This window comes from Isoptericola haloaureus, from assembly GCF_036689775.1.
GTDB lineage: Bacteria > Actinomycetota > Actinomycetes > Actinomycetales > Cellulomonadaceae > Isoptericola > Isoptericola haloaureus.
Window position 1 is genome coordinate 511,725 of the sequence record NZ_JBAGLP010000116.1, and the last position, 55,943, is coordinate 567,667.

Here is a 55,943-nt window from a genome sequence, read left to right on the forward strand (position 1 = left end):
AGGTCCTCCTCGCCGGGTCCGGGGGGCGCTCAGTAGCCGACGGGAGCCGTGGACACCGCGACGAGGAAGAAGCTCAGCATCGCGAGCGTCGCCACCCCGACCCACCCGAGCACGACCCCGGCGATCGCCAGCCCGCGACCGTCCTGCGGGGCGGAGACCGGGGCCTTCTTGATCTGGCTCAGCGCCACGTACCCGAAGATCAGGGCCAGGACGCTCCCGACCCAGTAGAGCCAGAGGATGCCCAGCACCAGCGAGGCGACCGCCAGGCCGTTGGTCCGGCGCACCGGGTACGGCCAGGCACCGTACGGCGACCCCGGCTGGTGCGGTCCGGACTGCCAGGCTCCGGCGGACGACGGGTAGGCCGCTCCTTGCGGCACCGAGGACGGCACCGAGGACGGCGGCGGCGCGGCGGCGTAGCCAGCCGGCGGGGCCGGAGGCCCGAACGAGTCGCCCGGCGGGGTCGGCGGCGTGGCCGACGAGGCCGGCTGCGTCGGCGGCGCCGGCTGCGTCGGGTGCTGCTGCGGGTGCTCGCCGCCCGGGGCGGCGTAGGGGTCGTTCGGGTCCGTCACGCCCTCGAGCCTACCGGTCGGCGGGCGGGTCGTTCCGGTCGTCCACCGCCGGGACCAGGGACGACTCCTCCGGCGTGGACACCGTGAACACGGCTCCCGCGACGCGGGGGTGACCGGTCGCGGCACGCTCGAGCTCGTCCAGCCGTCGCCCGACGGCGGTCTCGCGCTCCTCCCCCGCCAGGTCGACGCTGGCCACCAGGTACAGCCGCCGGGGACCCACGTACTCGATCCGCAGGTAGGTCACCCGGTCCACCGTCGGCAGCGCCAGCAGCCGGGCCAGGACCGCGTCCCGGACGGCGGGACGCACCTCCTCGCCCACCAGGAACCGCCGGTTGCGGTCCACGAGCACGAGCGAGACCACGGCCAGCAGCACGCCGATGGCGATCGACCCGATCGCGTCCGGCACCGCCGAGCCCGTGAGCTGGTGGGCCAGCACGCCCGCGAACGCGATGACGAGGCCGACCAGCGCCGCCGCGTCCTCGGCGACGACCGCGCGCAGCGTCGGGTCGGAGGTCCGCAGCACGTGCTCGAACGGGTCCTGCCGCGCGCGGCGCGCCTCCCCACGGAGCTGACGGACGGCCTGGAGGAACGACACCCCCTCGAGGACGAAGGCCAGGGCGAGCACGGCGTAGGCGATGCCGAGGTCCTCGGCCGGCTCCGGGTCGAGCAGCTCCTGGACACCGTGCGTGATCGAGACGCCCGCACCGACGGCGAACAGACCGATGGCGGCGAACATCGACCAGACGTAGGCCTCGCGCCCGTACCCGACCGGGTGCCCGCGGTCGGCGGGCCGGCGCGACCTCTTCGACGCCACGAGCAGGAATACCTCGTTGCCCGTGTCGGCCCACGAGTGCACGGCCTCGGCCAGCATCGACGCCGACCCGGTGAGCAGGGCGGCCGCCGACTTGGCGACCGCGACGAGCCCGTTGGCGACGAAGGCGACGACCACCGTCGTGGCGCTCTCGCCGCCGTGCTCGGGCGGTCTCGCGACGCGCGGGTCGCCCGGCGGGGCGGCGTTCTCGACGGGCGACGGGTCGACGGAGGAGGTCATCGGGTTCCTTCGGACGGGGCGACGGCGGGTCCAACCTAGGTGTGCCGCGCGCCGGCCGCGCGCGCAGCCGCGGCCGCTCGTCGTGCCCGCTCGCCGCGCGCCCGCTCGTCGCGCCGCCGTCCGGCGTCGGTGCCAGGATGAGCGACGAGAGGCCGTCGGACCGCGACCGCGAAGGGATCCGCATGCCGCCCGGGGACACGACCAGCGAACCGCGACCGCACCCCGAACGCTTCCCGCGCTGGGTCTACTCCCGGGGTCGCGAACCCGACCCGCGCTTCTCGCTGGCCAACGAGCGGACCGTCCTGGCCTGGATCCGCACCTCCCTGGGCCTGATCGCCGGCGGGACGGCCCTGGAGGCGCTCGACCTGCCGATGGAACCCCACCTGCGGCTCGCCTCGGCGGTGGTCCTGCTGCTGGCCGGGGCGAGCGTCCCCGTCGTGGCGGCCGTCGAGTGGGCCCGCACCGAGCGGGCGATGCGGGAGGACGCCGCGCTGCCGGGCGCGATCACCGGGTTCGTGCTCGTGGCGACGATGACGACCGTCGGGGTGCTGCTGCTGCTGGCGCTGCTGCTGCGATGACCGGCCCGTCCCCCGGTCACGGACCGACCGACGCGGGCGCCCCCGGGCTGTGGGCCGAGCGCACCGCGCTGGCCTGGCGACGCACGCTGCTGTCGTTCACGGCGGCCTGCCTGGTGGCCGTCCAGGTGCTGCCCGCGGCCCGGAGCGCCCGCGCCCTGCTGCTGGCGGCCGCCCTCGCGCTGCTCCTCACCGCGCCCGGCTGGTGGTTCGCCCGCAGCCACGCCCGGCACACGGACGTCCACCTGCGCCGAGAGGTCCCCCGGCTGCGGCACGGCCGCCGGATCGCGGCGATGTGCGCCGGCACGAGCCTGCTCGCCCTCGGCGGCCTGGTGCTCGTGCTGGTCACCTGACCGACGACACCGGGCGCGACGGGCCCGGGTGGCATCAGGGAGTTCGCCGCACCGGCGTCGTAAGGTGTGCACGTGCTCCGCAAACGCCCCGCCGCCGTCAGTCCTGTCGAGACGCGGGGAGCGCAGCTCTCCGACGAGTTCGACCGCGCCGCCGACCGTTACGACCTGCTGACCCGGCTCAACCCGGGCTACCACCAGGCCTTGAGCACAGCGGCACGCGCGCTGGTCTCGCGGCTACCGCGTCGCTCCGCCGACGAGGCTCTCGTGCTGTGGGACCTCGGGTGCGGCTCCGGGCTGTCCACGCGGGCCCTGATCGAGGCCGCCGGCGACGAGACGCAGATCGTCGGGCTGGACGCCTCCGCCGGGATGCTGGACCGCGCCCGGGAGAAGCCCTGGCCGGACGGCGTCCGGTTCGTGCAGGCCTTCGCCCAGTCCCTGCCCGAGGTGGCGCGCGACCATGTGGGGCGGGACGCCGACGGGGCGTTCGCCGCCTACCTGCTGCGCAACGTGCCCGAGGACCAGCGCGACGACGTCGTCACCGCCATCCGCGACCAAGTCCAGCCCGGCGGCTGGGTGGCGCTGCAGGACTACCACGTCAAGCACGACCGGGTCGCCTCGGCCGTCTGGACCGTCGTCTGCTGGGGCGTCGTCATGCCCCTGTCCTTCCTCGTGCGCGGCAACCCGGCGATCTACCGCTACCTGTGGCGCAGCGTCGTCGACAACGACAGCACCGCCCAGCTCCAGGCACGCCTCGAGCGGGCCGGGCTCACCGACGTCCGCTGGCACACCGGCACGGGCTGGCAGCGGGGCATCCTGCACACCGTCCTGGCCCGCCGACCCGAGAAGGACACCGCATGAGCCGACCCGTCCCGCCCGGCCGCGACGGCGCCGCCGTCCTCCACCCGGCAGCGCCCGGCGCCGAGCGTGTCGACGACGACCAGCACGTGGTCGTCGTCGGCGGCGGCATCGCCGGCCTGGCCGCGGCGGCGATCCTGGCCGAGCGGGGCGTACGGGTGACGGTGCTCGAGGCCTGCGACCAGCTCGGCGGGCGGGTCCGCGCGTGGCCGGTCGACGGCGCCGACGAGGACGGCCGCACCATGAGCCGCGGCTTCCACGCCTTCTTCCGCCAGTACTACACGCTGCGGGCGCTGCTGCGCCGCGCCGACCCGACGCTGGCCCACCTGATGCCCGTCCCCGACTACCCCCTGCGCCGCGGCGACGGCCTCACCGACAGCTTCGCGGCGCTGCCGCTGACCCCGCCGGTCAACCTCGCGGCGTTCGTCGTGCGCAGCCCCACCTTCCCGATCACCGCGCTGACCAAGGTGCACCTGCCCAGCGCCGTCGAGCTCGTCTCGGTCTCCTACCCCGCCAGCCACGAGCGCTACGACGGCGAGTCCGCCCAGGACTTCCTCGACCGCCTGCGCTTCCCCGAGGGCGCGCGGCACCTCGCCCTGGAGGTGTTCGCCCGGTCCTTCTTCGCCCACCCCACCGACTTCGGGGCCGGCGAGCTGGTCGGCATGTTCCACACCTACTTCGCCGGGTCCTCGGAGGGACTGCTCTTCGACGTCCCCGACGACGACTACGACACCGCGCTGTGGGCCCCGCTGGGCCGCTACCTGGGCGGGCTGGGCGTCGACGTGCGCACCGGTACGCGGGCCGCGTCGCTCACCCGGGACGAGGACGGGACCTGGCACGTGGGCACCTCGTCCGAGGAGCTTGTCGCGGACGCCGTCGTGGTCGCCACCGACCCCCGGGCGGCTCGCAGCCTGCTCGCACCGCTCGCCGACGAGCCGGACCACGGCCTCGACGCCGCCGAGCGGCAGCAGTGGCACCGCCGCGTCGCCGCCGGCCGCAACGCCCCGCCCTTCGCCGTGCTGCGGCTCTGGCTCGACGGCACGGTCGCGCCGGAGCGGGAGGCCTTCCTGGGCACGTCCGGCTACGACCTGCTCGACAACGTCACGGTCCTGGAGCGGTTCGAGCAGGGAGCGGCCGACTGGGCGCTCGAGCACGGCGGCTCCGTGGTGGAGCTGCACGGCTACGCCGTGGACCCCGAGGGGGACCCCGACCTGGCCGGCGACGGGCCGCGCGGGCTCGACACCTCGCGTCTGCGCACACGGCTGCTGGACGCCCTGCACGAGGTCTACCCCGAGACCCGCGGGCTGCAGGCGGTCCACTCCGAGCTCCTCGTCGAGGACGACTGCGGGCTGGTCGGCACCGGCCCGTGGCGCGACCGGCTCACCGTCGACACCCCGTACCCGGGCCTGGCCCTGGCGGGCGACGGGCTCCGGGTCGACTGGCCGATCGCCCTCATGGAGCGCGCCGCAGTGACCGGCGTGCTCGCCGCCAACCACCTGCTGCAGGGCTGGGACGTGCGGGGCGAGGACGTCTGGACCGTCCCGCTGCAGGGTGTGCTCCGGCGTCGGCCGGACTTGTCGGCGGCGGGAGCAGCCGTGGCCCGGACCGCGCGGACCGTGCGGGACCGCCTGCCCGTCGGGCGGCGATGACGGGCCGACGGCGGGCGGTGCGCCCGCGCGAGCCGAGCACGCCTCGCGTCGAGCGGCAGGGGGCCGACGGCGGCCACGGGGTCAGCACGGTGTGGCGCATCCGGTCGCTGGAGGCGGCGCGGCAGGTGCTGCGCGCGCGGCACGCCACGACGCAGGCCGGCTTCACCGCCGAGGCCATCCCCCAGCGACTCAAGCACCACCCGATCCTCATCTCGGACGGTCCGCAGCACGACGAGCAGCGCCGCAAGGTCGCCCGCTTCTTCGCGCCCGTGGTCGTGGCCGAGCGCTACACCGCGCAGATGGAGGAGTGCGCCGACCGGCTGCTCGGCGGGACCCCGCCCGGCGGCCGGCTGGTGCTCGACGAGCTCGCGCTGCACTACACCGTCGAGGTCACCGCGGAGGCGGTCGGGCTGACCGAGTCGTCCGTGCCGCGGATGTCGCGCCGGCTGGTGAGCTTCTTCCGCCAGCCGCCCTTCGACATCACCCGCCGCGACCTGGGCCGCACGCGACGCCAGTGGATGCGGGCGGCCGTCAACGGGCTCCTGCCGGTCGCGCGCTTCTACCTCGCGGACGTGCGCCCGGCGATCCGGGCGCGTCGCACGGAGCGCCGCGAGGACATCATCAGCCACCTGGTCGACGAGGGCTACACCGACGTCGACATCCTGGTCGAGTGCGTCACGTACGGCACGGCGGGCATGGTGACCACGCGCGAGTTCGTCACGATGGCCGCCTGGCACCTGCTGCGCGACGACGCCCTGCGCGAGCGCTACGTCGTCGCCGGCCAGGAGGAGCGCTTCGCGATCCTGCACGAGATCATCCGGCTGGAGCCGGTCGTCGGGCACCTGTACCGACGCGCGCAGGAGCCGATCAGCATCACCGACGGCGACGGCTCGTGGACGATCGAGGCCGGCGACCTGGTCGACGTGAGCGTGCGGTCCGCCAACGCCGACCCGCGGGCGCTGGACGAGGACGGCCTGGACCTGTGCCCCGGCCGGTCCCTGCCGCGGGGCGTCAACGCCGCCGGCCTCACCTTCGGCGACGGCGCCCACAAGTGCCCCGGCCAGCCCCTGGCGATCCTGGAGTCCGACGTGCTGCTCACCCGGCTCCTGGCACGCTCGCCGCGCCTGGTGTCCGAGCCCGAGGTGGGCTGGGACGACCTCATCGAGGGCTACACGCTGCGGGGGCTGGAGCTGGAGCTGCCCGCCGCCTCCTCCGGCAGCCGGTGACGGTAGGTCCACGACGTCAGGGCCGTCACGAGGACCGCGAGCAGCACGCCGGTGAAGATGTGCAGCGCCCGCAGGTCCCCGCCGAGCCGACCGAGGGTGAACTGCACGGTCACCAGCACCGCCGTCGCCACGGCGAGCGCCACGTTGACCCGACCGGCGGAACGCCGGAGCACGAGGTAGACGACGACCGCCAGCCAGGCGACCGCCAGGGTGACCCAGGCGCCCACCCGGTGCTGGACGAGGTAGTCCGGATCTCCGCCGAGGTAGGCCGACGCCCAGCCGGCCTGCGCGATGACGCAGCTGATGAGCACGGTCGCGGCGCTGCGCAGCCAGATCAGGTGCGGTTGGGGCATGGCGGTCTCCCGTCGACATAGGGTGTGGCCCGGAGGTGGACATGGCGGACGTCGCGGTGGTCGGGCTCGGCCCGGCAGGGCGTGCCCTCGCCTCGCGGTGCGCGGCCCGCGGCCTGTCGGTGGTCGCGGTCGACCCGCGCCCCGACGCGGTGTGGACGCCGACCTACGGTCTCTGGGCCGACGAGCTGGGCGACCTGCCCGCCTCCGTCGTGCGGGCACGGGCCGAGAACCCCGAGCTGCGGGCGACCGGCGTGCACCCCCTGCAGCGTGCCTACCTGGTCCTGGACAACACCGCGCTGCAGGCCGCCCTGTCCCTGGAAGGCGTCGAGGTCCGTGCCGGACGCCTCGACGACGCGCAGGTCGGCGCCCTCCGCAGGGAGGCACGGGTGGTGGTCGACGCCCGCGGTGCGCGACCCGACGGTCTGCGCCCCGACGACCCGGCACCGCTGCAGACCGCCTACGGGATCGTCGTGCCGACCGAGGCCGCCGCGCCGGCCCTCCAGGGCGCCGAGTCGTTGCTGATGGACTGGCGCACCGACTGGTCGGAGCAGGAACGACCCACCGCCACCCCGACCTTCCTCTACGCGATCCCCGTGGGCGGCGAGCGGATGCTGCTCGAGGAGACGTGCCTGGCCGCCGCGCCGGGACTGCCCGTCGCCGAGCTGCGGACGCGGCTCCGGCGCCGTCTGCTGGCCCGCGGCGTCGACGCGGCCACGGTGGACCACCCTCTCGACCGCGAGGTCGTGCGCATCCCCATGCGCGGCCGCGACGCTCCCCCGCCCCCGGGGGTCCTGGCCGTCGGCACCGCGGGACGTGGCGGGCACCGGATCACCGGCTACTCCGTGGCGCACTCCCTGCGCCGGACCGACGAGCTCGCGCGCGCCCTCGCGCGGGGCGACGTGCCGGCCGAGGTGGATCCGCCGGACACCGCCGAGCGGCTCCGCGAGGTCGGACTGCGCGCGCTGCTGCGACTGAGCACGCCGGGCACGCTGGAGCTCTTCGAGGGCTTCGGCCGCCTGCCGGCCCCCCGTCGGCGGGCGCTCCTCTCCCGCGACGCGGGCGCGGGCCCGCTGGCGGGCGCCATGTGGGGGATGTTCGCGCGGATGCCGTGGGCGGCCAAGGGCGAGCTGGTCCGTGCGTCGCTGAGCCCCTCGCGCCCGGGCGGCTGACCGACGCGTGGGCACCGTCCGACGGCGCGGGGCCCGCGGGTGCCTGACGTCGTCCGCTGCGGTCACACCGTGCTCCTCGCTGTCGCGGCCAGCCTCGCACAGGGCGCTCCCGCGAGCGCGCCGGACACCCGGCGCGCGGAGCGACGACGGGCCGCCGACGCTGCACGGCGGCAGGTCGACGGCCCGTCGTCCCGAAGGTCGGGGTGACAGGATTTGAACCTGCGACCCTCTGCTCCCAAAGCAGATGCGCTACCAAGCTGCGCCACACCCCGTGGTACCCGTCCGCCCCGGAGGACGGCGGGTCCGGTGGGCAAGTGTAGTGCGCGACGTCGGTGCACCGGACGGCTGCGTGCCGTGCACGGGCACCGGTGGGGCTTTGCTAGGCTGGCGCCGCCGTCCGCGGGGCTGCTCGTCATCGAGCCGCTGCCGGACCGGTGCGGGCGTAGCTCAATGGTAGAGCCTCAGTCTTCCAAACTGATTACGCGGGTTCGATTCCCGTCGCCCGCTCGCCCGAGCGCGACGAACGGCCCCGGTCATGCTGATGACCGGGGCCGTTCGTCGTGGCACGGCGGCTCCGACGGGCGGCGGCGACGGAGCACGACTCATCGATCCTCTCGATATGTGAGCGTGATCTTGTCGATCGGAGCGGGTGTGGCTAGGCTCGGCGTGCGGGACGTCCGAGACCCGCCGGAGAACAACGCGCCGCCGAGCGCCCGCGCACCTGGGAGGGACGCACGATGACGACCATCGCACTCTCCCTCGTCTCCGGCCCCGACACCTTCGCTGCCGCGCCCCTCGTGCGCCGGCCGATGTGCGCCTGCCCCGCGGTCTGCTGCTGTCGGTAGAGCGTCCGCCTCACGCCTGACCCGCCGGGTCGTGGCGACCGCGCGACGCTCACGGACCACTGCCCCCTGCACCACGCCCGGACGCCCCGGCCGACGGCGATCGCCTGCCGTCGGTGCGCCGGGACCAGACCACCGCATCACCACGACACGAAGGAACTCTTACTCATGGCCACCATCTACGACGACGCGACGCAGCTCATCGGCCGGACGCCGCTGGTGCGGATCAACCGTCTCACCGAGGGCTCGGAGGCGACCGTCGCCGCCAAGCTCGAGTTCTACAACCCGGCCAGCTCGGTCAAGGACCGCATCGGCGTCTCGATCATCGACGCCGCCGAGGCCTCCGGCGAGCTGAAGCCCGGCGGGACCATCGTCGAGGGCACCTCTGGCAACACCGGCATCGCCCTCGCCTTCGTCGGTGCCGCTCGCGGCTACCACGTCGTGCTCGCGATGCCCGAGACGATGTCCAAGGAGCGCCGCGCGCTGCTGCGCGCCTACGGCGCCGAGCTGGTCCTGACCCCGGGCTCGGAGGGCATGAAGGGGGCCGTCGCGGCCGCCGAGAAGATCGCCGCCGAGCGCCCCGGGGCGATCCTGGCCCGCCAGTTCTCCAACGAGGCCAACCCGAAGATCCACCGCGAGACGACGGCCGAGGAGATCTGGGCCGACACCGACGGCGAGGTCGACATCGTCGTGGCCGGCATCGGTACCGGCGGCACCATCACCGGCGTCGGCCAGGTCCTCAAGGAGCGCAAGCCCGAGGTCCAGATCGTCGCCGTCGAGCCGGAGGAGTCGCCCATCCTCAACGGCGGCGCCCCCGGGCCCCACAAGATCCAGGGCATCGGCGCGAACTTCGTCCCGGAGATCCTCGACACCGAGGTCTACGACGAGGTCATCGACGTCAACGCGGAGACCGCCGTCGAGTGGGCGCGGCGCGCCGCTCGCGAGGAGGGCCTGCTCGTGGGCATCTCCTCCGGTGCCGCCCTGAACGCCGCGGCCCAGGTCGCGAAGCGCCCGGAGAACGCCGGCAAGACGATCGTCGTGATCATCCCAAGCTTCGGCGAGCGCTACCTGTCCACGGTGCTGTTCTCGGACCTGCTGGACTGATCGCATGGCGGACTCCCCGGCGCGCGCGTTCCTCCGCCTCCTCCGCGAGGACGCGGAGGTCGCGCGCGCCCAGGACCCGGCGGCGGACTCGCTGCTGTCGGTCGTCCTGACCTACCCCGGCGTCCATGCCGTGTGGCACTACCGCCTCGCCCACGCGATGTGGCAGTCACCCCTGCTGCGCATGCCCGCACGGATGCTGTCCCTGGCCTCGCGGCTGTTCACCGGCGTCGAGATCCACCCGGCGGCCCGGATCGGGCGCCGGCTGTTCATCGACCACGGCATGGGCCTGGTCATCGGCGCCACGGCCGAGGTCGGCGACGACTGCCTGCTCTTCCACGGCGTCACCCTGGGCGGGCGCACCATGAACCCCGGCAAGCGGCACCCCACCCTGGGCGACCGCGTCATGGTCGGCTCCGGGGCCAAGGTGCTCGGACCGCTGTGGATCGGCGACGACGCAAAGATCGGCGCGAACGCCGTGGTGACCAAGGACGTGCCGAACGGCGCGGTCGCCATCGGCGTGCCGGCGAAGAACAAGGTGCCCGCCGCGCAGCCGCCGGACCCGACCTCGAACGGCAGATCCCGCAGCACGCCGCGCACGATCGAGGACCCGTCGCAGCTCATCGAGTACGTCATCTGATTGCGATTCGGCAACAGGCCTTGAACCTCTGTGGCGCAGGCCACTAGGAAGGGACGTGGTGCGGTGCAATGGGGCACCGCGCCACTTCTCCTGACCGGTCCGAACCTCCGAGGACCGCACCGCCTCCTCCACGACCGTGTCGCACCGGGCAGAGTTCTCCCGACCTTGTTCTAGTTGTCATAGAACTAGTACTATCCAGTCATGCTCTGGACCATCGACGCCGGGAGCGACGAGCCGCTGTACGCGCAGCTCGTCGCGCAGGCGCACCTCGCCGTCGCCCGCGGCGACCTCTCCCCCGGCGACCGCCTGCCCGCGGCACGCGAGCTCGCGACCTCGCTGGACCTCAACGTGCACACCGTGCTGCGCGCCTACCAGCAGCTGCGGGACGAGGGGCTCGTCGACCTGCGGCGCTCACGCGGTGCCGTGATCACCGGGGCCGCCGCGACGGACCTGACGACCGTCGAAGAGGCGCTGCGCGCCTTCGTCGCCGCGGCCCGCGAGGCGCGCCTCTCCCCCGAAGCCACCACCACCCTTCTCCAGGAAGAGCTCAAGCGATGACGACGCACCACGACCCGACGCCGGCCTGGCGTCGACGCGCCCGCCGTTCGACCCTGTGGTCCTCGCTCGCAGGGCTGATCCTCACCCTCGCCGCGGCCGCGACGGTGTGGAGCTGGCGTGGTGACCTGCCCGACCAGGTCGCCACCCACTGGGGACCCGGCGGCGTCCCGGACGACACGATGTCGGTCACCGGCATGATCGCGGTGGCGACGGTCACGGCCGTCGTCCTGCTGGCCCTGTTCGCCGTCGTCGGCCTGGCCTGGGGCTCCAGCGCCTCCACCCGGCGGACGGCGGCCGGTGCCGCCGTCTGGTCCGGGGGCCTCGGCGCCGCGCTCCTGCTCGTCACCGCCGGGTTCCAGCGGGGCCTGGACACGCCGCAGGCCGCGGAGCTGCCCGGCTGGGCGCTGGCCGTGATCCTCCTCGCCCCGCTGCTCCCCGCCGTGGTCGCCGCGGCGCTCGTGCCGGGCGACCCGGCCCAGCCGGCCGAACGCCCCGTCGCGGCCGACGCGCCCCGGGCGACGCTGACGGACAGCGAGCGTGCCGTCTGGATGCGGACGGCCCAGGGCGGTGCGGCCCTCGTGCTGGGGATCGGGGCCGTCGTCGCCACGACGGTGCTCGCCGTCGTCGCACAGCTGTGGGCGATGCTGCTGGTCCCCGTGTTGCTGGCTGTGCTGTTCGCCGCGATGTTCGCCTTCCGGGTGCGGGTCGACGCGACCGGCTTCACCGTGCGCTCGGTGCTGGGGTGGCCCGGGACCCACGTCCCGGCCGACGAGGTCGTGGAGGCCTCGGTGACCCGGGTCAGTCCGCTCGGGGACTTCGGCGGCTGGGGCTGGCGGGTCGGCTTCGACAAGGGCCGCGTCGGTGTCGTGCTGCGGTCGGGCGAGGCCGTGCTGGTGGAGCGCACCGGAGGGCGCGGAGTGGTCGTCACGGTGGACGACGCGGCGCGCGCCGCGGCGCTGCTCAACACGATGGCCGACCGGGCGCGCGCGGACCGCACGCCCGGCTGACGGTCACCGCGGCGGGCGGTGCCGGGTGACCAGGGAGTGAGGCGCCCGGGCCGCCCACGCATCCTCGACGGTCTCGGCCAGCACGCCGTCCTCCACCGCCTCGAGCCGGACCAGCACCGCCGCGTACCCGTCGAAGTGCGCGATGGTGAAGTGCGACTCCGGGTGCGCGGCGAGCACGGCGTCCTTCTCCTCGAGGTCGTCCACGGCGGCCGCCAGGATCGACCCGGCGGGCACCGGGTCGTCACCGAAGCGGCGCAGGTCGGCCTGCCGGAACGGGCGCTCCCAGACGAACTGGCGACCCTCGACCTTCCAGGTGCGCCACCCGTGCGAGGTGGCCTCGGCGGTCCTCGGGAGTGCGAGGGCGAGCTGCGCGACGTCGTCGTACGTGGCCATACTCCCAGGATCGGAGGCGACGCCGCACGCCGCACCTCGGCTAGAGTGACGGGTACCCGAGACCCGACGTCCCGGGTAACCCGACTCGACGAGGAGCTCCATGACCACCCTGCGCATCGGCATCCAGACCGGCTACTGGTCCCGCAAGCCGCCGACCGGCATCGTCGAGGCGCTGCAGCAGGGCGAGGCCGCCGGGCTGGACTCGGTCTGGACCGCCGAGGCCTACGGGTCGGACGCCTTCACGCCCCTGGCCTGGTGGGGCTCGCACACCTCGCGCCTGCGGCTCGGGACCGGCATCGCGCAGATGGCCGCCCGCACGCCGACGGCGACCGCCATGCAGGCGATCACGCTCGACCACCTCTCCGGCGGCCGGTTCGTGCTCGGGCTCGGCGCCTCGGGACCGCAGGTCGTCGAGGGCTGGTACGGCCAGCCCTATCGCCGCCCCCTGGCCCGCACCCGCGAGTACGTCGACATCGTGCGCCAGGTGATCGCCCGCGAGCGCCCCGTGGCCTACGACGGCGAGTTCTTCACCCTGCCGATCGGCGGGGACACCCCGGGGGCGACCGGCCTGGGCAAGTCCCTGAAGCCGACGGTCCACCCCCTGCGCGCCGAGATCCCCATCGTGCTGGCCGCGCAGGGCCCGAAGAACGTGGCGCTGGCGGCGGAGATCGCCGACGGCTGGATGGCCGGCTTCTACGCGCCCAGCGCGGACGCCGGGCACCGCGAGCAGCTCGCCGAGGGGTTCGCACGGCGTGCCGAGGAGCGCTCGGCCGTCGAGGACTTCGAGGTCGCCGCGATGGTCCCAGTGGTGGTGCGCGACGACGTCGAGTCCGCCGCCGACCTGGTGCGTCCCCACGTCGCGCTGTACGTCGGCGGCATGGGTGCCAAGGGCGCGAACTTCCACAAGGACTCGCTCGACCGGCTGGGGTTCGCCGCCGTCACCGACGAGGTGCAGCGCCTCTACCTGGACGGCCGCCCCCAGGACGCGGCCCGCGCGGTCCCGACCGAGCTGGTCGAGGAGATCGCGCTGGTCGGCCCGGCCGCGAAGGTGCGCGCCGACCTCGGACGCTGGGAGGACACGGCCCTGACGACGCTGCTCGCCCAGGGCGACCCGGCGTCGGTCGCGGCGCTGCTCGGCTGAGCGGACGACGGCGGCACGGGGACCGACTCAGGGCAGCCAGACGGCGCGCCGCAGGTCGACGCGGCGCCCGTCGCGCGTCAGCGGGCACCCCTCGGCCCGCAGCTCGGTCAGCGCCGCCTCGAGGTGGTGCGCCGGCGGCGACCCGGCGGCGTTGACGATCCGCCACCAGGCGACCCCCGAGCCGGCCCGCGCCATCACCTGCCCGACCTGGCGCGGGCCGCCCCGCCCGAGCACGTCGGCGACCGCCTCGGCCACCAGTCCGTACGTCGTCGCGCGGCCGGCGGGGACGCGCTCGACGACCGTCAGCACCTCGGCGAGGTACTCCTCGGCGGGCGGGATGGGCGTGGGGTCCATGACCACATCGTGGCATCACCGGTGACGGGGCCGGAGCACCACGAATTTCGGTGGCACGCCCGCGGCCCGGGCAGCAGGATCGAGGCATGACCCTCGACTCCCCGCTGCCTGCCGGCTACCGGTTCCGCCGGCTGACCGCCGACGACGACCGCGCCGTGATCGACCTCGACTCCTGGGCGTTCCCCGTCCCCGTGGAACCCGACGAGATCGCGAAGATGCCCTCGCCGCTGTCCTGGGACCGTGCCGTCGGCGTCGAGGCCGACGGCGGCTCCCCGGGGGGATCGCCTCTGGTGGCGATGCACGCCTCCTACCCGTTCACGCACTTCCCGGTCCCGGGCGGCACGCTGCCGACCGCGGGGCTGACCTGGGTCGGGGTCCACCCCCAGCACCGGCGCCGCGGCCTGGCGAGCGCCATGCTCGACCTGCACCTGGCCCGGTGCCGCGAGCGGGGCGAGCCGTTGTCGGCGCTGTACGCCGCCGAGTACGCGATCTACGGACGGTTCGGGTACGGGCGCGCCGCCGACGACGTCCGCGTCACCCTCCCGCGCGGGGCGGCGCTGCGGGACGTGCCCGGCGCGTCCGAGCACACCGTCCGCATCGAGCACGCCGACCGGGAGCACCACGGGGACCTCGTCGCCGCCGTCCACCGTGCCGCCGGGCGCGACGCGGCCGGGCTCGGGGTGAACCGCCCGGGCTGGGCGAGCCCCGAGACCCCCGAGCTGCAGGCTCACCGCTGGCACGACGCGGCCGCGTTCCGTCAGGGGTTCGAGACGCGCCGGATCGTGGTCGTCGAGCGTGCCGGCGAGCCGCGTGGCTACGCCCTGCTGCGCCGCAAGCTGGACTGGGACGTCACGGGACCGCGGGGCACGGTGAACGTCGGCGAGGCCGTCGCGCTCGACGCCGCGGCGGCCCGCGCGCTGTGGGGCGTGCTGGTGGACCTGGACCTGATGAGCGAGACCAGGCCGTTCGTCCTCGCCCCGGACGACCCGCTGCTCGGCCTGCTCGTCGACCGCCGCAGCGCCGACCTGCGGGTCGCCGACAACGTCTGGGTCCGCCTCGTCGACGTGCCCACGGCGCTGGCCGGCCGGCAGTACGCCGCCGACGTCGACGTCACGCTGGCCGTGACGGACACCCGCCTGGGCGAGAACGACGGCGTCTGGCGGTTGCGGGCGTCCGCGTTCGGCGAGGCGACCTGCGATCGCTCGGACGTCGCGGCCGCCGACGCCGACCTGGCGCTGGACGTGCGCGCGCTCGGCGCCGCGTACCTCGGCGGGACGTCGCTGTCCGAGCTCGGGGGCGCCGGGATGGTCACGGAGCGTGCCCCGGGCGCGCTCGCTCGGGCGTCGACCGCCTTCGGCTGGCCCGTCGCGCCGGTCTGCAGCTGGGTGTTCTGACCCCGGCCCGCCCCGTGTCGCGTTGTGGGCGTGAAATCTGCAGCCCTGAACCGGTTCAGGGCTGCAGATTTCACGCCCACAACGGCGCGGGGCAGGCACGGGTCAGGTCTGGCAGACCCCGCACCAGAACAGGTTGCGGCCCGCCAGCTCCTCGATCAGCACCGGCGTGCCGCACACCCGGCAGGGCAGCCCCTCGCGGTGGTAGACGTAGAACGCCTCGTGGGCGGGCACGGCGTCCGGGTCGTCGTCGGTGTTCTGCCGGGTACGACGGCGGCCCGCGGCCGTGACCACCGCTCCGGCCCGCGCCTGCTCGTCACCCGTCGCGCCGCCGCCGTGCGCCGCCCCGCCGTCGTCGCGGTGCTCCGGGCGCGTGGTGACGATGCGGCCGGAGGCGGCGCCGTCGCGCAGGAGCGCCACGAGGTCGTCCCAGATCTGCTCCAGGACCGCCGCGGCCACGTCGCGTCCCGGCCGCAGCGGATCCAGCCCGGCCCGGAAGAGCGCCTCGGCGCGGTAGATGTTGCCGACGCCGGCGACGACGGCCTGGTCAATGAGCTGCTGACCGACGGTGACCCGCGAGCGCCGCACCCGGGCGACGAACGCCGCACGGGCCGCCTCGAGCGAGTCGTGGCCCCCGTCGGGCCGGATCGGGTCGGGACCGAGGCGGTCCTCGACGGCAGCCTTCTCGTCCGGGGTGAGCACCTCGCAGGCGGTCGGGCCGGTCAGGTCGGCGACGGCGTGCGGAGCGAGCAGGCGGACCCGCACGGCACCGCGCGGCTCCGGGGCGGTCCACTCCCCCGGACCCGCGGGACGCGGGTCCCGACCGCCGGCGGCCTGGTCCGACGGCTCCGAGGACAGGGTGGTCTCGCGCTCCCCGACCCGCCGGCGCGGTGCCCCGATGGCGTGCGCGACGTCGGCGCTGCCGTCGCCCGCGAACGTCCAGGCGCCGTAGAGCCCCAGGTGGACCCGCAACCAGCGCTCGTACGCCCCGGCGTCGGGGCCGGGCACGTCGAACCGGCAGAACAGCTGCTTGCCCCACGCCTCGGCCCCGACGAGGGTGGCGCCGTCGAGCACGTCGGCGCCGGCGGCGAAGCGCCCCTGCGGGCTGCTCACCGCGAGCCGCCGGCCGGCGAAGAGCTGGTCGAGGGTCCGGGCCAGGCGGTGGACCGTGTGCCCCTCGGGCACGTCAGGAGGCGGTGGGCCGGTCGGCCTCGTAGGCGGCGAGCTGGTCGATCCGGCGCTGGTGGCGCGCGTCGCCGGAGAACGGCTCGGCCACGAACGCCTCCACCAGAGCGGTGGCCTCCTCCAGGGAGTGCATACGACCGCCGACGGCGATGACGTTGGCGTCGTTGTGCTGACGACCCAGCCGGGCCGTCTCGGCCGACCAGGCCAGCACCGCGCGGACGCCGGTGACCTTGTTGGCGGCGATCTGCTCGCCGTTGCCCGACCCGCCGATGACGATGCCGAGCGACCCGGGCTCGGACACGACGGCCTCGCCCGCGGAGAAGCAGAACGACGGGTAGTCGTCCAGGGCGTCGTAGGTGTGCGCACCGTGGTCGACGACGTCGTGACCGGCGGCGCGCAGGTGCTCGACGAGGTGGGACTTGAGCTCGAATCCGGCGTGATCGGCGGCGATGTGCAGACGCATGGGGCCCATTGTCACCCACGACGCCGGAGGGCGCGGACGTGTCTCGCACCACGGGCGCCCCCGCGTAGGGTGGCGCTCATGACGACCGACGCGACCGGGCTGCGGTCCGGCATCGACACAGCAGCACTCGACGAGTCCGTCCGCCCCCAGGACGACCTGTTCCGCCACGTCAACGGGCGGTGGCTCGCCACGCACGAGATCCCGGCCGACCGCGCCATGGACGGCGCGTTCCGCGAGCTGCACGACCAGGCCGAGGACCAGGTGCGCGACATCATCACCGACGCCGGCGAGGCCGTGCGCGCGGGCGGCGCCACCGGCGCGCAGCAGCAGATCGGCGCCCTGTACGCCAGCTTCATGGACACCGAGCGCGTCGAGGAGCTCGGGACCACGCCGATCGTCCAGGAGGTCGCCGCGGTCCGCGACGCCGCGGACCGGACCGGGCTGACCCGGGTGCTGGGCGCCCTGCAGCGCACCGGCGGCGGCGGCGCCGTCGCCTTCGGCGTCGACAACGACGCCAAGGACCCCGAGCGGTACGTGACGATCATGGTCCAGGCCGGGCTCGGCCTGCCCGACGAGGCGTACTACCGCGAGGAGCAGTACGAGCCGGTGCGTGCCGCCTACGCCCCGCACGTGGCACGGATGCTCGCGATCGCCGGCGTCGGCACCGAGGACTGGGGCGTCGGCCCCGAGGAGGCCGCCGGGCGGGTGGTCGCCCTGGAGACGCAGCTCGCGACGCACCACTGGGACGTCGTGCGCGACCGGGACGCGACCCTGACCTACAACCCCATGACCTTCGCCGAGCTCGTCGAGGCCGCCCCCGGGTTCGACTGGGCGGTCTGGGCCGACGCTCTCGGGGCCCCCGCCGGGGCCATGGACGCCCTGGTGGTGCGCGAGCCGTCGTTCGTCACCGGCCTCGGCGAGCTGTGGTCGACGCTCCCGCTGCTCGACTGGCAGCTGTGGGCGGCCTACCACCTCGTCACCGCCCGGGCGCCGTACCTGTCCGACGAGATCGTCCAGGCGAACTTCGACTTCTACGGCAAGGTCCTCTCCGGTGCCGAGCAGGTGCGCGAGCGCTGGAAGCGCGGCGTGAGCCTCGTCCAGGGCGCCCTCGGCGAGGCGGTCGGCCAGGAGTACGTGGCCCGCCACTTCCCGCCGGAGCACAAGGAGCGCATGGACGTCCTGGTCGAGCACCTCATCGCCGCGTACCGCGAGTCGATCGAGGACCTGGACTGGATGACCGCCGAGACCAAGCAGCGGGCGCTGGCCAAGCTCGAGAAGTTCACGCCGAAGGTCGGCTACCCCGCCACGTGGCGCGACTACACCGGCCTGGAGCTGTCAGCGGACGACGTCGTGGGCAACGTGCGGCGCGCGCACGCGTTCGAGCAGGACTACGAGCTGGGCAAGATCGGCAAGCCCCTGGACCGCGACGAGTGGTTCATGACGCCGCAGACGGTCAACGCCTACTTCAACCCGGGGATGAACGAGATCGTCTTCCCCGCCGCGATCCTGCACCCGCCGTTCTTCGACCCCGAGGCCGACGACGCCGTCAACTACGGCGGCATCGGCGCGGTCATCGGGCACGAGATCGGTCACGGTTTCGACGACCAGGGCTCGAAGTACGACGGCGACGGCCGGCTCGAGGACTGGTGGACCGAGACCGACCGCACCGAGTTCGAGAAGCGCACCAAGGACCTCGTCGCGCAGTACGACGCGTTCCGCCCGGCCCAGCTCGGCGGGGACGGTCCGACCGTCAACGGGTCGCTGACCATCGGCGAGAACATCGGCGACCTGGGCGGGCTGTCCATCGCCATCAAGGCCTACCGCATCGCCCTCGGCGGCTCGCTCGACGACGCCCCGGTCATCGACGGCTACACCGGTCTGCAGCGGGTGTTCCTGTCCTGGGCGCAGGTGTGGCAGGCCAAGGGACGCGACGCCGAGGTGGAGCGCCGGCTGGCCACGGACCCGCACTCGCCGAACGAGTTCCGCTGCAACGGCGTCGTGCGCAACGTCGACGAGTTCTACCGTGCCTTCGACGTCGCGGCGGACGACGCGCTGTACCTGCCGCCGCAGGAGCGCGTCAGCATCTGGTGATCCGCCGAGCGCTGTGGGCATGAGATCTGCAGTCGTTCTTCGCGAACGGCTGCAGATTTCATGCCCACAGCGCTGAGTGGCGGCTCAGTACGTCCCGACGCCGGCCCGGGCCAGGGAGAACCCGTTGCCCGTGGGGTCGTGCTGGCAGTACATGCCGTCGGTCTCGCTGGTGCAGGTGAAGTCGCCCTCGGTGCGGGACTCGCCGTAGGGCAGCTCGTCCAGCCCGTCACCCGCCGGACCCGGCTTCTCCCCCTGCGGCACGCAGGGCAGCGCGACCTCGCCCTCCCCGGACAGGGTGACGACGTACCCGGTCGTGCCGTCGCAGCCCTCGACCGGTGCTGGCTGCTGGTTGAGCTCGGCCAGGCCGCAGGTCACCTGGTCGGCGTAGACCTGGCAGGTGATGTTGCGCGACGGCGAGGCGAACTCGGTCACGAGCTCGCCCGGCCCGTCCTCGGCCTCCTGGTCGCCGGCGTCGTCGCCGTCGTCGCCGTCGCCCTGACCCTCCTGCGCGTCCTGGCCGGCGACGGCCTCGGGGTCGCCCGTCGGGGTGCTGGACGGGTCCGGACCGCCCAGTGCGCGGAACGCCAGGACCGCCACGACGACCACGAGGACGACGTCGAGCACGATGAAGGCGATCCAGCCCGCGCTGAGCCGCCGGCCGCGACCGCCGACGGACGGCTGCTGCGTGGTGCCGGTGGGCGGGGTGCCGCCGGCGGCGGCCGGCCCTGCTGCCGGGGGCTGCTGGTACGCGTACTGCTGCGGCGTGTAGCCGTACTGCTGCGCTGCGGGCGCGGGCGCACCGGCCACCGGCGCGGTCGCGTTCCACGCCGCGGACCGCGCCGGGGCGGGCGCCGCGGCGGGCACGGGGGCCGGGGCCGGCGAGCTCGTCGCCGGGGACGACGGCGCCGGCGGGACCGGGGCGTGCGGCTGGGTCGGCTGCTCGTCGGGGGACGGCGCAGGCCCGCCCGTCGAGGCACCCCGCGGGGCGAACGACGGCGGCGACGCCGGGCGGGCGTCGTCTCCGCGCGGGCCCGCGGCGGGCGAGGCGGCGCCACCGGGCTCCTGCGGTCCAGGGCCGGGCGGCGGGGGCGGCGGCACCGTGCCGGACATCGAGTCTCCCTCCCGCGCCGGGCGGTACCGACGCGTCACATGCACCGAGCAGGATGTCACGATCGTGTGTCGATGGTCGAACCTCGCCGCCCCAGGCCCGGCGAACGGGACGAATCCGTTCGGCCGCGCGCGGTTCAGGTGGCATGATCGGCGGCGTGTCGCGACGACCTCGCGGCACGCCGCCACGACAACCGTCCGAGGGAGTACCCGTGCCCGGAGAGAACCTGACCCGCGCCGAGGCGATCGCACGCGCCGACGTCGTCACCGCCGTCGAGTCCTACGCGATCGACCTCGACCTGACCACCGGGCCCGAGGTGTTCGCGTCGACCACCGTCATCCGGTTCTCGGCGACCGAGGGCGCGAGCACGTTCCTCGACCTCGTCGCCCCGCGCGTGCACGAGATCGTGCTCAACGGCCGATCGCTCGACGTCGGCGCGGTGTTCTCGGACTCGCGGATCGCCCTGGACGACCTCGCCGCGGACAACGAGGTGCGCGTCGTCGCCGACTGCGCCTACATGAACACCGGCGAGGGGCTGCACCGGTTCGTCGACCCGGTCGACGACGAGGTCTACCTCTACACCCAGTTCGAGGTGCCCGACGCCCGCCGGGTCTTCGCCACCTTCGAGCAGCCCGACCTCAAGGCGCCGTTCCAGCTGTCGGTGACCGCGCCCGCGCGCTGGCACGTCGTGGCCAACCAGCCGACGCCGGAGCCCACGCCCGCCACGCACGCGACCGACGGCGACGTCGAGGCCGCCCGGTGGGAGTTCGGGCCGACCCCGCGGATCTCCACCTACCTCGTGGCGCTCGTCGCCGGACCGTACGCCGTCGAGCGCGGCGAGGTCACCTCGTCGGACGGCCGCGTGATCCCGCTGGGCGTGTACTGCCGCGCCTCGCTCTCCGAGCACCTCGACGCCGAGGCGATCATGGAGACCACGCGCCAGGGCTTCGGGTTCTACGAGTCGACGTTCGACGTCCCGTACCCGTTCGACAAGTACGACCAGCTCTTCGTGCCCGAGTACAACATGGGCGCGATGGAGAACCCGGGCTGCGTCACCTTCACCGAGTCCTACGTCTTCCGCTCCCAGGTCACCGACGCCATCCGCGAGCGCCGCGTCGTGACGATCCTGCACGAGCTGGCGCACATGTGGTTCGGCGACCTGGTGACGATGAAGTGGTGGAACGACCTGTGGCTGAACGAGTCGTTCGCCGAGTACGTCTCCACCCTCGCCACGGCCGAGGCCACCGAGTGGGAGGCCGCCTGGACGACCTTCAACGCCATGGAGAAGACCTGGGCCTACCGCCAGGACCAGCTCCCCTCCACGCACCCGATCGTCGCGCCCATCAACGACCTGGAGGACGTCCAGGTCAACTTCGACGGCATCACCTACGCCAAGGGCGCCTCGGTGCTCAAGCAGCTCGTGGCCTGGGTGGGTCGTGACGAGTTCGTCGCGGGCGTCTCGGCCTACTTCCGCAAGCACGCCTGGGGCAACACCGAGCTGCGCGACCTGCTGGTCGAGCTCGAGGCCACCAGCGGGCGCGACCTGTCCGCCTGGTCGCAGGCCTGGCTGGAGACCGCCGGCGTCAACACGCTGCGCCCGGCGATCGAGCTGGACTCCCACGGCCGCACCACGGCGTTCGTCATCGAGCAGACGGCGCACGAGGACTACCCGACGATCCGTCCGCACCGGCTCGGCATCGGGTTCTACGACTTCGACACCTCCGGCGACGTGGTGCGCACGCGGTCCGTCCAGGTGGACGTCGACGGCGAGCGGACCGAGGTCCCCGAGCTCATCGAGCTCGACCGGCCCGCGCTCGTGCTGATCAACGACGACGACCTCGCCTACGCCAAGGTCCGCCTGGACGAGGCGTCGCTGACGTTCGCCGTCGAGAACCTCTCGCGGATCGCGGACCCCCTCGCCCGCTCCCTGGTGTGGAGCTCGGTGTGGGACGCCGTGCGCGACGGCGAGACCCCGGCGTCGTCCTACGTCGACCTGGTGCTGGGCAACATCGCCGCGGAGACCGAGTCGACGACGGTGCGCACCACGCTGGCCCAGCTCGGGCTGGCCACGCGGACCTACGTGGCTCCGGCACGGCGCGCCGAGACGCTGCAGCGCGTCGGCGACACGCTGTGGACGCTCGCCCAGGACGCCGCTCCCGGCTCCGACCTGCAGCTGCAGCTCGTGAAGTACTTCTCGGCACTGGCCTCGACCGCCGACCACGTCGCCCCGCTGCGGGGCCTGCTCGACGGGTCGGTGACGCTCGAGGGCCTCACCGTCGACACCGACCTGCGCTGGGAGCTGCTGCAGGGCCTGGTGCTGCTCGGCGAGGCCGACGCCGCCGAGATCGACGCCGCGCAGGCGGCCGACGACACGGCGACCGGGCGCCAGGCGGCGGCCCGTGCCCGGGCGACCACGCCGTCGGTCGCGGGCAAGGAGCGCGCGTTCGCCTCGGTCGTGGACGACTCCGACGCGCCGAACGCGATCATCCGCGCCACCGCCTCCGGGTTCGTGCACGTGACGGACCCGGCGGTGCTGGAGCCGTTCGCCCAGCGGTACGTCGACGCGCTGCTGCCGATCTGGGAGAACCGCAGCTACCACATCGCCGAGGAGCTCGTGGAGGGCCTGTACCCGGCGCCGCTGGCCTCGGTCGAGCTGCGGGACACGGTGCGCGGCTGGCTCGAGGCGCACCCCGACGCCCCGGCGGCGCTGCGCCGCATGGTGGTCGAGGGGCTGGCGGGCACCGAGCGTGCGCTGGCGGCGCAGGCCGTCGACGCCGCGGCCTGATCTCCACCGCCCGCCCCGGCCAGGTAGGCCGATCCCCGGCCAGGTAGGCAACTTCCCGGCGAGGTAGCACAGGTCGCGTGCTACCTCGCCGGTTCCTCGCCTACCTCGCGGAAAGATCGCCTACCTCGCCGGAGATCTGCCTACCTCGCGGCCGGCTGGGCGCGGCGTGGCGTCAGCGGGCGGAGGCGACGGCTGCGAAGAGCGACCGCAGCCGCGCGTTGTCGAACAGGTCCTCGACCAGGACGATGTTGCCCGCGGAGTCGCCCAGCGGCACCTTCCAGTTCGGGTACTCGGTGTCGGTGCCGGGCTGGTTCTGCGAACGCCGCTCCCCCACCGCGTCGACGAGCTGGACGCCGACGAGGGCGGCCCGAGAGCGCCGCAGGTAGCGGTGCAGCCCCTCGACCACCTCGCGCTCCGAGGGCGAGTCGCCGACCAGCCCCCTCTCGGACAGGGCCAGCACGGCGCCGTCCCGCTCCGCGCGGGCCTGCGCCCGCAGCACCTGGGCGTCCTCGGTGAGCAGCCCGAGCCGTTCGCGCAGGTCCACGTGCTCGCCCGCGAGGTAGCCCGCCGTCGGCGGCATGTCGTGGGTGCCCACCGTGGCGAAGGTCAGGTGCCGGTAGTCCTCGGGAGGCAGGGGCCGCCCGTCGGACTTCTCGAACCAGAAGACCGACGTGCCGAGCACGCCGCGCGAGGCGAGGTAGTCGCGGACCCAGGGCTCGAAGACACCGAGGTCCTCGCCGATGACGACGGCACCGGCGCGCTGGGCCTCCAGGCACAGGATCCCGATGAGCGCGTCGTGGTCGTAGCGCACGTAGGTGCCCTCGGTGGGGCGCATGCCGTCCGGGACCCAGAACAGCCGGAAGAGGCCGAGGATGTGGTCGACGCGCAGCGCGCCGGCGTGCCGCAGCGCGGTGCGCAGCATGTCCCGGTACGGCCCGTAGCCGGCGCGCGCGAGCGTGCGCGGGTTCCACGGCGGCTGGGACCAGTTCTGCCCCTGCTGGTTGTACATGTCGGGCGGGGCGCCGACGCCGACCCCGTGCGCCAGCACGTCGCCCAGGGCCCACACGTCGGCGCCGGCGGGGTGCACCCCCACGGCGAGGTCGTGCATGATGCCGACCCGCATGCCGGCCTCGAGGGCGGTGCGCTGGGCGGCGTGCTTCTGCTCGTCGAAGACCCACTGCAACCAGCAGTAGAAGTCGACGCGTTCGGCCAGCCGCTCGCGCGTCGCGGCCACGGCCGGCGACCAGGGGTCGCGCAGCTCGTCGGGCCAGGGCGCGCCGGCCAGCTCCTCGGTGAGGGCGCACCAGGTCGCGAAGTCCTGCAGGCCCTGCCCCTGGGACTCGACGAAGGCTTCGTACGCGGCCTGCCGGGCGGCGCGCCGCGGCGCGGTGTGGACGACCTCCAGCGCGGCCTTCTTCGCCTCCCAGACCGCGTCGCGGTCCAGCGCCCCGGCGTCCGTGTCCAGGTCGCGCACCGGGTCGGCGGCCCACTCGACGAGCGACCGGTCCGCGGCGGAGAGGTAGGCCGTCTCGAGGATGTCCTCGACCCGCACGTAGATCGGGTTGCCGAACCGCCGTGACGTGGGCAGGTACGGCGACGGCGTCATCGGCACGGTGGGCTCGGCCGCGGAGAGCGGGTTCACCGCCACGAAGTCGGCGCCGGCCTGGTGCGCCGTCAGCCAGGCGAGGTCGGCCAGGTCCGCCAGGTCCCCCATGCCCCAGGACGTCCGCGACCGGACGGAGTACAGCTGGGCGAGGACCCCCCAGACCTGGTCGCGCTCGATGTCGTCGCCCAGCTCGAGTCGCGCCGGGGTGACCACGAGGGTCGTCGACCACTCCTGCCCCTCGGTCAGCGCGTGCACGGTGTGCCAGCCCAGCGGCAGGTCGTCCGGCACGGCGAAGGTCGCGCGTCCGACGGTGCGGCCGTCGACCTCCCGGGGCGTCACGAACACGTCGCGCTGCTCCAGGTCGCGACGACGGCGGAGCTCGTGCGGACGTGCCTCGGGCTCGGCGCCGTCCAGCTCCACCCACACGTGCACCGACGCGCCGTCGCTGACGTGGACCGGGAGGTCGTGGACGTCGCCCTGGCGGGCGACCACGGTCGGGGGCAGGACGGTGCGCCACTCGTCGTCCCGCGCACGGCGCAGGCTCTGGGAGACCTCCTGCCGCGTCGTCGCCGCCACGCCGAGGGCGGTCAGGACGGCGACGAGGGTGGCGTCGGAGACGTGCGCGATCCCCCCTCCGAACCGGTGGTACTCGGTGAGCACACCGTGCGCCGCCGCCAGCTCACGCAGCTCGGTGGGCGCACCGTCGTCGGGCACGGCCGATGTCTGGTCGTCAAGGCTCACACGACGATCCTGCCACTATCAGCACGTCGAGGCAGGCACCGCACGCCGACGGCGAGCGGTTCGGAGCGGACCGCCCGGGCGTTCGCCGGGTCCGGGACGATAACGTGGCCCGCGTGCGTGATGAATCCGTGACCTTCAGCCTGCCCCTGCCGTTCGACACCGACCCCGCCCCCGAGCCGAGCACCTCCGAGGGGGTGCTGGAGAACGCGGGGGACGTGGCCGCCGACGCCGGGAACACCTTCTGGGAGTGGTTCACCGGCTGGCCGCTGCAGATCCTCGTGATCCTGCTCGTCGGGATCGTCGTCCTCGTGGCGCTGCGCCGCGTGATCTCTCACGTCGCCGAGCGCATCGCCCTCGGGGGCAGCAAGGCCGTCCCCGCCGAGCGCAAGGGGTGGAAGGCCTGGTTCGGCAGGACGCCGCTCGTCGAGGACGCGATGGCCGTGGCCAACCCGCTGGCCTCCGAGCGACGCGCCCAGCGCGCCCGGACCGTCGGTTCGGTGCTGACCTCCACGGCGAACATCGTCGTCGGCGTCATGGTGGTGCTCAGCGTGCTGTCCGCCGTGGGCCAGCCCGTCGGGCCGCTGCTGGCGTCGGCCGGTGTGGCCGGTATCGCGCTGGGCTTCGGCGCGCAGTCGCTGGTGCGCGACTTCATCTCCGGCATCTTCATCCTCATCGAGGACCAGTACGGCGTCGGCGACTGGGTCGACCTCGGCTCCGGCGCGGAGGGCGAGGTCGAGGAGGTCCAGCTGCGCACGACGAAGGTGCGGGCCCTGGACGGCACGCTGTGGTGGGTGCGCAACGGCGAGATCCTGCGGGCCGGCAACCGGACCCAGCGCTGGTCGCGCGCGCTGGCCGAGGTGCACGTCCCGGTCGACGCCGACGTCGACGTGGTCCGGGCGGCACTGGGCCGAGCCTGCGACACCGTGGCCCGCAGCGAGGAGTTCGGTCAGGAGTTCCTCGAGCCGCCGGCCGTGCGCAACGGCGTGGACGCGGTGTCGGACTTCTCGATGTCGTTCACGATCATGGCCCAGACGCGTCCGGGCATCCAGTGGAACGTCTCCCGCGCGCTGCTGCGGGCGGCGCAGGACGAGCTGCGCCAGGTCGGTGCGGTGCGTTCGGAGCGTGTCGAGGTCCCCGAGCAGGCCTGAGAAGCGCAGGCACGGTGCGGCCGGCCCGGGGCGTCGCTGCGGCGTCGACCCCGGGCTCGCCGGCCCGGGACGAGAGCGTCAGGCCGAGGTGAGCCGGCCGTCGAGCTCGGCGGCCAGGTTGTCGGCCTCGGGGCCGACGATGACCTGGATGATGCGTCCGGACCGTACGACGCCGAAGGCGCCGGACTCCTTGAGGGCGGGCTCGTCGACCTGCTCGGGATCCGACACCTGGACGCGCAGCCGCGTGATGCACGGCTCCAGCTCGACCACGTTCGCGGTCCCGCCCAGTGCTGCGAGGATGTTCTCCGCCTTGCTCATTCGGTCTCTCCCCAAGGTGTCGTCGGATTGCGCCGTTGCAGTTCCGTGACCAGCCTAACCCCTCGCAGGAGCGGGCGGTGACTTCCGCCACGGACGCCCGGGCGTCCGTCTGGGAAGATGTGCCGGTGACGACCCCCACCTTCTACGACGACGTCGGCGGCCACGAGACGTTCGTGCGCCTCGTGGACGTGTTCTACGAGGGCGTGGCCACCGACGAGGTCCTGCGCCCGATGTACCCCGAGGAGGACCTCGGACCGGCGAAGGAACGCCTGACGCTCTTCCTCGAGCAGTACTGGGGCGGTCCGACGACGTACAGCCAGCAGCGCGGGCACCCGCGGCTGCGGATGCGGCACGCGCCGTTCAAGGTCAACCCCGACGCCCGGGACCGCTGGCTGGCGCACATGCGTACCGCCGTCGACTCCCTGGACCTGCCGCCCGCCCACGAGTCCCAGCTCTGGGACTACCTCGAGCGCGCGGCCTTCAGCATGATCAACACCTTCGAGGAATGATGCGGAGGGCGACGACCGAGGAACGAGGTCTCGCCCGCAGCAGCATCCCGACCCGACGACCCGAGGAATGAGACGAGCGTGAGCGACGCCCCCGACGGCCCCCTGGACCGGCTGCTGGCCGCCCTCGACCTGCACGAGATCGAGGGCTGGGGACCCCGCGGCGAGGACGACGTCTGGCGCGGCGACTCCGTGCCCGGCCCGGCCCGGCGGGTCTACGGCGGGCAGGTGCTGGCCCAGGCGCTGCTGGCGTGCGGCCGTACCGTCGAGGACGACCGGCTCCCGCACTCCCTGCACGCCTACTTCCTGCGCGAGGGATCCCTGGAGTCCCCGATCGACTTCGCCGTCGAACGGCTGCGCGACGGCCGTTCCTTCAGCGCGCGCCGCACGCACGCGATCCAGGCGGGTCGTCCGATCCTGTCGCTGACGGCGTCGTTCCAGGTCGACCAGCCCGGCTACGAGACGCACGTCCCGATGCCCGACGGCGTCCCGGCGCCGGAGGAGGTGACCTCGGCCTTCGAGGCCCTGCGCGGGATCGACCACCCGGCGGCCCGCTACTGGGCCGACGGGTCGGCGTTCGAGCTGGCGCACGTGGGCGGCTCGCTCTACGTGGGCCCGGCGGACGAGCCCCGCCCGCAGCAGATGGTGTGGATGCGCGCGCGGCACGCGATCGAGTCCGACGACCTGCTGCTGCACCGCGCGCTCCTGGCGTACAGCTGCGACCAGGTCATGCTGGAGCCGATCCTGCGCGGGGCCGGCAAGTCCTGGCTGGACGTCGGCGGCGCGGTGCCGATGGCCTCGCTGGACCACGCCATGTGGTTCCACCGGGACGCTCGCGCCGACGAGTGGCTGCTGTACGTCCAGGAGTCGCCGGGCGCCCAGGGTGGTCGCGGCCTGGGGCTGGCCCGGGTGTACGACCGCGACGGCGCCCTGGTGGCGACCATCGCCCAGGAGGGCATGGTCCGGCTGCCCGCCTGACCTGCGGCGGGGCCCGTTCAGACTGTGCTCGCGCCGTTCCGGCGGCAGACTGACGGGATGCCGACCGACTCTCCCGCCCCGGACCCTGTGACCGCCTCGGTGCCCACCGACACGCCGGCCACCGTCGCGGTGACCGGCGTGACCGGTTACGTGGGTGGCCGGCTCGTCCCCGAGCTGCTCGCGGCCGGCTACACCGTGCGTGCGCTGACGCGGAACCCCGACCGTCTCGCGGGGCGCCGGTGGGCCGACGACGTCGAGGCGGTCCGCGCCGACGTCTCCGACCTGGACGCCACCCGCGAGGCGCTGCGGGGCGCCGACGTCGCCTACTACCTCGTGCACTCGCTCGGCACGGGCCGCACCTTCGAGGTGCGCGACCGGCGCAACGCGCTGACGTTCGCGCGCGCGGCGCGGGAGGCGGGCGTGGGGCGCATCGTCTACCTCGGCGGCCTGTATCCCGACGTCCCCGAGGGTGAGCTGTCGCCGCACCTGTCCTCGCGCAAGGAGGTCGAGGAGATCCTGCTCGCCTCGGGCGTGCCGACGACGGTGCTGCGCGCGGCGGTCATCCTCGGCTCGGGCTCGGCGTCGTTCGAGATGATGCGCTACCTGACCGAACGGCTGCCCGCGATGACCACACCGCGGTGGGTGGACAACCGCATCCAGCCGATCGCGATCCGCGACGTGCTGCGCTACCTGGTCGGCGCGGCCGCGATGCCGCCGGACGTCTCGCGCGGGTTCGACATCGGCGGCCCGGAGATCGTCACCTACCGCGACATGATGCAGCGCTACGCCCGGGTCGCCGGCCTGCCCCGGCGACTCATCGTCGGGGTGCCGGTGCTGACGCCGCGGCTGTCCAGCCACTGGGTGGGGGTGGTGACGCCCGTCCCGTCCGGGATCGCCCGCCCGCTGGTCGAGTCGCTGCAGCACGAGGTCGTGTGTCTGGAGGACGACATCCGCGAGCTCGTGCCCGACCCGCCCGAGGGACGGGTGGACGTGACCCGGGCGATCGAGCTGGCGCTGACCCGCATCCACGACGGCGAGGTGACGACCCGCTGGACCTCGGCCTCGGTGCCGGGGGCGCCGTCGGACCCGTTGCCCACGGACCCCGACTGGGCCGGCGGGTCGCTCTACGTCGACGAGCGGCGCACGGTCGTGCACGCCCCGCGGGACGTGCTGTGGCAGGTGATCGAGGAGATCGGCGGCCAGGACGGCTGGTACTCGTGGTCGCTGGCGTGGCGGCTGCGGGGCCTGATGGACCGCATCGTCGGCGGGCCGGGACTACGCCGCGGCCGGCGGGACGAGCACCGGCTGCGGGTCGACGACGCGCTCGACTTCTGGCGGGTCGAGGCCCTAGAGCCGGGCCGGCGACTGCTGCTGCGGGCGGAGATGCGGCTGCCGGGGCTGGCCTGGCTGGAGCTGCGGGTGGACGAGTCGGCCGAGGAGGTCACCGACGCAGACGACCCGGGTCCGGAGCCCGCCGACGCCAGCGGGCCGCAGCGCACCTACTTCGCCCAGCGGGCGCTGTTCTACCCCCACGGCCTGCTCGGCCAGGCGTACTGGTGGTCCGTCGCCCCGTTCCACGGGATCGTGTTCGGCGGCATGCAGCGCAACGTCGCGCGCGCCGCCGAGGCGCGCGCGGGCGACCAGCAGGAGAGCCGGCACCAAGCCGCCGAGAGCCGGGCCGCCGAGAGCCGGGCCGCCGACGCCGGCTCCTGAGCCCTGCCCCACCCCGAGCCCCGCTGTGGGCGTGAAATCTGCAGCTCGGGGTCGCCCCCGAGCTGCAGATTTCACGCCCACAGCATCAGGTGGGGCGCGCGGAGATCAGCGACGCCGGCGGAACGCGATCGGGTCCTCCGCGAACCGTGCGAACACGGCACGCTCCTCGGGCGAGATCCGGCGCGGCCGGCCCGAGGCGGCGTCGATCACCACGATCGTCGTCACCGCCCGGGTGTACGGCTCCCGCCCGGACGCCGGGCCGGTCCGCGGGAAGCCGCCCTGGGCGCCGTCGTACACCTCGTAGCAGACCTCCAGGGACGCGCCCCCGATCGACCCGATCCACATCTCCACGCGCACGGGGTCGCGGGAGAACCCGAGCGGACGCAGGTACTCGATCTGCTGACCGGCCACGAGCGTGTGCGAGGTGGCGTGCGGACCCGTGTCCAGGATCGCCGTCGGCCAGGGGTCCTCCGACTCGGGGTGCTGCCAGAACGCGGTGATGCGGGCGTCCTCCAGCAGGCGGAACATCGCGACGTTGTTGACGTGCTGGTAGGCGTCCAGGTCGGACCACCGCAGCGAGACGGGCACGTGCAGACGAGTCATGGTCGGCATCGTCGCACGACGACGCACGCCGTCGCGGACGTCAGGCCGCGGCGACGGCCGCCGCCTCCCGGCAGGTCGCCAGCGCCTCCATCTCCGCCGCGACCGGCCGGCGCACCTCGACCTCGGCGACCTCGCTCACCGAGGCCCGCAGCCGCCGGCGGACGCGTCCGGCCCGCCGTCGGGCACCGATCGCCGCCGCCCCCCGTGACACCAGCGCCAGCAGCAGACCGGCGAGGATCCCGCCCAGGGCCAGCACCGTCGGCCAGGGGACGTCGAAGGTCCCCCCACCCTGGGCCGTGAGGTCCACCGTCACCACGGGCATCAGCAGGGGCGGCAGCTGGAAGTACGACAGCACCGCCGAGACGCCGAGCCAGAGCAGCCCCACGACGGCGGCGGCGAGCAGCAGCCACTGCAGCACGCCGACGACCCGCCACCACACCGGCCGCCGCTCGGCCTCCAGCCGCGTGCCCGCGACGGCCTGGTCCAGGGCGTCCGGGAGACGCTCGATCGCCGTCGTCCCGCGGTCCCGTGCGGCCAGCACCCACGCGTCGGGGGCGCCGGCCGTGACCTGGTCCACGTAGGAGCGCACCGCGGTGGCCGTCGCGGCCCGCACGCTCGGACGGGTCTGCGGCAAGGACGTCCGCGCCAGGTCGGGCCGGTCGGCCGGCACCCGCAGGTCGTCCCGCCGCAGTCCGAGACGACGCAGCGGGTCCTTACGGCCCCGGGCGACCCAGCGTGTCACAGGCCACCCGGTGGCGATCCGCGCGTCCCGCCGTGCCGCGGAGCGCACCGCCTCGACGACCGTCGTCGCTCCGGCCGCGTCCTCCAGAGCGTCCACCAGCGCGCCCTGCGCGCGGTCCGCGGCCCGGGCCGGCGGCGCCTGCCCGCCGGCCGCGGCGACCCGGCGACCGACCGCCTGCAGGTCGCCGGTCAGCCGCGCGGTGGCCGCCTCGCGGCGCCGTGCCGCCTCGGCCAGCAGACCGCGCAGCTCGTCGATCCCCTGACCGGTGCGGGCCGACACGCCCAGGACCCGGGCGCCGGCCAGGCCGTCGTCGGCCACGAGCCGGCGCAGGTCGGCGAGCACGGCGTCGGTCTCGGCCGCGGACAACCGGTCGACCTGGTTCAGCGCGACGACCACGACCTCCGCGCGGCCGGCCAGGGGGCGCAGGTACCGCTCGTGCAGCGCCGCGTCCGCGTACTTCTGCGGATCGACGACCCACACCAGCAGGTCGGCCCGTTCCACGAGCCGCTCGGCGCGCACCCGGTGCTCGACCACGACCGAGTCGTGGTCGGGCAGGTCGAGCAGCACCAGGCCGGTCGAGATCCCCGCCGGCCGGCTGCGGCGCAGCACGCCCGACGGCGGGGCCTGCCCCGCGACGGGTTCCATCTCGTGACGGTGCGGCACGTCCAGCCAGTCGAGCAGCTCGTCCGCGCCCTCGCCCCACACCGCCGCGAGGGCGTGCGCCGTCGTCGGGCGCTGCACGCCGGGCACCGCCAGGTCGGCGTCGGCGACGGCGTTGAGCACGCTGGACTTGCCCGACCCCGTCGCTCCGGCGAGCGCCGCGACGGTGTGCTCGGCGCTCAGTCCCCCGCGTTCGCGGGTGCGTTCCACCACGCCCCGTGCGGAGTCCACCAGCTCGCGGTCCAGCCGCCCCTGCCCGGCCTCGACGGCGCGCTCCAGCGCCGCGGTCCGGGTCGCCAGGTCGGGGGCCTTCATGGGCGGTCCTTCCGTCGCCACCGCTGCCAGAAGCGGGGCCGGGGCGGCTCGTCGGGTGCAGGGGTCTCGGTGTCGCGTCCGGCGAGGGAGCCCGCCACGCGGGGCACGCCGTCGGGGCCGGTGGGAGGCCGGAAGGTGCCGGCGCCGCGCAGCAGACCGCCGCTCCACGGCCGCGTGAGCCCGTCGGCGGGGCGTTCCCGCCCGGTCCGTTCGGTGCGTGCGGCGTCGGCGACCTCGCGCGCGACCTCACGCAGCCGTTCGCCGTCGGCACGGTCGGCACCCAGCGCGTCGAGCTGGGCGGTGTAGCGGGCCGACTGCCCCCGCAGCACCGTCTCCACGCGCGCGGTCAGCCGCTCCTTGGCCTGGGCCGCCAGGCGGCGCACCGCGTCGTCGCCGAACACGGCCTCGAGGATCTTCTGCGCGGCCACGGCGGTGCCGCCGGCGATGCCGATCTCGAGGCCGGTCAGGCCGGCGGTGGAGGCGAAGACGACCACCATGAGGCTCACGCCGAGCGCGTTGACGCCGAAGGACAGGGCGCGGGCGGTCCCGCGGCGGCCCTCGCCCTGCTCGCGCACGAGGGCCAGGACGTCGCCCTGCCAGCCACGGATGGCCTCGGCGACCTCTGCGCGCAGGTTCGGGGCGGTGCGGGACAGCTCGAGCCCGTCCAGGAGGGCGGAGCCGGCGACGTCGTCGCGCCAGTCGGCGTAGGTGCGCTCGGCCGCCTGCTCGGCCCCGTCCAGGACGACGGACTCCAGCCCGTGGGCGATGGCCTGCTCGACCTGCGGCGCCTCCTTCGGCCGGCCGCGGAAGAACCGGCCGACGGCGTCCCGCACCTTGCCGACGCCGGCCTCCAGCGAGCGGAAGAACTCCCCGGTGCCGATGAAGTCCTGCCACCGGGCCAGCACCTCCCCCCGCAGCAGGGCACCGTCGGAGGTCGCCGCCTCCACCTGTCGCAGCGCCTCGGCGTGGTGGCGCTCGACGGCGCCGCGCAGCCGCGCGTCGGCGGCCTGCTGGGCGTCTGCGGCGTCGGCCAGCGCCTGCGTGCGACGCACGAGGTCGTCGACCACGCCGTCGCGGGTGGCCGTGATGACGCGGGCCCGGGAGTCGGGGTCCCCGCCGACGCCGGACAGCCAGGTGGCGAGCTCGCCGACGGCGGACTCGGGCAGCAGGCCGTCGATCATGCGCTCGTCCCCCGCTCCGCCCGTCTCCGGTACGACGAACAGGGCGGCGTCGGCCAGCCCGTGCTCGGTCATGAGACGACGCAGGTCGCCGGCGACCTCCTCGGTCCCCGGGTCGACACGGTCCAGGACGAGCGCGACCTGGGCGCGGCGCGACGCGGCGGTGGTGAGCAGCTCCCAGGGCACGGCGTCGGCGTAGCGGGCAGCCGTGGTGACGAAGAGCCACAGGTCCGCGGCCCCGAGCAGCTGGCCGGCGAGCTCCCGGTTGGCCTCCTCGACGGAGTCGACGTCGGGCGCGTCCAGCAGCGCGAGGCCCTGCGGCAGGTTGGCGCTGGGCACCAGGCGCAGCGTGCGGGTGGGGCGGCCGTCGTCGTCACGCGACGAGGACGGACCGGACGCGTCGCCGTGGGTGGCGACCCGGGCCAGCCCGGGGAGCACGCGGTCGGCGCCGAACCAGCGAGCGTCGAGGGGATGGTGGACGAGCACGGGCGAGCGGGTGGTGGGGCGCAGCACGCCCGGGCTGGTGACCTGCTCGCCGAGCAGGGAGTTGACGAGGGTCGACTTGCCCGCGCCGGTGGACCCGCCGACGACGACGAGCAGGGGTGCGCGCTCGGCGCGCAGCCGGGGCAGCAGGTAGTCGTCGAGCTGGGCGGTCGCGCGGGCGAGGTCCTCGCGGAAGTGGGTGGCTCCGGGGACGTCGAGCGGCAGGCGCAGCGCGCCGAGCCGGGCGCGCAGCGACTCCAGGGCGTCGACGAGCACGGCCGTGGCCGCGTCCGTGGTGAGGGCGGCGGCGCTCGGCGAGACGGCGGGGTCGGCGTCGTCCGGGGTGCCGGTGGAGGTCATGTGCCCAGTCTGCCCACCGGGGGCGGTCTCAGCAGGGATCCGACCCCGCCGACGTGTCGCCGGCGGGGTCGGAGACCTCAGTCGCGGGTGAGGCGGCGGTAGGTCACGCGGTGCGGACGCGCGGCCTCGGCGCCGAGGCGCTCGACCTTGTTCTCCTCGTAGGAGGCGAAGTTGCCCTCGAACCAGTACCAGTTCGCCGGGTCCTCCTCGGTGCCCTCGTAGGCCAGGATGTGCGTGGCCACGCGGTCGAGGAACCAACGGTCGTGGGAGACCACGACGGCACAGCCCGGGAACTCCAGCAGCGCGTTCTCCAGCGAGCCCAGGGTCTCGACGTCGAGGTCGTTGGTGGGCTCGTCGAGCAGGAGCAGGTTGCCGCCCTGCTTGAGCGTCAGCGCCAGGTTGAGGCGGTTGCGCTCACCGCCGGAGAGCACACCGGCCTTCTTCTGCTGGTCGGCGCCCTTGAAGCCGAACGAGGCGACGTAGGCGCGCGAGGGGATCTCGACGTTGCCGACCTGGATGAAGTCCAGACCGTCCGAGACGACCTCCCACAGCGACTTGTCCGGGTCGATCCCGCCACGGGACTGGTCCACGTAGGAGATCTTCACCGAGTCGCCGACCTTGAGGTCGCCGCCGTCGAGCGGCTCCATGCCGACGATCGTCTTGAACAGCGTGGTCTTGCCGACGCCGTTCGGGCCGATGACGCCCACGATGCCGTTGCGGGGCAGCGTGAAGCTGAGCCCGTCGATGAGCTGGCGGTCGCCGAAGCCCTTCTGCAGCTTGTCGGCCTCCAGCACCAGGCTGCCCAGACGGGGGCCGGCCGGGATCTGGATCTCCTCGAAGTCGAGCTTCTTGGTGCGCTCGGCCTCGGCAGCCATCTCCTCGTAGCGGGCCAGACGCGCCTTGGACTTGGTCTGGCGACCCTTGGCGTTCTGGCGCACCCACTCGAGCTCGTCCTTGAGGCGCTTGGACAGCTTGGCGTCCTTCTTGCCCTGCACCTCGAGACGGGCCTGCTTCTTCTCCAGGTACGTCGAGTAGTTGCCCTCGTAGGGGTAGAGGCGACCGCGGTCCACCTCGCAGATCCACTCGGCGACGTGGTCGAGGAAGTACCGGTCGTGGGTCACGGCCAGGACGGCGCCGGGGTAGGTCGCCAGGTGCTGCTCGAGCCACAGCACGGACTCGGCGTCCAGGTGGTTGGTGGGCTCGTCGAGCAGCAGCAGGTCCGGCTTCTCGAGCAGCAGCTTGCACAGCGCCACGCGGCGGCGCTCACCGCCGGAGAGCACGGAGACCTCCGCGTCCGGCGGCGGGCAGCGCAGCGCGTCCATCGCCTGCTCGAGCTGGCTGTCCAGGTCCCAGGCGTCGGCGGCGTCGATGGCCTCCTGCAGCTCGCCCATCTCGGCCATGAGGGAGTCGAAGTCGGCGTCGGGCTCGGCCATGAGACCGGAGATCTCGTTGAACCGGTCGACCTTGGCCTTGATCTCGCCGACACCCTCCTCGACGTTGCCGAGGACGGTCTTGGACTCGTTCAGCGGCGGCTCCTGCTGCAGGATGCCGACCGTGTAGCCCGGGGAGAGCCGCGCCTCGCCGTTGGAGGGCTGGTCGAGTCCGGCCATGATCTTGAGGATCGTCGACTTGCCGGCACCGTTCGGGCCGACGACGCCGATCTTGGCGCCGGGCAAGAAGTTCAGCGACACGTCGTCGAGGATGACCTTGTCGCCGTGCGCCTTGCGCGCCTTGTACATGGAGTAGATGAACTCAGCCACTGGCTCGCTTCCACCGTTCGATCGCGCTTCGTCAGGGGTTCCGGCAGGCACGCCGCCTCGCGGCGTGCGGCCGGTGACCCAGCCTACGCGACGGCGGGCTCGGCGGCGGGCTCGGTCTGGTCGTCGGACCCCACGAGCGGGTCCCCGACGTCGTCCTCGCCGTCCGGCGTGCCGGCGTCCGCGACAGCCCCTGCGTCGCCGCGGGGTGCCGGCGGCAGGCCCCACGGGTCGGGCGTCGACGCCGAGCCCTGCGTCGGCCGCTCGGCGGGGGCGTCGTCGTGGACCACCTTGGTGAACCGCGTCAGCCCGCGCGTCGCGTCGGGGCCGACGGCGTCGGCGTCGACGATCAGCGCGAACCGGTCGCGCCCCTCCTTGTCGACCCACTCCTCGGTCGAGGCGCGGCCGGTGACGACCACGGGCTGGCCCTGGGTGAGGGACTCGCAGATCGTCCGGGCCGCACCGCGGAACGCCTTGACGGTGAACCACGTGGTCCGGCCGTCGCGCCACTCCCCCGTCGCCGCGTCCCGGAATCGGCGGGTGCTGCCCACCCGGAAGCTCGTCCACGGCACCTGGTTGGCCGACAGGTGCAGCACCGGCGTGGTGCCGACGTAGCCGGTCACGGTCGTCCTCGCGTCGCTCATCGCGTCCTCCTGGGATCCTCGGGCCGGCGCGGTGCCGGCCGTGGGACCCAGCCTCACGCGGTCGCGTCGGTACGGGCTCCGTCCTCGGCACGGGCTGTGGACGACGTGGCGAGCTCGTCACCTGTGGGTAGCCGCACGCTGCCGGTCAGCGGCGCCGCCGACGGCAGCTCCCGGGCGGACAGCGCGTAGTCGCGCACCTGGCGGTGCTCGACGAGCACCCGCTGGGTGGGCTCGCCCAGACGTGTCACCAGCACCTCGCGGATCGCCCGGCGGCCCTGGGTGCGCACCTCCTCGCGTCGCCGCGCCGCACGGCGGCGCCGCAGCACCACCCGCACCACGGCCAGCACCACGGCGGCGACCAGCAGCACACCGCCGGCGACGGCCAGGACCGGACCCCACGGGTCCGCGATCCCGATCACGTCGCCGAGGGCGAGCCCGCCGACCACCCCGAGCACCACGCCGAGGGCCAGGCAGACCCAGGCCGTGCGCCGCAGCGCCCGCGAGTGCCGGGGTCCGCTCACGTCCAGGTCGACGCCGCGCAGCGCCGTCGTCACCGCGGCGCGCAGCTGGTCGGCGCTGGCGGCGGACTCCGCGAGCGAGCGCTGCCACCCCGGGCGCAGCGAGGCCCCGGCGCGGGTCAGCCAGCGCGCCCGGGCCAGGGCGATCGTGTCCCGGTCGGGCACCGGCAGCTCGGGCATGCCGTAGCCGTTGCGCACCCCGGCGCCGACCTGGTTGGCGACGGCGTCCAGCCCGGTCGCGCCCACCACCGGCTCCAGCTCACGGTCGACGGCGGTGTCGAGCTGCCACGGCACGTCCGCGGGCGTCTGCGTCAGGAGGGCCTTGCCGGCGGCGTCGAGCTCGGCGGCCGCCCGTCCGGCCGCGACCGAGCGCCGCGCGCAGGCCTCCTCGAGCACCTCGCGCACGCGGGCCACGCCCTCGCCGGTCCGGGTCGAGACCGGCTGGACGAGCACGTCGTGGAGCCCGTCGTCGGCGAGCAGCCGTTCCAGGTCCTCCACGAGGTTCTCGCGCTGGGTGTCCGGCACGGTGTCGACCTGGTTGAGGACGACCACCATCGAGGACTCCGACCCGACCTGGTCGCGCAGGTAGCCGGAGTGCAGGGCGTCGTCGGCGTACTTCTGGGGGTCCACGACCCACACGAGCAGGTCGACCAGGGGCAGCACCCGGTCCACGACCTCACGGTGGGCCGGCTCGACCGAGTCGTGGTCCGGCAGGTCGAGCAGCACGAGCCCCGCCATCGCCCCGGCGCCGTCGCCCTCGAGGACCTCGGAGTGGGTGATGCGCCGTTCCCGGTCGACGCCGATCCAGTCGAGCAGCGGTTCCGCGGCGTCGGACCAGGAGCAGGCCGTGACCCGCGCCGTCGTCGGACGCTTGACCCCGACGTCCGCGAAGGAGAGCCGGGAGATCTTGTTGAACAGGCTCGACTTGCCCGAGCCGGTGCCTCCCGCGAGCGCCACGACCGTGTGGTCGACCCCGAGGGCGAGGCGCTGGCGCACCCCGTCGACGGCGGTCTGCACGCGCTGGGCGGTCACGGAGTCCAGGCGCGGCCCGGCCAGGGCGAGCGCCTCGGCGAGGTCCTCGGTGCGCGCCCGCAGGGTCGCGTCGTGCGAGGCGTTCATGTCAGTCTCCTCAGCTCGGCGAGCCGCAACCGCAGCGCCGTGGCCGCGTCGTCGGTCAGGTCGGGTGAGTCGAGGGCGTCCAGGACGGCGTCGACCTCGCGGTCGACGACGGCGGCGGCCCGGTCGGCGAGGTCGTCGCGCAGGGCGGCGACCTGCTCGTCGAGAGCGTCGCCGAGCACCCGGTCCAGCAGCCGGCGCGCGTCGTCGCTGCCGGCCGCGGCGGCGAGCACCAGCGTGGCCAGCCCCCGGTCGCCGAAGGCTCGCACGGCCGCGGTGACCGGCCCCGGGGCACCCTCGGCGAGGAGGGCGGCGAGCCGCTCGTCCGCGGCGTCGGCCCAGGCGGTCACGGTGGCCGGCACGGCCGTCTCGCGGTCGGCGGCACGGTCGTCGGGGTCGGGCAGCACCGACGACCCGCCGGGAGGGGCGGACGGTCCGTCGAGGACCGCCCGCAGCCGGTCCGCGACCCGGGCCCCGGACGCGGTCAGCGTGTGCGCGGCGCCCTCGCGGACGTCCGCGCGCAGGACCTCGAGCGCGGCGGAGCGGGCGCGGCCGGCCCGGCGCGAGCTGCGCACCTGGTCGCCGCGGAACCGGAGGCGCTCGATCTTGGCCGTGCCGGACAGCTCCCGCCAGCGCGCCTCGACGGCGGCACCGGCCACGACCCCGGCGCCCACCGCGTCGCGGGCGAGCTGCTCGGCGGCCGGCACCTCGGCCTCCACCGCCCGTCGCAGGACGGTGGCGGCACCCGCCTGGGCCTCGACGGCGTCGGCCAGGGAGGTCACCCAGCCGGGCAGCGCGTTCAGGGAGCCCTTGAGGGTGCGCACCACGACGGCGCGGGACCGCTCGGGGCCGGCGAGCATGGTCAGCCAGCGCTTGACCTGCGCGACGGGCTTGTCGTCCAGCAGACCCTCGTGCGGGCCGACGTCGGGCACCACGAACAACGGCGTGTCGACCATGCCGTGCGAGCGCAGGCGACCCATCAGATCACCGCGGATGGTCACGAGATCCTCGTGCGGGACCCGGTTGAGCACCATCGCGACCGACGCACCGCGCTCGGTGGCCCGCGCCAGGGCCTGCCAGGGCAGGGCGTCGCCGTACCGCGAGGCGGTGGTGACGAAGAGCCACAGGTCGGCCGCCTCGAGGAGCTGCTGGGCGGTGGAGCGGTTCTCCTGGACGAACGAGTCGAGGTCGGGGGCGTCCAGCAGCGCCGTGCCCCGGGGTACGCCCGCGTGGTGCACGACGCGGGACAGCTCGGTGACCGGACCCTCGGCGATGACGTCGGCGTCGGCCGGGTTGAAGGCGAGCACGGGCTCACGGGTCGTGGGGCGCAGCACGCCGGCGGCGGAGACCTCCTCGCCCAGCAGGGAGTTGTACAGCGTCGACTTCCCCGCACCGGTGGAGCCCGCGACGACGACGATCGCCGGCGAGCTCAGCTCGGCCAGGCGGGGCAGCAGGTGCTCGTCGAGCTGGGCGAGCAGCCGGTCGCGGGAGCCCTCCGCCTCGGCGGCTCCGTCGATGGGCATCGGCAGCCGCACCGCCGCGACGTCACGCCGGAGGTCCCTGGCGACGTCGTAGACGGTGAGACCGATCTCCGTGTCCGCATCGACGTCGGACCGCCCACCGAGGAGCCGGTCCGTACGCATGGAGGTAGTCACGCGAACATCCTGGCGTGCCGGGCGGTCGGTGCCAAACGCGCGCGCCGACCGCCGAGGGTTTCGACCCTGCGCACGGGCGGGTTCAGTCCCCCGTGCCGGAGCCGTCGGCCTTGTGGCCGGTCTCCCGCTCCCAGGCGTCGAGCTGCTGGGTCAGGGCGCGCGCCAGCTCGAAGACCTGCTGGGGCGGGATGCGCACGCGGGACACGACCCGGGCCGGCATGACCCGCCCGCCGGTCTCGGCCCCGGTGGCCTTGTCGACGGCGGCCTTGGCCGGGGACTTCGCCGCGACGAAGTCGAGGACGAACGACGCCGACGTGTGCCACACCGAGGCGAAGTCAGCCGGCACCCCCGTCTCGTGCTCGGTGGGCAGGTCGACCTGGAGCCGGAGCTCGCTGCTGGCCATGACGGTCCTCTCGCGACGGGAGCGGGTCCCCTCGACCGTACCGGGCGGGTTCAGCTGGTGCCCCCAGCAGGACTCGAACCTGCAACCTACGGATTAGAAGGCCGTTGCTCTATCCATTGAGCTATGGAGGCGCGGGCCCATCGTAGCTACTCGGGTGTTGCCGCTTGAGCACGCAGGCGCGGTGCCGCGAGCCCCGCACACCAGGCACGCTCGCACCGACAGCGGCACAGCGGCCAGCGCTGCCGGGTGAACTCAGAACGACACGGTACTCAGTGCTCGGCGGAAGCCTCTCAACAGGAAAAGAACGTGCATGCTGCGGCCCCGGCCGGGCATGCTCGAACCACACCGCGGTGACGTCGTCCGGCACCCGCCGGACGCACGGGTGGCCCACTGGCCCGGGCCGATCGACCCACGTCACGAAGGACAGCACGATGCACCCGATCGAGATGCACGCCGTCGCGCGTGCGATCCACACCGAACGCCTGGAGGACGCCGAGCGCGCCCGCCGGGCACGCCGGCAACGGCGGTCACCGGCCGCCCGGCCGTCCCTGAGCAGGGCGCGGCGCCGCGTCCACCGCCTCCTGCGGCGGCTGCGCGTCGAACGACCCCTCGTCGGACGACCCGCATGACAAGGGTCGGCCGCACCACGGCCGCCCCGACCCCACCCCCGAGCGCCCCGGGCGCCCGACCTCCCCGCGGAGGCCAGGCACCCGGGGCGCTCGTCCGTCCGGGGCGCGCCGGCCGTCGGCGGCGGACCGTAGGGTGGTCTCCGTGAGTCCGAGCAACCCGAACGACCGCATCGTGTGGATCGACTGCGAGATGACCGGCCTCGACACCCGGGCCGACGCCCTGGTCGAGGTGGCCGCCGTGGTCACCGACTCCGAGCTCAACGTGCTCGGGGACGGCGTCGACGTCGTCATCCGCCCGCCCGCCGAGGCGCTGGAGCAGATGAACGACTTCGTGCGCGAGATGCACACCACGTCCGGGCTGATCACCGAGCTCGACGGCGGCACCACGCTGGCCGACGCCGAGGCCCGCGTGCTCGCCTACATCCGCGAGCACGTGCCCGAGGCCCGCAAGGCGCCGCTGGCCGGCAACTCCGTGGGGACCGACAAGATGTTCCTCGACCGGGACATGCCCGAGCTCGTCGGCCACCTGCACTACCGGATCGTGGACGTGTCCTCCGTCAAGGAGCTCGCCCGGCGCTGGTACCCGCGCGTCTACTTCGCCTCTCCGCCCAAGGACGGCGGCCACCGGGCGCTGGCGGACATCCTGGAGTCGATCGACGAGCTGCGCTACTACCGCGAGGCACTGTTCGTGCCCCAGCCCGGCCCCGACACCAGGACCGCCCGCGAGGTCTCGGCCCGGATCAAGGAGACCTCGGTCACGAAGTCCGGCACGGTGTCCTGATCTCGCCGCAGACCATGTACACTTTTCGACGGCCGCAACGCTTCGCGCGCAGCGGTCATGGTGGCTATAGCTCAGTCGGTAGAGCGCCTGGTTGTGGTCCAGGAGGTCGCCGGTTCAAGCCCGGTTAGCCACCCCCATCGAGACGGTCTCGGCGTTCGCGCCGGGACCGTCTCGTCGTCTCTGGCTACGATCGAACCACCGCACCGACGCGAGGGAGTCCGATCATGTCCGCACCGCCGTTCGCCGAGCCCACGATCGAGACCCGCGGCAAGCAGCACCTGGCCGTGGTCCGCGAGACGGTGGCGCTCGCCGACATCCCTGCACTGTACGACCGGGCGTTCCCGCTGATCTTCGCCGCGCTCGGGCGCGCCGGTCTCGAACCCGTGGCCCCGCCGATGGGCATCAGCCACGGCATGCCGACCGAGACCCTCGACCTGTCGGTCGCGGTCCCGGTCGCCGAGCGATTCACCGACGACGGCGAGGTCACCGGCGAGACCCGGCCGGCCGGCCGCGCGGCCACGATGCTCGTGCGCGGCGCGTACGACCGGATCGCCCCCGCCTACGAGCACCTCTTCGACTGGGTCGCCGCCCAGGGGCTCGTCCCGACCGGGACCGCGTGGGAGCAGTACCTCACCGAGCCGTCGCCGGACGGGGACCCGCAGCAGAACGAGACGCTCCTCGGCGCCGACCTGGTGGACTGAGCGCGCCCGGCCACCGGCGTTCTCGCTCGCACACCGGACCCAGGTGTGATCGGCTGGGGCCTCGGACCCCACCGAGCGCCCGGAGGCGAGCAGACCCGATGATCGAGTTCCGGTCGGTCACCAAGACCTACCCCGACGGCACCGACGCCGTCGCCGACTTCTCCCTGGTCGTGCCGGCGCACACCACCACGGTGCTGGTCGGCTCGTCCGGCAGCGGCAAGACCACGCTGCTGCGCATGATCAACCGCATGGTGGAGCCGACGTCCGGCACCATCGAGATCGACGGCGAGCCCATCGGCGACCGTGATCCCGTGCGGCTGCGCCGCAGCATCGGCTACGTGCTGCAGAACGGCGGGCTGCTCCCCCACCACCGGGTGGTCGACAACGTCGCCACGGTGCTGCGCCTGGAGGGCACCCCCAAGAACGAGGCACGACAGCAGGCCCTGGAGGTGCTCGACGTCGTCGGTCTGGACCGCGGCCTGGCCGACCGGTACCCGAGCCAGCTCTCGGGCGGCCAGCAGCAGCGCGTCGGGGTGGCGCGCGCGCTGGCCGCCGACCCGAACATCCTGCTCATGGACGAGCCGTTCGGCGCCGTCGACCCGATCGTACGCTCCGAGCTGCAGACCGAGACGCTGCGCCTGCAGCAGCAGCTGCACAAGACGATCGTGTTCGTCACCCACGACATCGACGAGGCGTTCCTGCTCGGTGACCAGGTCGTCATCCTGTCCACCGGCGCCCAGGTCGCCCAGATCGGCTCGCCGAGCGAGATCATCGAGAACCCGGCCGACGACTTCGTCGCCAGCTTCATCGGCGCCGAGCGCGGCGCGCGGGCGCTGCACACCAAGGAGACGGGCCACGGCACCGTGCTCGTGGACGGCACGGGACGCACCCAGGGCCGCCTCGTCGAGGGCGGTCAGGGCGCCGCATGACCTGGGTCGTCGAGAACCTCGACCTCATCGGTCGCCTCACCGTCGAGCACCTGCGCCAGAGCGCCCTGCCGATCGTGCTGGGGCTGGTGCTGTCGATCCCGGCCGGCTGGTTCGCGTTCCGCTTCCGCCTGACGCGGGGCCTGGTGCTCACCGCCGTCGGGCTGCTCTACACGATCCCGTCGCTGGCGCTGTTCGCGCTGCTGCCGCCGCTGCTCGGCATCAGCTTCCTGTCCGAGGTCAACCTGATCATCGCGCTGACGATCTACGCCGTGGCGATCATGACGCGGTTCGTCGCCGACGCCCTGGCCTCGGTCGAACCGCAGGTGCGGCAGGCCGCCGACGCCGTCGGGTACAGCGCCTGGCGCCGGTTCTGGCAGGTGGACCTGCCGCTGGCCGGACCCGTCGTCCTGGCCGGGCTGCGGGTGACCGCCGTGTCGACGATCTCGCTGTGCACGGTGGGAATCCTCATCGGGATCGACAACCTCGGCTACCTGTTCACGAACGGCTACCAGCGCCAGATCGTCCCCGAGATCCTCGCCGGGGTGGTCGCCGTCGTCGTCATCGCGCTGCTGGTCGACTGGCTGCTCGTGCTCGCCGGGCGGGTCCTGATGCCGTGGACCCGGAAGGGGGCCTGAGATGGAGCTCTTCGCCGAGGCCGTCGCCTGGATCTTCTCCTCCGACGCGCAGTCCGGGTCGCTGCCCCTGTCCGAGGCGATCGCCACGCACCTGGCGTTCACGTTCGTCTCCGTGCTCCTCGCCGCCGCGATCGCCGTCCCGGCCGGCTGGGTGGTCGGGCACACGGGCCGGGGCCGTGAGGCCGCGGTGGCGCTGTCCGGGGCCGCCCGCGCCGTCCCGTCCTTCGGCCTGGTGCTGCTGCTGGTCCTCGTCTTCGGGGTGACGCACAAGGTCGGCGCGTCCACCACCGCCTTCGTCCTGCTCGCGATCCCACCGATCCTGGCGGGCGCGTACTCCGGCGTCGAGGCCGTCGACCGGCGGGTGGTCGACGGCGCCCGCGCGGTCGGCATGACGCCCCGGCAGGTGCTGGGCCGGGTCGAGATCCCGCTGGGGCTGCCGCTGCTGATCGGCGGTCTACGGTCGGCGACGCTGCAGGTCGTGGCCACCGTCACGCTCGCCGGCTACGTCGGGAGCTGGGGCCTGGGCTTCTACATCGTCCAGGGCATCCAGATCCGCGACTTCGCGCAGATCCTGGGCGCGGCGCTGGTGATCGTGGTCCTCGCCGTGCTGCTCGACCTGCTCTTCGCGCTCCTCGAGCGGGCGGTCGTCCCGCGGGGTGTCAGGGCGCGGCACGAGACGTCCTCCTGAACAGGACGAACCGGGCACCGCATGCTTGACTGGGACGGCTCATGGCCGACCGACGGCACTGGGAGAGAGGGACACCGATGCGCACCACCCGACGCACCACCGCACTCGTGGCCGGAGCCGCCGCGGCTCTGCTGACCTTGACCGCCTGCGGAGGCGACGCCGATCCCCTGGCGCAGGACGCGGGCGACGACGGCGAGGAGACGTCCTCCGACACGATCGTCGTGGGCTCGCAGGCGTACTACTCGAACGAGATCGTCGCCGAGATCTACGCCCAGGCCCTCGAGGCCGACGGGTTCACCGTCGAGCGCAACTACTCCATCGGGCAGCGCGACGCCTACATGCCCGCGCTGGAGGCCGGCGAGGTCCAGGTCTTCCCGGAGTACACCGGCAACCTGCTGCAGTACTACGACCCCGAGACGACCGCGACGACCGCGGACGACGTCTACGCCGAGCTCAGCGACGCCCTGCCGGACACCCTGGCCGTGCTCGACCAGTCCCCGGCCACCGACCAGGACTCCTACAACGTCACCGCCGAGTTCGCCGAGTCGAACGGGCTGACCACGATCGGCGATCTCGCCGACCTGGACGGCCTGACCCTCGGCGGCCCGGCCGAGCTGGAGGAGCGTCCCTACGGCCCGGAGGGGCTGGCCGACGTCTACGGCGTCGACGTCGCCTTCGAGGCCACCGGTGACACGACCGTGCAGGACCTCGTGGCCGGCACGGTGGACGTCGCGAACGTCTTCAGCGCCGACCCGCGCATCCAGACCGAGGACCTCGTCACCCTGGAGGACCCGGAGGGCCTGTTCCTCGCCTCCAACGTGGTGCCGCTGGTCAGCAGCGACGTGGCCGACCAGGTGGCCGACGTCATCAACCCGGTCAGCGCCGCCCTGACGCCTGAGGGCCTGGTCGACCTCAACGTCCAGTCCACCGAGGAGCAGCGCTCCAGCGAGGACATCGCCGCCGACTGGCTGAGCGAGAACGGCATCGGCTGACCACGAGTCCGAGGTCGGGCCCTTCCCCCTGCGCGGTCGCGCTCACGGACGCTGCGCGCCCTCCGCTTCCGGTCTGACGACCGCGCAGGGTGAAGGGCCCGACCTTCGTGCGTCCTGCCTCAGCCGAGGCGGGCGACGATCGCGTCGGCGAGCCGTCCGACCGTTCCGGCGTCACCGGCGTGCTTCAGCCACAGCGACGGCTCGGTGAGCTCGAGCTCGATGACCGTCGGCGTGTCGTCCTCACCGCCGACCAGGTCGACGCGGGCGTAGAGGAAGGGCTCGGTCACCCCGAGCCGCTCGTGCGCGACGGCGATCGCCTGGCGGGCGGCGTCGACCTGCGCCGCGGTCGGCTCCACCGGCTGCATCTGCTCCTTGCGGTACAGGCCCTGGGTCGGCCGGCTGGGCCCGGTGAGCAGCGCGTTCTTGCGCACGGCGTGCTGGACCTCGCCCTCGACGAAGATCAGGCAGGTCTCGCCCGCGGTGTCGACGCTGGTGATGTACGGCTGGATCATCACGGCGCGGCCGTCGTCGAGCAACGTCTTGGCGTGCTCGATGGCCAGGGCCCGCGACTCGGCGCTGACCGGCTGGTAGCGACCGGTGTCCTGCGCCCCGGCGGAGACGACCGGCTTGACCACGAAGTCGCCGAAGGCCGGCATCCGCGTGTGGATCGCGCGCTTGCCCAGGTGCCGCTCGGGGTCGAGCCAGATCGTGGGGATGACCGGCACCCCGGCCTCGTCGAGGGTCTGCAGGTAGGTCTTGTCCGTGTTCCAGGCGATGACGTCGGCACTGTTGGCCAGGTGCGGCACCGAGCGCGCCCACTCGATGAACTCGTCGCGGCGCGGGGAGTAGTCGTACGTGGATCGCACCACGACGAGGTCGTAGGAGGACCAGTCGACGTCCGGGTCGTCCCACACCACGGGCTCGGCGGTGACGCCGCGCGCGGCCAGTGCGGGGACGATCGGACGGTCGTCCGCGTCCAGGTCGGGCAGGACGGAGCAGGTGGCGAGTCCGACTCGCTTCGTCGTGGTGGTCACGGGCCCCAGGCTAGCGGGGTTGTGCGTCGGCGGCGGGTCCGCCCGGTTGCCGGACCACCGCTCTCACAGGCCGAGCTCCTCCAGCAGCCGCAGCCACACCTCGCTGACCGTGGGGAACGGCGGCACGGCGTGCCACAGGGCGTCGAGCGGCACCTCGCCGACGACGGCGACGGTCGCGGCGTGCAGCATCTCGGCGGCGTCGGGCCCGACGAACGTGGCGCCCACCAGGACGTCGCGCTCGGTGTCCACCAGGACCTGGGCCCGGCCGCCGTGGTCCGGCGAGGTGACGGCGGCCCCGGCCACCGAGGCGAGGTCGTAGGAGACGGCGCGCACGGGCAGCCCGGCACGCCGGGCCTCGGCCTCGGTGGGCCCGACCCAGGCGACGTGCGGGCGGGCGAACACGGCCTGCGTCTGCGCGCCGTGGTCGGCCCGGGCCGCGTACCGGCTCCATCGCGCGCCCGAGGCCGCGACGATCGCCTCCCGGTCCCCGCCGGACCCGTACAGCGCGGCCACGACGTCGCCGGTGACCCGGGCCTGGTACTTGCCCTGGTGGGTGGTGCCCACCCGTCCGGTCACGTCGCCGCAGGCGAACAGCCACGGCTTGCCGACGACGTCCCGGCCGACCTCCTCCACGGCCGTGGTGTCGTCGATCGTCAGCGGCGCACCGGGCTCGAGCCCGACCGTGTCGAGCCCGACGTCGCCGGTGCGGGGCCGGCGCCCGGTGGCGACCAGCAGCTCGGCGGCGGTGACGATCTCCGCGCCGTCGTCCCCGCCGACCGTCACGGTGACGGGTCCGCCCGGGGCCGGGCGCTCCACGCGGCGCGCCGTGGTCCCGAGGCGCACGTCCACGCCGGCGTCGCGCAGCGCCTCGGCGACCATCTCCCCGGCGAAGGGTTCGGCCCCGGCGAGCAGCCCGCCCCGGGCGAGCAGGGTCACCCGGGCGCCGAGGTCGGCGTAGAGGGTGGCCATCTCCACCCCGACGACGCCGCCACCCAGGATCACCAGCGACGCGGGCACCGCCTCGGCGGCGGTGGCCTCGCGCGAGGTCCACGGGTTGGCCTCGGCCAGACCCGGCAGGTCCGGGACGACCGCGGCGCTGCCGGTGGAGACCACGACGGCGCAACGCGCGAGCAGGCGGTGCGTCTCGCCGGCCGCGTCGTCGTCGACGCCCGTGGCGGGCACGACCTCGACCGTGCGCTCCCCGGCCAGGCGGCCGTGGCCGCGCACCAGCGTGATGCCCACGGAGTCGAGCCACTCCTCCTGGCCGGAGTCGTCGCCCTGGCCGGTCATCTCGTCGCGGCGCGCCAGCACCGCGTCCACGTCCAGCGGTCCGGGGTCGCCCACGCCGGGCGCCTCCCGTGCCGCCTGCCGCGCGGCTCCGGGCGACAGCAGGGTCTTGGAGGGGATGCACGCCCAGTACGAGCACTCCCCGCCCACGAGCTCGGCCTCGACGACGGCGACGGACAGCCCGCCGCGCGCCGCGCGGTCGGCCGCGTTCTCCCCCACGGGGCCGGCACCGATGACGATCACGTCGTACGTCTGCTCCATCCGGGCATGGTGTCGCGTCACGGCCCGTTCTGCAGCGTGGGACGGCCCGCGCCCGCGTGGCGGTGTCCCACGACCGGGGCGCGGGCGACTTGTGCGGACCCGACAACCGCTTGTGGGATCCGTGCACGACGGCGGCACGGGGCTGGGTGACCGGACCGGCGCCCGGCGTACCGTGCGGGCAGCACAGTGGTACCCGTCCCCGCACCGCCCGCGACGAAGGAGCAGCGTGACCGAGACCGCCGCAACCCGCACACCGGCCCGCTCGACCACCGCCGACGCCGCACGGATGGCCACCTTCGCGGCACTGATCGCCGTCCTGGGCCTGCCCGGGTCGATCGCGCTGTTCGGCAACGCCGTCCCGGTGACGCTGCAGACCCTGGGGGTGATGCTCGCCGGGGCGATCCTGGGCGCCCGCCGCGGCGCGCTGGCGGTGCTGAAGCTGCTCGCCCTGGTCGCGGCCGGGCTGCCGCTGCTCGCCGGCGGTCGGGGCGGTCTCGGCGTGTTCGTGGGACCGTCGGCCGGCTACCTGCTCGGGTTCGTGGCCGGCGCCTTCGTCGTCGGGCTGCTGGTCGAGCGGCAGCGGAGGGTGACGTTCCTGGGCGTGCTCCTCGCCGCGCTCGTCGGCGGCGTCGGCGTGGTGTACGCCGTCGGGATCCCCGTCCAGGCCGTGCTGACCGGTGTGCCCCTGGCCGAGACGGCCCTGCTGTCCCTCGCCTTCGTGCCCGGGGACCTGCTCAAGGCGCTGGCCTGCGCCGCGATCACCGCCGCCGTCGCGCGGGCCTACCCCGCCGCGGTGCGCCGCGGGGGCCGGGAGGGCTGAGTGCCGGTCGCCCACCACGTCCTGCAGCACGCGCACGGCCCCGCCGCGGACCGTGTCGCGGTGCGTTGCGGCGAGCGCAGCCGCACCTACGCCGAGCTGGCCGCCGACCTCGTCGCGGGCGCCGAGCACCTGGCCGCGACCGGGACGCGCCCCGGGGACCTGGTCGCCCTGTCGCTCGCCGACCCCCTGGACACGCTCGTCGCGCTGCTCGCCGCGGACCGGGCCGGTGCCGTCGGGCTGGTCGGCGACCCGGCCTGGCCGGTGCACCAGCGGGCCGAGGTGCTGCACGCCCTGACCCCCGCCGTCGTCGTGCACGTGCCGCTGCCGCGCGGTCACGGTGCTCCTCCCCCGCCTCCCGGGCCGACCCCGGACGACGCCGCGGCGGCGTGGGCGGGGTTCTCCTCGGGCAGCACGGGGCGTCCGCGCGCCGTGCTGCGCTCCCGCGGGTCCTGGACGGGCTCCTTCGAGCACGTCTCGCGCCTGACCGGCACCCGCGCCGGGGACACCGTCCTGGTCACGGGCCCCCTGGCCAGCTCGCTGCACTGCTTCGCGGCGGTGCACGCCCTGGCGGCCGGGGCGTCGGTGGAGCTCGCACCGACCGTGTCGGCGACGACGGCGGCGCTCGCCGGGGCCGACCTGGCCCACCTGGTCCCCTCCCGGCTCGACGACGTCCTGGACGCCCTCGACGCGGGCGTGCCGTCCCGGCTGCGCACCGTCGTGGTGGGCGGCGCCGGCACGGACCCCGCCCAGCGGGCCCGGGCCCATGCCCACGGCGTGCAGGTCGTGGCGTACTACGGGGCGGTGGAGCTGAGCTTCGTCGCGATCGACACCGGGGACGGGCTGGTGCCGTTCCCGCAGGTCGAGGTGCAGGTCCGGCCGCAGCCGGGCACGCGCCTGGGCGAGGTGTGGGTGCGCTCGCCGTGGACGGCGAGCGGCTACCTGGCCGGGGCGACCGGGCCGCTGCGCACCCGGGACGGCTGGAGCACGGTCGGTGACCTGGCCGACCTGCCTGACCTGCCCGACCCTCCCGACGGCGGCGCGGCGGACGCCGGGAACCGCGTGCTGCGGCTGCGAGGCCGTGGCGACGGCGCAATCCTCACCGCGGGTGCCACCGTCGTGCCCGAGGACGTCGAGGCCGCGCTGCGGCCCGTACCCGGGGTCCGTGACGTCGTGGTGGCCGGCGCCCCGCACCGCCGGTTCGGCGCCGTCGTCGTCGCCGTCGTCGAGGCCGACGACCACCCCGGGCTGCGCGCCCACCTGGAGCGGGTCGCCCGGGCCACCCTCGCCCCGGCCCAGCGGCCCCGGCGCTGGTTCCGCGTCGACGCCCTGCCACGCACCTCGAACGGCAAGGTGGCCCGTTCCGCGCTCGGTGCCGCCGTCGCGGGCCACGACCCGGCCGCGCAGGTCGGTGACCTCGCGGTGCTGCGGTGAGCGTGGTGGTGGCCGCCCGGCGCACGTGGACCGGCCGGCGCGGCGGCGGGCACGCCGGGGCCGACGAGGCCCGGCTGGCCGCCGCGGTCCTCAGCGCCGCCGCGCACGACGCAGCGCACGACGCAGCGCACGACGCGGCCGCCGGCCCGGTGGACGAGGTGGTGCTGGGCAACGCCGCGGGCCACGGCGGCAACGTGGCGCGCCGTGCGGCGCTGACCGCCGTCGGCCGGCACGTGCCCGGGATGAGCGTGGACCGGCAGTGCGCCTCCGGGCTCGCCGCCGTGGGCACGGCTGCCGCGCTGGTCGACGCCGGGCACGCCCGCGTCGTGCTGGCGGGCGGCGTCGAGAGCGCCACCCGGGCACCGGGGCGCGCGCACGGCACGCTCGGCTACGACCGCGCGTCCTTCACCGCCCCGCCGTGGGCGGACCCGGAGGCCGGCCGGGCCGCGGACCGGCTCGCCCACGAGCGCGGCATCTCTCGCGCGCTGCAGCATCGCTACGCCGTGGCCTCGCACGAGCGGCTGCGCGCCGCGCACACGGCCGGGCGGTTCACCACCGAGACCGTGGCCGTCGGGCCGCTGGACCGCGACGAGCACGCCCCGGCGCTGTCCCCGAGGCTGCTGGACCGGCTGCCGGGGGCCTTCTCCCCCGGCGGCACGGTGACGGCGGCCTCGGCCGCACCGGCCGCGGACGGGGCGGCCGCCGTGGTCCTGGCGCCGGGCGGCGCCCCGGGGCTGCGGGTCCGGACGGTGGCGACCGTGGCCGGCGACCCCGCGATGCCCCTGCTGACCCCCGTGTCCGCCGTGCGCGCGGCATGCGCGCGCGGCGGCGTCCGGCTCGCGGACGTAGCCGCTCTGGAGCTCGTCGAGGCGTTCGCCGTGCAGGCGCTCGCGGTGGCCGGGGACCTCGGCGTGGACCCGCTGACCGATCCGCGCTGGAACCCCGACGGCGGGGCCCTGGCGGGCGGTCACCCGTTCGGGGCGAGCGGGGCGGTCGCCGTCGTCCGGCTGTTCTCCCGGCTCGTGCGCGGCGGCGCACCGGCGGGCACGCTCGGGCTCGCCGCCGCGGCGGGGACCGGCGGGATCGGCGTCGCCGTGCTCGTGGAGGTGGTCCGGTGACCGGGATCGTGCTGGACGACGTGCACGTGCGCCGCGAGGGCCGGCACGTGCTGCGCGGGGTGTCGGTCCGGCTGACCGAGCACCGGGTGGCGGTGATCGGCGCGAACGGCTCGGGCAAGTCCACGCTCGCGCGGCTGCTCAACGGTCTGGTGGCCCCGACGTCGGGCCGGGTGCTGGTCGACGGGCTGGACGTGGCCCGGCACGGCCGGGCCGTGCGCCGGCGGGTCGGGTTCGTGTTCACCGACCCGGACGCCCAGATCGTCATGCCGACCGTCGCCGAGGACGTCGCGTTCTCGCTGCGCGGCTCCGGGCTGTCCCGCGCCGAGGTCGGCGCCCGGGTGGCGGCCGAGCTGGAGCGGCACGGCCTGGCCGGGCACGCGGGCCATCCGGCGCACCTGCTCTCCGGGGGCCAGAAGCAGCTCCTGGCGCTGTCCAGCGTGCTGGTGTCCCGCCCGGACGTCGTGGTGGCCGACGAACCGACGACCCTGCTGGACCTGCGCAACACCCGGTTCGTCGCGCAGCGGCTGGCGGCGCTGGAGCAGCGGGTGGTGCTGGTCACCCACGACCTGGACCTCGTGGGCGACTACGAACGGGTGCTGGTGGTCGACGAGGGCCGGGTCGTGGTCGACGACGTCCCGGCCGTGGCGGTGCCGGCCTACCGCGCGCTGATGGGCGCGCCGGTCCGATGACTGCCGGCCCGCCGCCCGCCACGGCACCCCCGAGGACCTCTACGTCGCCGGTGCACCGGCTCGGCGCGGGGACGAAGCTCGCCGGGCTGTGCGTGTGCTCGCTGGCGCTGCTCACCGTGGACGGACCGCGGGGAGCCGCCCTCGCCGTCGTCGGCGTCGTGGCGCTGTTCGGCCTGGCCGGGCTGGGACCGCGGACGCTGTGGGCCCAGGTCCGGCCGCTGCGCTGGGTCGTGGTGTGCCTGCTGGCGGTCCAGTGGTGGGTGCTGGGCCCCGTCGAGGCGGTGGTCCTGAGCACGCGGCTCGTGGCCCTCGTGGCCCTCGCCGGTCTCGTCACGGCCACGACCCCGACGGCGCAGGTCCTGGACGTCGTGGAGCGCGTGCTGCGGCCGGGGCGCCGGTGGGGCCTCGACCCGGAGCGTGCCGCGCTGGTGCTGGCCCTGACCCTGCGGTCCGTCCCCGTGCTCACCGACCTGGCCGCGCGGGTGCGGGACGCGCAGCGCGCCCGGGGCCGCGAGCGCGACGTGCGGGCCTTCGCGGTACCGCTGGTGGTGGGGTCGCTGCGGCGTGCCGACGCCCTGGGCGAGGCCCTGGCGGCGCGCGGCCTGGACGACTGAGGTCAGAGCCGGACGTACTCCAGGTCGGTCACGCTGCGCCCGGCGTTCAGGCCCTTGCGCTCGAAGCTGGTCATGACGCGGCCCTCGAAGCGCGGGGCGCGCCCGCCGGGGCCGTGGGCGTTGCGGAAGCCCTCGGCGGCGTCGAGCACCTCGAGCATCACCTCGCCGTACTCGGCCCAGTCGGTGGCCAACCGCCACCGGCCACCGGGCTTGATCGCGCGAGCCGCCAGCTCGGCGAAGGCGGGGGTGACCAGCCGGCGCTTGTGGTGGCGCTTCTTGGGCCAGGGGTCCGGGAAGAACACCCACAGCTCGTCCAGGCTCGCCTCGGGCAGGCCGTGCCCGAGCAGCTCGGCGGCGTCGACCTGCATGATCCGCAGGTTGTCGAGCTCGTGGCCCGGGTCGCCGCCGGCGACGGCCGGGTCGGCCCCGGCGTGCCCCGCGCGCACGATGGTCTGCGCGACGCCTGGACGGTAGACCTCGACGGCCAGGTGGTCATGCTCGGGGTGCGTCGCCGCGGCGTGCACGACGCACTCGCCCAGGCCGGTCCCGATCTCCAGGACGAGGGGCGCGGTACGGCCGAACTCCGCGGCGGGGTCGAGCTGCCAGTCCGGGTGCACCGACATGTCGCGGTGCTCGCGCGGGACCTCGATCAGGTAGCGGTGCCGGCGGGTGTCCCACGCCCTCTGCTGCCCGGCGGTCAGGCGGGCGGTCCGGCGCACGTAGCTCAGCGGACGGCGGTGGTGTCGGGTGTCGACGGAGTCCTCGACGGGGGTGTCCTGCGGGACGTCCGGGTTCTCCTGCGGTGAGTTCGGCACCGGACCAGGGTAGTCGGGCCGGGACCCCGCCCACGTCATTCCGACGAGAGTCCGATGAGAGCCAAGAGCGCCTCCCCGTAGGCGTCGGCGGCGTCCGGGGCGTCGAAGTTCCGGCGCTCGCCGAGCAGCTCGACCTCGACGGTGAAGACGTCGTCCTCGGCGTGCAGCGAGCGGAAGGTGCCGCCCAGCAGGTCGCGGAGCTGGTCCTCGCGCGGCAGCCACAGCGTGTCGTCGATGTCGACCGAGTCCAGGGCCCACTCGGTGGTCCCGTTGAAGCCGAGCACCGTGCCGGTGTCGACGTGGTGCGTCTCGACGACCAGGGTGGAGATCGTGAAGACGTCCTCGAGGAGGTCCGGCGCGTCGATGTGGAACCGGTCGCCGTCGGCCGGCTTCCAGATCAGTCCCGCGTCGCGCAACCGGGTGGCGAGCTCGGTGGAGATCATCTCCCCATCGTGCACCCTGTCGGTCAGCCCCGCGGGTGGATCCCCACCTGCAGGACCGGCTGCGGGCCCGACTCGTACAGCACCGGCTTCACCGGCCCGTGCACGAGCTCGTTGACCTGCACGTCGACCAGGTCGTGCCCCGCGACCTGCGAGACGTCGGCCAGGTGGATCCTGACCTGGACCGCGCTGCCGCGCGGCAGCCCCGTGCTCCCCGGGTCGCGCAGCACGGCCTGCCCGCTGACGACGGCCTGCTGACCGGCACCGGCCGCGGTCGCGCCCGGGTGGCCGACGTGACCGCCGGGGCCCCCGGGGCCGTGACCGAGCCCGGGACCGCCGACCATGACGCGGTGGACCTCGAGGTCGGCCAGCCGGATCCCGTCGGGCCCGGGCGTCTGCAGGACCAGCGAGCCCCAGCAGTCGATGGTCGCGTCCTGGGGCCGGCACGACGTCACGCCGGACCCGTCCGTCCCGCTGTGCGCGGTGAGCGCGACCCGCAGCCCGCCGTCACGCAGCGCGGACACCGGGTTGACCGCCGTCACGGTGACGCCGGGCGTGGACTCCCCCTCCGCCGCCGCGGCCACCTGGGCGGTCGCTCCGACGAGGAGCACCGCGAGCAGCGTCCCCGACAGCCTTCTCATCATCCTGGACATGTCCCACTCCTCTCCGCCGGCCGGTCGGGTCGGGTGCCACCCGTGGCGGCACCCGACCCGCGCGGCGCGGCCGGATCAGCTCCGGCCGAAGGCGTTGCCGCCGCCGCCGTTGCCACCTCGGGGACGATCGGCCGGCCGGCCCCCGTTGCCGCCACCGTTGCCGCCGCCCTTGTTCCCGACGTTCACCACGAGGGTGACCGTGTCGGCGGCACCGTCGCCGTCGGTGTCGCTCAGCGTGCCGCCGTCGGTCGCCCCGAGGGCGACGGACGGGGTCCTGACCGTGACCAGGTACTCACCGGAGACGGGCTTCTGCCAGTTGTACCCGTAGACGACGCGACCGGTGGAGTTGACCTCGGCGCCGTAGGGCACCTCGTCCACCACCACGACCGAGCCGTCGGTGGTGCGGATGTCGAGGGTGGTACCGCTGTCCCAGGCCCGGACCTCGGGGTAGGGAGACTCCTCGACACCGAGGGTCCCGTAGTGGGACTCGCGGTCCAGCAGCGTCGGGTCCAGCTTGACCACCGTGTACCCCGGCATCGGGAACGCGGTCGGGTCGGCGAACAGGCCGATCTCCACCCGGATCGGGGTCCCGGCCTTCAGGGGGGCGTTCTGCAGGTTGTCCCCCCACCCGGCGCCGACGGTCAGGGTGCCGGCCGCCGCCTCGGCGCAGTCCGCCTGCCACGTCGCGATCCCCTGGACCCAGTAGTCGAGGTGCTCGTCCGGGATCCCGTCGCCGTCGGTGTCGACGCCCTTCGTCCCGGACGGGTCGACCGAGTCGTCACCGTCCGTGCAGGTCCCTCCGAACGGTGACCCGGCCGCGCCGGGCACGAAGACGGTCGGGACGGACAGGTTGTTCGCCGCCACCTCACCCTCGTCGCCGGGCGGGTGGGGCGGCCCGCCGCCCCCCGGTGCTGCCTGAGCACCCGTGATGCTCATCGCCGTCAGCAGGACGGCTCCGGCGAAGAACGCGATGCCTCGTCGCATCGACCGCACGATCATGATGACTCGCCTCACAGCTCCGGTCGTCGGCACCGCCGCCGACGGTCCGCCCCACCTGGGGCGGCGGCGGTCCCTGGTGTGTCCTTCCGATGGTGTCGCTGCACCAGGACTGCGCACAGGGCCG

54 protein-coding genes and 4 tRNA genes are annotated in these 55,943 nt (G+C 74.5%); 32 read left to right on the forward strand and 26 right to left on the reverse strand.

The genetic code is table 11. The features are described from left to right. Positions 1-29: 29 nt before the first annotated feature. Together V5O49_RS07800 and V5O49_RS07805 are read right to left on the reverse strand one after the other, a co-directional pair. A complete protein-coding gene (locus tag V5O49_RS07800; RefSeq protein WP_332901714.1) occupies positions 30-569 on the reverse strand; it encodes a DUF4190 domain-containing protein in 540 nt (179 codons plus the stop codon). A gap of 10 nt (positions 570-579) precedes the next feature. Then, positions 580-1,620, reverse strand: a complete 1,041-nt coding sequence (locus V5O49_RS07805) for a cation diffusion facilitator family transporter (protein WP_332901715.1) — start codon at positions 1,618-1,620, stop codon at positions 580-582. A gap of 137 nt (positions 1,621-1,757) precedes the next feature. On the opposite strand from V5O49_RS07805, the gene V5O49_RS07810 reads away from it, so the two are divergent. The 5 genes from V5O49_RS07810 to V5O49_RS07830 all read left to right on the forward strand — a co-directional run bounded on the left by V5O49_RS07810 (position 1,758) and on the right by V5O49_RS07830 (position 6,278). Next, on the forward strand, positions 1,758-2,198 hold the full coding sequence (locus V5O49_RS07810; RefSeq protein ID WP_405001151.1) for a YidH family protein: 441 nt from the start codon (positions 1,758-1,760) through the stop codon (positions 2,196-2,198). Continuing rightward, positions 2,195-2,548, forward strand: coding sequence for a DUF202 domain-containing protein (locus V5O49_RS07815; protein WP_332901716.1), 354 nt, complete (start codon positions 2,195-2,197; stop codon positions 2,546-2,548). The genes V5O49_RS07810 and V5O49_RS07815 overlap by 4 nt, the downstream gene beginning before the upstream one ends. A gap of 72 nt (positions 2,549-2,620) precedes the next feature. Further along, entirely contained in the window at positions 2,621-3,406 is a 786-nt protein-coding gene (locus V5O49_RS07820; protein WP_332901717.1) for a methyltransferase domain-containing protein, read from the forward strand. Then, positions 3,403-5,052: an FAD-dependent oxidoreductase gene (locus tag V5O49_RS07825; RefSeq protein ID WP_332901718.1), complete on the forward strand. Its 1,650-nt coding sequence runs from the start codon at positions 3,403-3,405 to the stop codon at positions 5,050-5,052. Before V5O49_RS07820 ends, V5O49_RS07825 begins: the two co-directional genes overlap by 4 nt. Further along, positions 5,049-6,278: a cytochrome P450 gene (locus V5O49_RS07830; RefSeq protein WP_332901719.1), complete on the forward strand. Its 1,230-nt coding sequence runs from the start codon at positions 5,049-5,051 to the stop codon at positions 6,276-6,278. The genes V5O49_RS07825 and V5O49_RS07830 overlap by 4 nt, the downstream gene beginning before the upstream one ends. Here V5O49_RS07830 and V5O49_RS07835 read toward each other — a convergent pair. Then, the gene (locus tag V5O49_RS07835) at positions 6,221-6,631 is read right to left on the reverse strand and encodes a COX15/CtaA family protein (protein WP_332901720.1); all 411 of its coding nucleotides are present in this window, start codon (positions 6,629-6,631) and stop codon (positions 6,221-6,223) included. The two genes, V5O49_RS07830 and V5O49_RS07835, sit on opposite strands and share 58 nt — an antisense overlap. Before the next feature lie 41 nt (positions 6,632-6,672). On the opposite strand from V5O49_RS07835, the gene V5O49_RS07840 reads away from it, so the two are divergent. Further along, positions 6,673-7,800 carry a lycopene cyclase family protein gene (locus V5O49_RS07840; RefSeq protein WP_332901721.1) on the forward strand — a complete coding sequence of 376 codons (1,128 nt, stop codon included), beginning with the start codon at positions 6,673-6,675 and terminating at the stop codon, positions 7,798-7,800. Positions 7,801-7,998: 198 nt separating this feature from the next. On the opposite strand, the gene V5O49_RS07845 is transcribed toward V5O49_RS07840, so the two are convergent. Beyond that, positions 7,999-8,072: transfer RNA gene (locus V5O49_RS07845), tRNA-Pro, on the reverse strand. A gap of 164 nt (positions 8,073-8,236) precedes the next feature. On the opposite strand from V5O49_RS07845, the gene V5O49_RS07850 reads away from it, so the two are divergent. From V5O49_RS07850 to V5O49_RS07870, 5 genes are all read left to right on the forward strand, one after another. Then, positions 8,237-8,307 (forward strand) — tRNA-Gly (locus V5O49_RS07850). Between the two features lie 503 nt (positions 8,308-8,810). Beyond that, positions 8,811-9,746, forward strand: a complete 936-nt coding sequence (cysK, locus tag V5O49_RS07855) for a cysteine synthase A (protein WP_332901722.1) — start codon at positions 8,811-8,813, stop codon at positions 9,744-9,746. 4 nt (positions 9,747-9,750) lie between these two features. After that, entirely contained in the window at positions 9,751-10,383 is a 633-nt protein-coding gene (cysE, locus tag V5O49_RS07860; RefSeq protein WP_332901723.1) for a serine O-acetyltransferase, read from the forward strand. 201 nt (positions 10,384-10,584) lie between these two features. Further along, positions 10,585-10,941 (forward strand): GntR family transcriptional regulator, encoded by a 357-nt coding sequence (locus V5O49_RS07865; protein ID WP_332901724.1) that lies wholly within the window; start codon positions 10,585-10,587, stop codon positions 10,939-10,941. Beyond that, entirely contained in the window at positions 10,938-11,948 is a 1,011-nt protein-coding gene (locus V5O49_RS07870) for a DUF1648 domain-containing protein (RefSeq protein WP_332901725.1), read from the forward strand. Before V5O49_RS07865 ends, V5O49_RS07870 begins: the two co-directional genes overlap by 4 nt. A 3-nt stretch (positions 11,949-11,951) precedes the next feature. On the opposite strand, the gene V5O49_RS07875 is transcribed toward V5O49_RS07870, so the two are convergent. Continuing rightward, positions 11,952-12,341 (reverse strand): MmcQ/YjbR family DNA-binding protein, encoded by a 390-nt coding sequence (locus V5O49_RS07875; RefSeq protein ID WP_332901726.1) that lies wholly within the window; start codon positions 12,339-12,341, stop codon positions 11,952-11,954. Positions 12,342-12,450: 109 nt separating this feature from the next. On the opposite strand from V5O49_RS07875, the gene V5O49_RS07880 reads away from it, so the two are divergent. Next, entirely contained in the window at positions 12,451-13,482 is a 1,032-nt protein-coding gene (locus tag V5O49_RS07880) for an LLM class F420-dependent oxidoreductase (RefSeq protein WP_332901785.1), read from the forward strand. Between the two features lie 27 nt (positions 13,483-13,509). On the opposite strand, the gene V5O49_RS07885 is transcribed toward V5O49_RS07880, so the two are convergent. Continuing rightward, the gene (locus V5O49_RS07885) at positions 13,510-13,836 is read right to left on the reverse strand and encodes an MGMT family protein (RefSeq protein ID WP_332901727.1); all 327 of its coding nucleotides are present in this window, start codon (positions 13,834-13,836) and stop codon (positions 13,510-13,512) included. Positions 13,837-13,922: 86 nt separating this feature from the next. Here V5O49_RS07885 and V5O49_RS07890 point away from each other — a divergent pair, with 86 nt between their 5' ends. Further along, positions 13,923-15,230 (forward strand): GNAT family N-acetyltransferase, encoded by a 1,308-nt coding sequence (locus tag V5O49_RS07890; protein ID WP_332901728.1) that lies wholly within the window; start codon positions 13,923-13,925, stop codon positions 15,228-15,230. A 102-nt stretch (positions 15,231-15,332) separates the two neighbouring features. Here V5O49_RS07890 and V5O49_RS07895 read toward each other — a convergent pair whose 3' ends face one another. Then, entirely contained in the window at positions 15,333-16,412 is a 1,080-nt protein-coding gene (locus V5O49_RS07895; protein ID WP_332901729.1) for an Fpg/Nei family DNA glycosylase, read from the reverse strand. Between the two features lies 1 nt (position 16,413). Continuing rightward, positions 16,414-16,875 (reverse strand): ribose-5-phosphate isomerase, encoded by a 462-nt coding sequence (locus V5O49_RS07900; RefSeq protein WP_332901730.1) that lies wholly within the window; start codon positions 16,873-16,875, stop codon positions 16,414-16,416. 78 nt (positions 16,876-16,953) lie between these two features. Between V5O49_RS07900 and V5O49_RS07905 the strand changes: the two genes are divergently transcribed. Further along, positions 16,954-18,966: a M13 family metallopeptidase gene (locus tag V5O49_RS07905; RefSeq protein WP_332901731.1), complete on the forward strand. Its 2,013-nt coding sequence runs from the start codon at positions 16,954-16,956 to the stop codon at positions 18,964-18,966. An 84-nt stretch (positions 18,967-19,050) separates the two neighbouring features. Here V5O49_RS07905 and V5O49_RS07910 read toward each other — a convergent pair whose 3' ends face one another. Next, positions 19,051-20,076, reverse strand: coding sequence for a hypothetical protein (locus tag V5O49_RS07910; protein WP_332901732.1), 1,026 nt, complete (start codon positions 20,074-20,076; stop codon positions 19,051-19,053). 209 nt (positions 20,077-20,285) lie between these two features. Between V5O49_RS07910 and pepN the strand changes: the two genes are divergently transcribed. Next, a complete protein-coding gene (pepN, locus tag V5O49_RS07915; protein WP_332901733.1) occupies positions 20,286-22,859 on the forward strand; it encodes an aminopeptidase N in 2,574 nt (857 codons plus the stop codon). A gap of 172 nt (positions 22,860-23,031) precedes the next feature. On the opposite strand, the gene malQ is transcribed toward pepN, so the two are convergent. Beyond that, positions 23,032-25,206, reverse strand: a complete 2,175-nt coding sequence (malQ, locus tag V5O49_RS07920) for a 4-alpha-glucanotransferase (RefSeq protein ID WP_332901734.1) — start codon at positions 25,204-25,206, stop codon at positions 23,032-23,034. Positions 25,207-25,319: 113 nt separating this feature from the next. On the opposite strand from malQ, the gene V5O49_RS07925 reads away from it, so the two are divergent. Further along, on the forward strand, positions 25,320-26,354 hold the full coding sequence (locus V5O49_RS07925; RefSeq protein WP_332901735.1) for a mechanosensitive ion channel family protein: 1,035 nt from the start codon (positions 25,320-25,322) through the stop codon (positions 26,352-26,354). A gap of 78 nt (positions 26,355-26,432) precedes the next feature. Here the strand turns inward: V5O49_RS07925 and V5O49_RS07930 are convergent, their stop codons facing one another. Continuing rightward, positions 26,433-26,672 carry a PTS sugar transporter subunit IIB gene (locus V5O49_RS07930; RefSeq protein ID WP_278236961.1) on the reverse strand — a complete coding sequence of 80 codons (240 nt, stop codon included), beginning with the start codon at positions 26,670-26,672 and terminating at the stop codon, positions 26,433-26,435. A 125-nt stretch (positions 26,673-26,797) separates the two neighbouring features. On the opposite strand from V5O49_RS07930, the gene V5O49_RS07935 reads away from it, so the two are divergent. The 3 genes from V5O49_RS07935 to V5O49_RS07945 all read left to right on the forward strand — a co-directional run bounded on the left by V5O49_RS07935 (position 26,798) and on the right by V5O49_RS07945 (position 29,869). After that, positions 26,798-27,181 (forward strand): globin, encoded by a 384-nt coding sequence (locus V5O49_RS07935; RefSeq protein WP_278236960.1) that lies wholly within the window; start codon positions 26,798-26,800, stop codon positions 27,179-27,181. Positions 27,182-27,259: 78 nt separating this feature from the next. Further along, positions 27,260-28,156, forward strand: coding sequence for an acyl-CoA thioesterase (locus V5O49_RS07940; protein ID WP_332901736.1), 897 nt, complete (start codon positions 27,260-27,262; stop codon positions 28,154-28,156). A gap of 57 nt (positions 28,157-28,213) precedes the next feature. Beyond that, positions 28,214-29,869, forward strand: coding sequence for an SDR family oxidoreductase (locus V5O49_RS07945; RefSeq protein ID WP_332901737.1), 1,656 nt, complete (start codon positions 28,214-28,216; stop codon positions 29,867-29,869). A 105-nt stretch (positions 29,870-29,974) separates the two neighbouring features. On the opposite strand, the gene V5O49_RS07950 is transcribed toward V5O49_RS07945, so the two are convergent. The 9 genes from V5O49_RS07950 to V5O49_RS07990 all read right to left on the reverse strand — a co-directional run bounded on the left by V5O49_RS07950 (position 29,975) and on the right by V5O49_RS07990 (position 40,434). After that, positions 29,975-30,472 carry an acyl-CoA thioesterase gene (locus V5O49_RS07950; protein ID WP_278236957.1) on the reverse strand — a complete coding sequence of 166 codons (498 nt, stop codon included), beginning with the start codon at positions 30,470-30,472 and terminating at the stop codon, positions 29,975-29,977. Between the two features lie 40 nt (positions 30,473-30,512). Further along, entirely contained in the window at positions 30,513-32,189 is a 1,677-nt protein-coding gene (locus V5O49_RS07955; protein ID WP_332901738.1) for a GTPase, read from the reverse strand. Further along, positions 32,186-34,210 (reverse strand): dynamin family protein, encoded by a 2,025-nt coding sequence (locus tag V5O49_RS07960; protein ID WP_332901739.1) that lies wholly within the window; start codon positions 34,208-34,210, stop codon positions 32,186-32,188. Before V5O49_RS07960 ends, V5O49_RS07955 begins: the two co-directional genes overlap by 4 nt. A gap of 77 nt (positions 34,211-34,287) precedes the next feature. Then, positions 34,288-35,970: an energy-dependent translational throttle protein EttA gene (gene ettA / locus V5O49_RS07965; RefSeq protein ID WP_278236954.1), complete on the reverse strand. Its 1,683-nt coding sequence runs from the start codon at positions 35,968-35,970 to the stop codon at positions 34,288-34,290. A gap of 83 nt (positions 35,971-36,053) precedes the next feature. Then, positions 36,054-36,611 (reverse strand): single-stranded DNA-binding protein, encoded by a 558-nt coding sequence (locus tag V5O49_RS07970; protein ID WP_332901740.1) that lies wholly within the window; start codon positions 36,609-36,611, stop codon positions 36,054-36,056. A 53-nt stretch (positions 36,612-36,664) separates the two neighbouring features. Continuing rightward, positions 36,665-38,248 (reverse strand): GTPase, encoded by a 1,584-nt coding sequence (locus tag V5O49_RS07975; RefSeq protein ID WP_332901741.1) that lies wholly within the window; start codon positions 38,246-38,248, stop codon positions 36,665-36,667. Further along, positions 38,245-39,900, reverse strand: a complete 1,656-nt coding sequence (locus tag V5O49_RS07980; protein WP_332901742.1) for a GTPase — start codon at positions 39,898-39,900, stop codon at positions 38,245-38,247. Before V5O49_RS07980 ends, V5O49_RS07975 begins: the two co-directional genes overlap by 4 nt. A gap of 82 nt (positions 39,901-39,982) precedes the next feature. Beyond that, positions 39,983-40,303 carry a DUF3467 domain-containing protein gene (locus V5O49_RS07985; protein WP_278236950.1) on the reverse strand — a complete coding sequence of 107 codons (321 nt, stop codon included), beginning with the start codon at positions 40,301-40,303 and terminating at the stop codon, positions 39,983-39,985. 55 nt (positions 40,304-40,358) lie between these two features. Beyond that, positions 40,359-40,434 (reverse strand) — tRNA-Arg (locus V5O49_RS07990). Positions 40,435-40,734: 300 nt separating this feature from the next. On the opposite strand from V5O49_RS07990, the gene V5O49_RS07995 reads away from it, so the two are divergent. The 8 genes from V5O49_RS07995 (at position 40,735) to V5O49_RS08030 (ending at position 45,658) form a co-directional block, all read left to right on the forward strand. Continuing rightward, positions 40,735-40,932, forward strand: coding sequence for a hypothetical protein (locus V5O49_RS07995; protein WP_332901743.1), 198 nt, complete (start codon positions 40,735-40,737; stop codon positions 40,930-40,932). Positions 40,933-41,074: 142 nt separating this feature from the next. Then, on the forward strand, positions 41,075-41,713 hold the full coding sequence (gene orn / locus V5O49_RS08000) for an oligoribonuclease (protein ID WP_332901744.1): 639 nt from the start codon (positions 41,075-41,077) through the stop codon (positions 41,711-41,713). Between the two features lie 59 nt (positions 41,714-41,772). Continuing rightward, a tRNA-His gene (locus V5O49_RS08005) sits at positions 41,773-41,850 on the forward strand. Between the two features lie 87 nt (positions 41,851-41,937). After that, positions 41,938-42,414, forward strand: a complete 477-nt coding sequence (locus V5O49_RS08010; protein ID WP_332901745.1) for a GyrI-like domain-containing protein — start codon at positions 41,938-41,940, stop codon at positions 42,412-42,414. A 98-nt stretch (positions 42,415-42,512) separates the two neighbouring features. Then, entirely contained in the window at positions 42,513-43,343 is an 831-nt protein-coding gene (locus V5O49_RS08015; protein ID WP_332901746.1) for an ABC transporter ATP-binding protein, read from the forward strand. After that, on the forward strand, positions 43,340-43,978 hold the full coding sequence (locus V5O49_RS08020; protein WP_332901747.1) for an ABC transporter permease: 639 nt from the start codon (positions 43,340-43,342) through the stop codon (positions 43,976-43,978). Before V5O49_RS08015 ends, V5O49_RS08020 begins: the two co-directional genes overlap by 4 nt. A 1-nt stretch (position 43,979) precedes the next feature. Next, entirely contained in the window at positions 43,980-44,666 is a 687-nt protein-coding gene (locus tag V5O49_RS08025) for an ABC transporter permease (RefSeq protein WP_332901748.1), read from the forward strand. 77 nt (positions 44,667-44,743) lie between these two features. Continuing rightward, a complete protein-coding gene (locus V5O49_RS08030; protein ID WP_332901749.1) occupies positions 44,744-45,658 on the forward strand; it encodes an ABC transporter substrate-binding protein in 915 nt (304 codons plus the stop codon). 119 nt (positions 45,659-45,777) lie between these two features. Here the strand turns inward: V5O49_RS08030 and V5O49_RS08035 are convergent, their stop codons facing one another. Further along, the gene (locus V5O49_RS08035; RefSeq protein ID WP_278236941.1) at positions 45,778-46,692 is read right to left on the reverse strand and encodes an ATP-grasp domain-containing protein; all 915 of its coding nucleotides are present in this window, start codon (positions 46,690-46,692) and stop codon (positions 45,778-45,780) included. A gap of 63 nt (positions 46,693-46,755) precedes the next feature. Further along, complete coding sequence (locus V5O49_RS08040) at positions 46,756-48,240, reverse strand: dihydrolipoyl dehydrogenase family protein (protein WP_332901750.1); 1,485 nt, start codon at positions 48,238-48,240, stop codon at positions 46,756-46,758. A 286-nt stretch (positions 48,241-48,526) separates the two neighbouring features. Here V5O49_RS08040 and V5O49_RS08045 point away from each other — a divergent pair, with 286 nt between their 5' ends. From V5O49_RS08045 to V5O49_RS08065, 5 genes are read left to right on the forward strand one after another with little or no spacing between them, the layout of a single operon-like run. Then, on the forward strand, positions 48,527-49,060 hold the full coding sequence (locus V5O49_RS08045; protein WP_332901786.1) for a biotin transporter BioY: 534 nt from the start codon (positions 48,527-48,529) through the stop codon (positions 49,058-49,060). Continuing rightward, a complete protein-coding gene (locus tag V5O49_RS08050; protein WP_332901751.1) occupies positions 49,061-50,491 on the forward strand; it encodes a class I adenylate-forming enzyme family protein in 1,431 nt (476 codons plus the stop codon). Beyond that, positions 50,488-51,609: a thiolase family protein gene (locus V5O49_RS08055; RefSeq protein ID WP_332901752.1), complete on the forward strand. Its 1,122-nt coding sequence runs from the start codon at positions 50,488-50,490 to the stop codon at positions 51,607-51,609. Before V5O49_RS08050 ends, V5O49_RS08055 begins: the two co-directional genes overlap by 4 nt. After that, positions 51,606-52,298 (forward strand): energy-coupling factor ABC transporter ATP-binding protein, encoded by a 693-nt coding sequence (locus V5O49_RS08060; protein WP_405001152.1) that lies wholly within the window; start codon positions 51,606-51,608, stop codon positions 52,296-52,298. Before V5O49_RS08055 ends, V5O49_RS08060 begins: the two co-directional genes overlap by 4 nt. Before the next feature lie 50 nt (positions 52,299-52,348). Next, complete coding sequence (locus V5O49_RS08065; RefSeq protein WP_332901753.1) at positions 52,349-52,912, forward strand: energy-coupling factor transporter transmembrane component T family protein; 564 nt, start codon at positions 52,349-52,351, stop codon at positions 52,910-52,912. A 2-nt stretch (positions 52,913-52,914) separates the two neighbouring features. Here the strand turns inward: V5O49_RS08065 and trmB are convergent, their stop codons facing one another. The 4 genes from trmB to V5O49_RS08085 form a co-directional block, all read right to left on the reverse strand. Then, a complete protein-coding gene (trmB, locus tag V5O49_RS08070; protein WP_332901754.1) occupies positions 52,915-53,727 on the reverse strand; it encodes a tRNA (guanosine(46)-N7)-methyltransferase TrmB in 813 nt (270 codons plus the stop codon). 35 nt (positions 53,728-53,762) lie between these two features. After that, entirely contained in the window at positions 53,763-54,170 is a 408-nt protein-coding gene (locus V5O49_RS08075; RefSeq protein ID WP_332901755.1) for a pilus assembly protein CpaE, read from the reverse strand. Positions 54,171-54,193: 23 nt separating this feature from the next. Further along, complete coding sequence (locus V5O49_RS08080; protein WP_332901756.1) at positions 54,194-54,820, reverse strand: hypothetical protein; 627 nt, start codon at positions 54,818-54,820, stop codon at positions 54,194-54,196. A 75-nt stretch (positions 54,821-54,895) separates the two neighbouring features. Continuing rightward, positions 54,896-55,804, reverse strand: coding sequence for a hypothetical protein (locus V5O49_RS08085; protein ID WP_332901757.1), 909 nt, complete (start codon positions 55,802-55,804; stop codon positions 54,896-54,898). Between the last annotated feature and the right edge of the window lie 139 nt (positions 55,805-55,943).

Bases quoted from the DNA above. Each gene is read 5' to 3' on its own strand.
- cysE (WP_332901723.1), top strand. From the start codon at position 9,751: ATGGCGGACTCCCCGGCGCGCGCGTTCCTCCGCCTCCTCCGCGAGGAC.
- V5O49_RS07930 (WP_278236961.1), bottom strand. From the start codon at position 26,672: ATGAGCAAGGCGGAGAACATCCTCGCAGCACTGGGCGGGACCGCGAAC.
- V5O49_RS07975 (WP_332901741.1), bottom strand. From the start codon at position 38,248: ATGAACGCCTCGCACGACGCGACCCTGCGGGCGCGCACCGAGGACCTC.
- V5O49_RS07870 (WP_332901725.1), top strand. From the start codon at position 10,938: ATGACGACGCACCACGACCCGACGCCGGCCTGGCGTCGACGCGCCCGC.
- V5O49_RS07815 (WP_332901716.1), top strand. From the start codon at position 2,195: ATGACCGGCCCGTCCCCCGGTCACGGACCGACCGACGCGGGCGCCCCC.
- V5O49_RS07910 (WP_332901732.1), bottom strand. From the start codon at position 20,076: ATGTCCGGCACGGTGCCGCCGCCCCCGCCGCCCGGCCCTGGACCGCAG.
- V5O49_RS07995 (WP_332901743.1), top strand. From the start codon at position 40,735: ATGCACCCGATCGAGATGCACGCCGTCGCGCGTGCGATCCACACCGAA.
- V5O49_RS07970 (WP_332901740.1), bottom strand. From the start codon at position 36,611: ATGAGCGACGCGAGGACGACCGTGACCGGCTACGTCGGCACCACGCCG.
- V5O49_RS07835 (WP_332901720.1), bottom strand. From the start codon at position 6,631: ATGCCCCAACCGCACCTGATCTGGCTGCGCAGCGCCGCGACCGTGCTC.
- V5O49_RS08075 (WP_332901755.1), bottom strand. From the start codon at position 54,170: ATGATCTCCACCGAGCTCGCCACCCGGTTGCGCGACGCGGGACTGATC.
- V5O49_RS07875 (WP_332901726.1), bottom strand. From the start codon at position 12,341: ATGGCCACGTACGACGACGTCGCGCAGCTCGCCCTCGCACTCCCGAGG.
- V5O49_RS07885 (WP_332901727.1), bottom strand. From the start codon at position 13,836: ATGGACCCCACGCCCATCCCGCCCGCCGAGGAGTACCTCGCCGAGGTG.
- V5O49_RS07810 (WP_405001151.1), top strand. From the start codon at position 1,758: ATGAGCGACGAGAGGCCGTCGGACCGCGACCGCGAAGGGATCCGCATG.
- V5O49_RS07960 (WP_332901739.1), bottom strand. From the start codon at position 34,210: ATGACCTCCACCGGCACCCCGGACGACGCCGACCCCGCCGTCTCGCCG.
- V5O49_RS08045 (WP_332901786.1), top strand. From the start codon at position 48,527: ATGGCCACCTTCGCGGCACTGATCGCCGTCCTGGGCCTGCCCGGGTCG.
- V5O49_RS07905 (WP_332901731.1), top strand. From the start codon at position 16,954: ATGACGACCGACGCGACCGGGCTGCGGTCCGGCATCGACACAGCAGCA.
- V5O49_RS07985 (WP_278236950.1), bottom strand. From the start codon at position 40,303: ATGGCCAGCAGCGAGCTCCGGCTCCAGGTCGACCTGCCCACCGAGCAC.
- V5O49_RS07825 (WP_332901718.1), top strand. From the start codon at position 3,403: ATGAGCCGACCCGTCCCGCCCGGCCGCGACGGCGCCGCCGTCCTCCAC.
- V5O49_RS07865 (WP_332901724.1), top strand. From the start codon at position 10,585: ATGCTCTGGACCATCGACGCCGGGAGCGACGAGCCGCTGTACGCGCAG.
- V5O49_RS07805 (WP_332901715.1), bottom strand. From the start codon at position 1,620: ATGACCTCCTCCGTCGACCCGTCGCCCGTCGAGAACGCCGCCCCGCCG.
- V5O49_RS08085 (WP_332901757.1), bottom strand. From the start codon at position 55,804: ATGCGACGAGGCATCGCGTTCTTCGCCGGAGCCGTCCTGCTGACGGCG.
- V5O49_RS08030 (WP_332901749.1), top strand. From the start codon at position 44,744: ATGCGCACCACCCGACGCACCACCGCACTCGTGGCCGGAGCCGCCGCG.
- V5O49_RS08025 (WP_332901748.1), top strand. From the start codon at position 43,980: ATGGAGCTCTTCGCCGAGGCCGTCGCCTGGATCTTCTCCTCCGACGCG.
- V5O49_RS07840 (WP_332901721.1), top strand. From the start codon at position 6,673: ATGGCGGACGTCGCGGTGGTCGGGCTCGGCCCGGCAGGGCGTGCCCTC.
- cysK (WP_332901722.1), top strand. From the start codon at position 8,811: ATGGCCACCATCTACGACGACGCGACGCAGCTCATCGGCCGGACGCCG.
- V5O49_RS07955 (WP_332901738.1), bottom strand. From the start codon at position 32,189: ATGAAGGCCCCCGACCTGGCGACCCGGACCGCGGCGCTGGAGCGCGCC.
- V5O49_RS07950 (WP_278236957.1), bottom strand. From the start codon at position 30,472: ATGACTCGTCTGCACGTGCCCGTCTCGCTGCGGTGGTCCGACCTGGAC.
- V5O49_RS08015 (WP_332901746.1), top strand. From the start codon at position 42,513: ATGATCGAGTTCCGGTCGGTCACCAAGACCTACCCCGACGGCACCGAC.
- V5O49_RS08010 (WP_332901745.1), top strand. From the start codon at position 41,938: ATGTCCGCACCGCCGTTCGCCGAGCCCACGATCGAGACCCGCGGCAAG.
- V5O49_RS07890 (WP_332901728.1), top strand. From the start codon at position 13,923: ATGACCCTCGACTCCCCGCTGCCTGCCGGCTACCGGTTCCGCCGGCTG.
- V5O49_RS08040 (WP_332901750.1), bottom strand. From the start codon at position 48,240: ATGGAGCAGACGTACGACGTGATCGTCATCGGTGCCGGCCCCGTGGGG.
- V5O49_RS08020 (WP_332901747.1), top strand. From the start codon at position 43,340: ATGACCTGGGTCGTCGAGAACCTCGACCTCATCGGTCGCCTCACCGTC.
- V5O49_RS07830 (WP_332901719.1), top strand. From the start codon at position 5,049: ATGACGGGCCGACGGCGGGCGGTGCGCCCGCGCGAGCCGAGCACGCCT.
- V5O49_RS08080 (WP_332901756.1), bottom strand. From the start codon at position 54,820: ATGTCCAGGATGATGAGAAGGCTGTCGGGGACGCTGCTCGCGGTGCTC.
- V5O49_RS07945 (WP_332901737.1), top strand. From the start codon at position 28,214: ATGCCGACCGACTCTCCCGCCCCGGACCCTGTGACCGCCTCGGTGCCC.
- V5O49_RS07900 (WP_332901730.1), bottom strand. From the start codon at position 16,875: ATGCGTCTGCACATCGCCGCCGATCACGCCGGATTCGAGCTCAAGTCC.